Annotated in this window: 52 protein-coding genes (1 of these 52 only partly in view); 29 read left to right on the top strand and 23 right to left on the bottom strand. The window is 69.7% G+C overall.

The window, feature by feature from the left end:
* Positions 1-161: 161 nt before the first annotated feature.
* Together ABUW04_RS05930 and ABUW04_RS05925 are read left to right on the top strand one after the other, a co-directional pair.
* On the top strand, positions 162-1,436 hold the full coding sequence (locus ABUW04_RS05930; protein WP_449341747.1) for a hypothetical protein: 1,275 nt from the start codon (positions 162-164) through the stop codon (positions 1,434-1,436).
* Positions 1,437-1,838: 402 nt separating this feature from the next.
* Entirely contained in the window at positions 1,839-2,195 is a 357-nt protein-coding gene (locus ABUW04_RS05925) for a hypothetical protein (protein ID WP_380563387.1), read from the top strand.
* Positions 2,196-2,214: 19 nt separating this feature from the next.
* Here ABUW04_RS05925 and ABUW04_RS05920 read toward each other — a convergent pair whose 3' ends face one another.
* The 9 genes from ABUW04_RS05920 to ABUW04_RS05880 form a co-directional block, all read right to left on the bottom strand.
* A complete protein-coding gene (locus tag ABUW04_RS05920) occupies positions 2,215-2,460 on the bottom strand; it encodes a DUF7848 domain-containing protein (protein ID WP_030260328.1) in 246 nt (81 codons plus the stop codon).
* Between the two features lie 560 nt (positions 2,461-3,020).
* Positions 3,021-3,851: a helix-turn-helix domain-containing protein gene (locus ABUW04_RS05915; RefSeq protein WP_380563385.1), complete on the bottom strand. Its 831-nt coding sequence runs from the start codon at positions 3,849-3,851 to the stop codon at positions 3,021-3,023.
* Positions 3,848-4,360, bottom strand: coding sequence for a DUF6879 family protein (locus tag ABUW04_RS05910; protein WP_380563383.1), 513 nt, complete (start codon positions 4,358-4,360; stop codon positions 3,848-3,850). Before ABUW04_RS05910 ends, ABUW04_RS05915 begins: the two co-directional genes overlap by 4 nt.
* Positions 4,344-4,565, bottom strand: a complete 222-nt coding sequence (locus ABUW04_RS05905) for a hypothetical protein (RefSeq protein ID WP_380563381.1) — start codon at positions 4,563-4,565, stop codon at positions 4,344-4,346. Before ABUW04_RS05905 ends, ABUW04_RS05910 begins: the two co-directional genes overlap by 17 nt.
* A gap of 178 nt (positions 4,566-4,743) precedes the next feature.
* Positions 4,744-6,465, bottom strand: a complete 1,722-nt coding sequence (locus ABUW04_RS05900; RefSeq protein WP_380563379.1) for an alpha/beta fold hydrolase — start codon at positions 6,463-6,465, stop codon at positions 4,744-4,746.
* Between the two features lie 69 nt (positions 6,466-6,534).
* Positions 6,535-7,092 (bottom strand): TetR/AcrR family transcriptional regulator, encoded by a 558-nt coding sequence (locus tag ABUW04_RS05895; RefSeq protein WP_380563377.1) that lies wholly within the window; start codon positions 7,090-7,092, stop codon positions 6,535-6,537.
* 46 nt (positions 7,093-7,138) lie between these two features.
* Positions 7,139-7,888, bottom strand: coding sequence for a FadR/GntR family transcriptional regulator (locus ABUW04_RS05890; RefSeq protein ID WP_380563375.1), 750 nt, complete (start codon positions 7,886-7,888; stop codon positions 7,139-7,141).
* Between the two features lie 74 nt (positions 7,889-7,962).
* Positions 7,963-8,733 carry an SDR family NAD(P)-dependent oxidoreductase gene (locus ABUW04_RS05885; RefSeq protein ID WP_380563373.1) on the bottom strand — a complete coding sequence of 257 codons (771 nt, stop codon included), beginning with the start codon at positions 8,731-8,733 and terminating at the stop codon, positions 7,963-7,965.
* Positions 8,733-9,902, bottom strand: coding sequence for an acyl-CoA dehydrogenase family protein (locus ABUW04_RS05880; RefSeq protein ID WP_380563371.1), 1,170 nt, complete (start codon positions 9,900-9,902; stop codon positions 8,733-8,735). Before ABUW04_RS05880 ends, ABUW04_RS05885 begins: the two co-directional genes overlap by 1 nt.
* Positions 9,903-10,121: 219 nt before the next feature.
* On the opposite strand from ABUW04_RS05880, the gene ABUW04_RS05875 reads away from it, so the two are divergent.
* The 3 genes from ABUW04_RS05875 to ABUW04_RS05865 all read left to right on the top strand — a co-directional run bounded on the left by ABUW04_RS05875 (position 10,122) and on the right by ABUW04_RS05865 (position 12,849).
* A complete protein-coding gene (locus ABUW04_RS05875; RefSeq protein ID WP_380563369.1) occupies positions 10,122-11,363 on the top strand; it encodes a cytochrome P450 in 1,242 nt (413 codons plus the stop codon).
* Between the two features lie 83 nt (positions 11,364-11,446).
* Entirely contained in the window at positions 11,447-11,653 is a 207-nt protein-coding gene (locus ABUW04_RS05870) for a ferredoxin (protein WP_030253434.1), read from the top strand.
* Positions 11,650-12,849, top strand: a complete 1,200-nt coding sequence (locus tag ABUW04_RS05865) for an NAD(P)/FAD-dependent oxidoreductase (protein WP_380563367.1) — start codon at positions 11,650-11,652, stop codon at positions 12,847-12,849. Before ABUW04_RS05870 ends, ABUW04_RS05865 begins: the two co-directional genes overlap by 4 nt.
* Positions 12,850-12,875: 26 nt before the next feature.
* On the opposite strand, the gene ABUW04_RS05860 is transcribed toward ABUW04_RS05865, so the two are convergent.
* Both ABUW04_RS05860 and ABUW04_RS05855 read right to left on the bottom strand, forming a co-directional pair.
* Positions 12,876-13,916 (bottom strand): NAD(P)H-dependent amine dehydrogenase family protein, encoded by a 1,041-nt coding sequence (locus ABUW04_RS05860; RefSeq protein ID WP_380563365.1) that lies wholly within the window; start codon positions 13,914-13,916, stop codon positions 12,876-12,878.
* A 63-nt stretch (positions 13,917-13,979) separates the two neighbouring features.
* Entirely contained in the window at positions 13,980-14,684 is a 705-nt protein-coding gene (locus ABUW04_RS05855) for a TetR/AcrR family transcriptional regulator (protein WP_232242122.1), read from the bottom strand.
* Positions 14,685-14,829: 145 nt separating this feature from the next.
* Here ABUW04_RS05855 and ABUW04_RS05850 point away from each other — a divergent pair, with 145 nt between their 5' ends.
* From ABUW04_RS05850 to ABUW04_RS05825, 6 genes are read left to right on the top strand one after another with little or no spacing between them, the layout of a single operon-like run.
* Positions 14,830-16,107 (top strand): acyl-CoA dehydrogenase family protein, encoded by a 1,278-nt coding sequence (locus tag ABUW04_RS05850; RefSeq protein ID WP_380563362.1) that lies wholly within the window; start codon positions 14,830-14,832, stop codon positions 16,105-16,107.
* Positions 16,104-17,135, top strand: coding sequence for a phosphotransferase family protein (locus ABUW04_RS05845; protein WP_380563360.1), 1,032 nt, complete (start codon positions 16,104-16,106; stop codon positions 17,133-17,135). Before ABUW04_RS05850 ends, ABUW04_RS05845 begins: the two co-directional genes overlap by 4 nt.
* Positions 17,132-18,073 carry an NADPH:quinone oxidoreductase family protein gene (locus ABUW04_RS05840; RefSeq protein WP_380563358.1) on the top strand — a complete coding sequence of 314 codons (942 nt, stop codon included), beginning with the start codon at positions 17,132-17,134 and terminating at the stop codon, positions 18,071-18,073. Before ABUW04_RS05845 ends, ABUW04_RS05840 begins: the two co-directional genes overlap by 4 nt.
* Positions 18,063-18,914: an acyl-CoA dehydrogenase family protein gene (locus ABUW04_RS05835; RefSeq protein WP_380563355.1), complete on the top strand. Its 852-nt coding sequence runs from the start codon at positions 18,063-18,065 to the stop codon at positions 18,912-18,914. The genes ABUW04_RS05840 and ABUW04_RS05835 overlap by 11 nt, the downstream gene beginning before the upstream one ends.
* A complete protein-coding gene (locus ABUW04_RS05830) occupies positions 18,911-20,065 on the top strand; it encodes an acyl-CoA dehydrogenase family protein (RefSeq protein ID WP_380563353.1) in 1,155 nt (384 codons plus the stop codon). The genes ABUW04_RS05835 and ABUW04_RS05830 overlap by 4 nt, the downstream gene beginning before the upstream one ends.
* 35 nt (positions 20,066-20,100) lie before the next feature.
* Positions 20,101-20,892 carry an enoyl-CoA hydratase gene (locus tag ABUW04_RS05825; protein WP_030253418.1) on the top strand — a complete coding sequence of 264 codons (792 nt, stop codon included), beginning with the start codon at positions 20,101-20,103 and terminating at the stop codon, positions 20,890-20,892.
* 7 nt (positions 20,893-20,899) lie between these two features.
* Here the strand turns inward: ABUW04_RS05825 and ABUW04_RS05820 are convergent, their stop codons facing one another.
* From ABUW04_RS05820 to ABUW04_RS05790, 7 genes are all read right to left on the bottom strand, one after another.
* Positions 20,900-21,580: a response regulator transcription factor gene (locus ABUW04_RS05820; protein WP_380563351.1), complete on the bottom strand. Its 681-nt coding sequence runs from the start codon at positions 21,578-21,580 to the stop codon at positions 20,900-20,902.
* Positions 21,577-22,821, bottom strand: a complete 1,245-nt coding sequence (locus ABUW04_RS05815) for a sensor histidine kinase (RefSeq protein WP_380563349.1) — start codon at positions 22,819-22,821, stop codon at positions 21,577-21,579. The genes ABUW04_RS05820 and ABUW04_RS05815 overlap by 4 nt, the downstream gene beginning before the upstream one ends.
* Before the next feature lie 200 nt (positions 22,822-23,021).
* Positions 23,022-24,245: a metal-dependent hydrolase family protein gene (locus ABUW04_RS05810; RefSeq protein WP_380563347.1), complete on the bottom strand. Its 1,224-nt coding sequence runs from the start codon at positions 24,243-24,245 to the stop codon at positions 23,022-23,024.
* Between the two features lie 3 nt (positions 24,246-24,248).
* Positions 24,249-24,569, bottom strand: a complete 321-nt coding sequence (locus ABUW04_RS05805) for a hypothetical protein (protein WP_380563345.1) — start codon at positions 24,567-24,569, stop codon at positions 24,249-24,251.
* Entirely contained in the window at positions 24,556-25,851 is a 1,296-nt protein-coding gene (locus ABUW04_RS05800; RefSeq protein ID WP_380563343.1) for an aromatic ring-hydroxylating oxygenase subunit alpha, read from the bottom strand. Before ABUW04_RS05800 ends, ABUW04_RS05805 begins: the two co-directional genes overlap by 14 nt.
* 26 nt (positions 25,852-25,877) lie before the next feature.
* On the bottom strand, positions 25,878-26,411 hold the full coding sequence (locus ABUW04_RS05795) for a carboxymuconolactone decarboxylase family protein (protein WP_380563341.1): 534 nt from the start codon (positions 26,409-26,411) through the stop codon (positions 25,878-25,880).
* Positions 26,408-27,130 carry an SDR family NAD(P)-dependent oxidoreductase gene (locus tag ABUW04_RS05790; protein ID WP_380563339.1) on the bottom strand — a complete coding sequence of 241 codons (723 nt, stop codon included), beginning with the start codon at positions 27,128-27,130 and terminating at the stop codon, positions 26,408-26,410. The genes ABUW04_RS05795 and ABUW04_RS05790 overlap by 4 nt, the downstream gene beginning before the upstream one ends.
* A 205-nt stretch (positions 27,131-27,335) precedes the next feature.
* On the opposite strand from ABUW04_RS05790, the gene ABUW04_RS05785 reads away from it, so the two are divergent.
* The 8 genes from ABUW04_RS05785 to ABUW04_RS05750 all read left to right on the top strand — a co-directional run bounded on the left by ABUW04_RS05785 (position 27,336) and on the right by ABUW04_RS05750 (position 36,376).
* Positions 27,336-28,067, top strand: a complete 732-nt coding sequence (locus tag ABUW04_RS05785; RefSeq protein WP_030253404.1) for an SDR family oxidoreductase — start codon at positions 27,336-27,338, stop codon at positions 28,065-28,067.
* On the top strand, positions 28,064-29,521 hold the full coding sequence (locus ABUW04_RS05780) for an aldehyde dehydrogenase family protein (RefSeq protein ID WP_380563337.1): 1,458 nt from the start codon (positions 28,064-28,066) through the stop codon (positions 29,519-29,521). Before ABUW04_RS05785 ends, ABUW04_RS05780 begins: the two co-directional genes overlap by 4 nt.
* Complete coding sequence (locus ABUW04_RS05775; RefSeq protein ID WP_380563335.1) at positions 29,518-30,723, top strand: CaiB/BaiF CoA transferase family protein; 1,206 nt, start codon at positions 29,518-29,520, stop codon at positions 30,721-30,723. Before ABUW04_RS05780 ends, ABUW04_RS05775 begins: the two co-directional genes overlap by 4 nt.
* 70 nt (positions 30,724-30,793) lie before the next feature.
* On the top strand, positions 30,794-32,194 hold the full coding sequence (locus tag ABUW04_RS05770; RefSeq protein ID WP_380563333.1) for an ABC transporter substrate-binding protein: 1,401 nt from the start codon (positions 30,794-30,796) through the stop codon (positions 32,192-32,194).
* Positions 32,195-32,222: 28 nt separating this feature from the next.
* On the top strand, positions 32,223-32,435 hold the full coding sequence (locus ABUW04_RS05765) for a ferredoxin (protein ID WP_380563331.1): 213 nt from the start codon (positions 32,223-32,225) through the stop codon (positions 32,433-32,435).
* Complete coding sequence (locus ABUW04_RS05760; RefSeq protein WP_380563329.1) at positions 32,432-33,802, top strand: cytochrome P450; 1,371 nt, start codon at positions 32,432-32,434, stop codon at positions 33,800-33,802. The genes ABUW04_RS05765 and ABUW04_RS05760 overlap by 4 nt, the downstream gene beginning before the upstream one ends.
* A 13-nt stretch (positions 33,803-33,815) precedes the next feature.
* On the top strand, positions 33,816-35,492 hold the full coding sequence (locus ABUW04_RS05755) for a thiolase C-terminal domain-containing protein (protein ID WP_380563327.1): 1,677 nt from the start codon (positions 33,816-33,818) through the stop codon (positions 35,490-35,492).
* Positions 35,489-36,376: an alpha/beta hydrolase gene (locus ABUW04_RS05750; RefSeq protein ID WP_380563325.1), complete on the top strand. Its 888-nt coding sequence runs from the start codon at positions 35,489-35,491 to the stop codon at positions 36,374-36,376. The genes ABUW04_RS05755 and ABUW04_RS05750 overlap by 4 nt, the downstream gene beginning before the upstream one ends.
* A 19-nt stretch (positions 36,377-36,395) precedes the next feature.
* Here ABUW04_RS05750 and ABUW04_RS05745 read toward each other — a convergent pair whose 3' ends face one another.
* Complete coding sequence (locus tag ABUW04_RS05745; protein WP_380563323.1) at positions 36,396-36,779, bottom strand: ClpX C4-type zinc finger protein; 384 nt, start codon at positions 36,777-36,779, stop codon at positions 36,396-36,398.
* Positions 36,780-36,935: 156 nt separating this feature from the next.
* Here ABUW04_RS05745 and ABUW04_RS05740 point away from each other — a divergent pair, with 156 nt between their 5' ends.
* The 10 genes from ABUW04_RS05740 (at position 36,936) to ABUW04_RS05695 (ending at position 48,743) form a co-directional block, all read left to right on the top strand.
* On the top strand, positions 36,936-38,552 hold the full coding sequence (locus tag ABUW04_RS05740; RefSeq protein ID WP_380563321.1) for an SMP-30/gluconolactonase/LRE family protein: 1,617 nt from the start codon (positions 36,936-36,938) through the stop codon (positions 38,550-38,552).
* 9 nt (positions 38,553-38,561) lie between these two features.
* The gene (locus ABUW04_RS05735) at positions 38,562-39,407 is read left to right on the top strand and encodes an SDR family NAD(P)-dependent oxidoreductase (protein ID WP_380563319.1); all 846 of its coding nucleotides are present in this window, start codon (positions 38,562-38,564) and stop codon (positions 39,405-39,407) included.
* Between the two features lie 20 nt (positions 39,408-39,427).
* The gene (locus ABUW04_RS05730; RefSeq protein ID WP_380563316.1) at positions 39,428-40,783 is read left to right on the top strand and encodes an aromatic ring-hydroxylating oxygenase subunit alpha; all 1,356 of its coding nucleotides are present in this window, start codon (positions 39,428-39,430) and stop codon (positions 40,781-40,783) included.
* 86 nt (positions 40,784-40,869) lie between these two features.
* Positions 40,870-42,708: a flavin-containing monooxygenase gene (locus ABUW04_RS05725; protein WP_380563314.1), complete on the top strand. Its 1,839-nt coding sequence runs from the start codon at positions 40,870-40,872 to the stop codon at positions 42,706-42,708.
* Positions 42,701-43,618, top strand: a complete 918-nt coding sequence (locus tag ABUW04_RS05720; protein WP_380563312.1) for an SDR family NAD(P)-dependent oxidoreductase — start codon at positions 42,701-42,703, stop codon at positions 43,616-43,618. Before ABUW04_RS05725 ends, ABUW04_RS05720 begins: the two co-directional genes overlap by 8 nt.
* Before the next feature lies 1 nt (position 43,619).
* On the top strand, positions 43,620-45,326 hold the full coding sequence (locus ABUW04_RS05715; protein ID WP_380563310.1) for a thiamine pyrophosphate-binding protein: 1,707 nt from the start codon (positions 43,620-43,622) through the stop codon (positions 45,324-45,326).
* Entirely contained in the window at positions 45,326-46,762 is a 1,437-nt protein-coding gene (locus ABUW04_RS05710; protein WP_380563308.1) for an aldehyde dehydrogenase family protein, read from the top strand. Before ABUW04_RS05715 ends, ABUW04_RS05710 begins: the two co-directional genes overlap by 1 nt.
* 3 nt (positions 46,763-46,765) lie before the next feature.
* Positions 46,766-47,662 (top strand): SDR family NAD(P)-dependent oxidoreductase, encoded by an 897-nt coding sequence (locus tag ABUW04_RS05705; protein WP_380563306.1) that lies wholly within the window; start codon positions 46,766-46,768, stop codon positions 47,660-47,662.
* Entirely contained in the window at positions 47,659-48,204 is a 546-nt protein-coding gene (locus ABUW04_RS05700) for a nuclear transport factor 2 family protein (protein WP_380563304.1), read from the top strand. The genes ABUW04_RS05705 and ABUW04_RS05700 overlap by 4 nt, the downstream gene beginning before the upstream one ends.
* Positions 48,201-48,743, top strand: a complete 543-nt coding sequence (locus tag ABUW04_RS05695; protein ID WP_380563302.1) for a nuclear transport factor 2 family protein — start codon at positions 48,201-48,203, stop codon at positions 48,741-48,743. The genes ABUW04_RS05700 and ABUW04_RS05695 overlap by 4 nt, the downstream gene beginning before the upstream one ends.
* 16 nt (positions 48,744-48,759) lie before the next feature.
* Here ABUW04_RS05695 and ABUW04_RS05690 read toward each other — a convergent pair whose 3' ends face one another.
* The 4 genes from ABUW04_RS05690 to ABUW04_RS05675 all read right to left on the bottom strand — a co-directional run.
* On the bottom strand, positions 48,760-49,983 hold the full coding sequence (locus ABUW04_RS05690) for a GNAT family N-acetyltransferase (protein ID WP_380563300.1): 1,224 nt from the start codon (positions 49,981-49,983) through the stop codon (positions 48,760-48,762).
* A 161-nt stretch (positions 49,984-50,144) separates the two neighbouring features.
* Entirely contained in the window at positions 50,145-51,359 is a 1,215-nt protein-coding gene (locus ABUW04_RS05685) for a beta-ketoacyl-[acyl-carrier-protein] synthase family protein (RefSeq protein ID WP_380563298.1), read from the bottom strand.
* Positions 51,356-51,610, bottom strand: a complete 255-nt coding sequence (locus tag ABUW04_RS05680; RefSeq protein WP_380563296.1) for a hypothetical protein — start codon at positions 51,608-51,610, stop codon at positions 51,356-51,358. The genes ABUW04_RS05685 and ABUW04_RS05680 overlap by 4 nt, the downstream gene beginning before the upstream one ends.
* A 9-nt stretch (positions 51,611-51,619) precedes the next feature.
* Positions 51,620-52,586: the 3' portion of a beta-ketoacyl-ACP synthase III gene (locus tag ABUW04_RS05675; RefSeq protein WP_380563294.1), read on the bottom strand. 101 nt of this gene lie beyond the right edge of the window; only the last 967 of its 1,068 coding nucleotides appear in the window; its start codon lies beyond the right edge, outside the window — the gene reads right to left on this strand; its stop codon occupies positions 51,620-51,622.

Raw genomic sequence — 52,586 nt, 5'->3', positions numbered from 1 at the left:
CCGTTCACAACGGAGAGTTGCACGGTGGCCCACCCTGTCGGCAGGGAGCGGAAGCTACCCGGGCCCACGCCCCCGGCGCACCACCCCACCCTGATCGGCTACACCACGCCAAGGGACGCGATCACCTCTCCTACCGCACAGCTGATGACAAGGGCAGCCTGGTGGTGGAACTGCTGCCCTGGGATCCGCCGGAGTACGAGCCTGTGTGGAAGGCAGCCGCCCGTTCGTCCCATCGGGAGCTTGTCCTGCGCTACCGACTGCACACGGTCCCGCCTGGCATCCCGACCTGGTTCATCGCCCGCGAGCACCGCTTCACCCGGGACCTGCACTGGCGCACCGGGGTGCTGCTGGAGCACCCGGATCGGGCCCATGTGGCGCTGCTGACAATGGACCGGCTTACCAAGACGGTGGAGTTGCGGGTGCGCGGACCCTATCCGCAGGACTTCTTCGCGGTACTCAAGGACGGCTTTGAGGAGACCCTGGAGCGTTACCCGGGACTGGGCATCGACCGGTTGGTGCCGTGCCCACTGACCGCCTCGGACGGCACCTCGTGTCCGCACGAGTTCCGACATGAGCAGTTGGTATCTCGGATCGGCCTGATCCCGCCGCGCGAGCTGATTGAGTGCCCGATCCACATCGCAGACTTGGACGTGCGCCAGCTATTGCAAGGCATCGAACCCCCTGACCAGCAACGCTCCGAGAGACTGGCCCAGTCCGTGGCCGCGATCGTATTGCGACAAACGGAGCAGATGAGCCTGCAGGCCCAGCAAACCAAACAGTTCAACCGAGATGTCCTGGAACGGCTCGACGAGATCAAGATTAAGCAGGACGCGATCGCTGCGGAGCAGCAGCGCACTTTCCTGGCGTCGTTGCGGCTGCAGCAATCGTGGCAGGCAGTGCAGTGCCCGAGTGTGGTCACGATGGAACACGTGCGCAGGCGAGCCGGTGGTCTGCTGGGCTCAGTGGTCCGGCTGCACCTGTACTGCGAGGCTCCCGGCCAGTGGCATCACCTGCCCGACGCGGTCCCCTACGAGGTGAAGCTGACGCCCGAGACCGCCGCCACTGTGCTCCCGTACGCGCAGAAGATTCTGTCGGTGCTCAAGTACGTGGTCCCCGTCGCTGGAGCCAGCATCGGCATCGCCTCCGAGGACTTGGCCAAACACCTGAAGGGTGCCGTGGAGACTATGGAAGCACTGGTTGCTGGGCTTCCCGAGGAACTCGCTGACAGGGGCACCCTCGACGGAATCCGTTCGATGATCCGCACCGCTAGCGGCGCCGAGTTCCGGGCGATGCATCAGTTGCTGAGCACTCTGGACCCCAAGCAGATTTGGGGCGGCCTCACCAAAGTCCCCACCCCCGAAGGACACGTCTACTGGCTGTGCACTATCCATGCCGACCAGTACCGCGGACTGCCAGGAGAACTCCCCCAGCGGTAACTCAGGAGCGGACCGTGATGGAGACGCTCAGGTGTCCTGTGTTCTCAAGGGCCACTGACGGGCGCAGTCGGTGCAGGGCGTTGCTGAATGCTGTGGTGAGGCTGGCGGCGTCGGCCAGATCGGTGAGTAGCCGCGGGCCGACGTGGCTGACGACCCCGCGGCCGCCAGAAGAGACGACGAGCATGGGATGGACCCGTGTTGGTCAACGGCCCTGACCGTACGGTGCTGCCAGCCAGCCAGCACTCGACATCGGGCTTGGCCCGCAGCCACGATCGGTCCTCTGTTGGCCTGTATCGAATCCTGCAAAGTATGTCCATAATGCGAGATACTCCGTCTTTCATGTCGGGATAGATCTATATTCTTGCCGTCCCACGAAGCGAGTGACGAGCGGAGATGTGCCCGATGCCCAAGACGGTTGTCCATGTGTTCCATGACGACGACGACTCCATCGCCACCGGAAGCCGCGTCGCCCAACGGATCCAGGAAGTGGCCGCCGACCACGGCAGCAGCGTCGAGGTCCTCTGCTTCGGGCCGGCCCAGCGCAGGCTCTCTGACGACGGCGGATCGGCAGCCGTCGCCACCTTCAACCGGCAGATCGACGAACTCATCGCAGCGGGCGTCGTCGTCGGAGCCTGCATCAACGCAGCCCGCGCCGAGGGCACCGAAGCCGAACTCACGCAACGCGGCCTCACCCTCCGAGTGGCCCGCGACGAGTTCCTGCGGTTCACCCTGGAAGGCGCCACGGTCATCACCTTCTGACCGGTACGGATCGCCGGACCTACAGCCATTCGCCGAGCTCGGCCGTCACGTAGTCGGCGTAGCGGCGTTGGTAGCGGGCATGGCCGGTGTCGTGGAGATGCTGGGCGATCCAGCGCCCGACCTGCTCCGGGTCTGTCCGCTCGTCCGACGCCGCTCCGCACTCCGACTCGTCGCCGGACACGCAGACGGCGGCGAGCAGCGGCAGTCCGGATGGATCGGGCTTGATCTCATAGTTCCGGAACCGCATGGTCGTTGAGGTACCCATCAGTGCGCCTCCGCTCTCGTCGGTCTGGTCCGGCCGGCCTGTCGCAGGTGTGCTCCCTGCGGGGGGTGTGACAGGGGCAGGAGCAGGTGTGCTGTTCCGGGCTCGCGGTGGGGCAGTCGCGGGAGCTGAAGATCCCGGAGCAGATGGCATGCAGCCGGGGGTGGGTGTCGTCGAAGCAGGATCCGGAGCGTCCGCCGGGTCCGGGCTCCTCGGTACGCGGGGCGGGGTGAAGGCCGATCATCGCCCGCCCTCTGCTACCGCGCTCTCCAGGACGGCCGACAGTTCGTCAGCAGTGCTGGAAGCGCACCGCCCCAACTCGACCATGGGCACGTCCCCCACGGGATATCCGCCACGCAGCGAAGTGAATGCGATCCCGTGGACTGCCAGAGCCGCGCGGAGCCGTTCGGAGGCGACGATGGCCAGCCGATACGGATCGGCCTTCAAGTCCGGTTGAGTGTTTGTCATATTGCTGCTCCCCGTCGCCTTCTGCTGGCTGGTGCGTCAATGATCCGGCGACGAGCAGGTAACTATCCAGTCTGATTCCTGTACCTGACTAAAGATCAACGGAACAGCTGTGCCCATTCCTCGAGGCGCCCGCGTGCGGCGTCGCCCCACAGTGCATAGTGTTCGTACCTGGAAAACTCTTCCATGTAAGTGTCTATGTCCCTGGAGTCTTTGAAGACCATGACCCCGGTCGAAGTCTCAACGGTGGCGATCCTGTGGTCGTAGAGGGTGAAAATATTCAATGGCATTACTGGTATGCGCCCCGCCAGCGGAATAATTCCGATGCGAATGCTCGGAAGTCGGCTGATGGAAACCAGATGGTCCACCTGGACGCCCATCGCAGGCGCGGGCAGCAGAGGCCACCTGGCTGCTTGCTCGGTCAGCAGGAAAGTGAATCTCTTTGAGGTGTCATAGAGGATGGCCTGCCTCTCCAGCTTTCGAGAAATTGCCTTTGAATGATCTCCGGGGACGTCGGCGAGTGTGGCGCGAATATATTCCGGTGTCGAAAGCAGCGAAGTAATCATGGTAGGGAGGAAGAATCTGAGCTCGGTCGATGACTGTTCCATGTCAGCCAGCTCATTCTGCTTCTTCTCAAGCCCTTTGCGGCGCATGGAGCGGAAGTCCTGCCACTCTGTGTTGGCAATGCGGGCAAGTGCACTGACCTCGGCAACCAGCCCGGCGGGGGCCTCGAGAGCCCTCAGGATGCGCTCGACATCTACCAGCGTCGGGACTGTCTTTCCCGTCTCGATCTTGGAAATCTTCGATTGTGACATGTTGCAGCGATTGGCGAGCCGGACTCCCGAGAGTCCGGCCCGCCGGCGAAGTGTTCTCAATGTCTCTGCTAGGTCAGCCTTGGACTGTCCGAGCTGTTCTGGGTCGAGCGTCACGCAGCCACAAACTCCAGGAAGGGAACCGATTCGGCGATGGCGATCTGTTGTGCCTCAAGGAACGGACCGATTTCCCCCTCAAATAGGGTTCGATTGATCTGCTTCCCATCGGGCTCATAATTCATGAGCACTACGGATTTGCGGTCGAAAAGCCAGAAGTCCTGGGCACCTTCAAGCGGGTTCGGCCGGTCGGTAACATCCAGGATCCGAATATCCTCGCCAGCCCTGACGCTGTGGCGGTAGTACCGGGTGAATTCGAATCTGAGATAGTCCGACAGCGGGCGAGTGATGATATGAACCCGGCCTGTGGTGCGTCCTGCTGCCTTGTGCTGCCGAACCCGATTGGTCCACTCGTCCTCTTGGGAATCAGGGAAGATCCCGCCGGCCTTGAAGTGGGAGAACTCATCCGCCTCTTGCGGAACGAGATATTGGGGTAGTGTCTCCAGTCGCCAGGCTTCCCTTTTGTAGTCCCGGAACTTGGCCTTCCACTCGTCACCATCCAAGAGCACGGATTGCCTCCTTCAGGACGTCTTCCGGAATCTCGACCAGTCCCTCGCCTTCAGGCGGCTTGAATCCGGTGAACTGGTTACCCTGCACCACGAACGTGCCCCTGTCCGTGCGGTACACGTTCGGGCAGTCGCCCTGTCCGCACTTGTCGTCCCCGTCGCCGTCTCCGCTACCGGTGAGCCTGGTGAGCCCCGTTGTGTCCGTCACGGTGAACCCCCTGTCGATAGGCACGTGCTTGTGCCCTGGGAACGACGGTATGGGGTCGTATGCGACGCGTCTATGCCATAGCTGAGTTATTCCCGTCTTGGAATAGTTGATCACCGATAGGGCGGAGGAGCCCTGCTGACTGGTCGCCGTGAGGCGGTCAGCGCGGGCTGAGGGTCGATCAGTTCAGAGTCGCCGCTGACACTGGATGATGTACCGGCCGCACGGTGGCACTCCCGAACTGGGCGGCAACAAGAGCCGGATGGGTCAGCTGGGGGTAGTGGCCGGCCCCGGCGACCTCGGTGACTGGATGATCGACGGGAGTGACCAGCGGGTCGGTCGAGCCCACGATGATCTGGACCGGGACACTCACTTGGTCGAGCAGGGCTCGCGACCCGCTGCGTCGGGTGATGTCGGCGCGCAGCGCTGCGGCGACCCGGCGCGCAACTCCGGGACGGTGCAGGTCTGCTGCGGCGCTCTTCACCTCTACTCCGTTGGGGACGCCCAGGGTGCGGGCCAGCCGAGTGGGGGACATGCGGCGCATCAGCGGGGCGGCGAGGGGTGAGCGGGCGAGTGGGGAGGCCGGCGCCTGGAGGAATGACGGGGAGACCAGGACGAGACCGCTGATGCGGGTCGGATGGTCGATGGCGAAGCGCAGCGCGGGGGCGCAGGCGAGGGAGTGGGCGACGAGCACCGGGCGGGTCTGCACCGAGTCCAGCAACTGGGCCAGCCAGGTGTCCATCGGCTGGGCCGTGGCGGACGAGCGGCCCAGGCCCGGCAGGTCGGGGGCCAGCACCGGCCCGGTGAGCAGGGAGGCGAGCGGCGCCCAGAGGTCGGCGTTCATCGGCGCACCGTGCAGCAGGACGTGGTCGGGGCGGTGCCGGTCCCCAGTCAACCAGGTACGGCTGCCGGCAATGGGGTGGAAGCCGTACGGGCGCAGCCAGGGCGAGGTGGCACCGAAGCGGGCGGCCACCAGGTCGTCGGCCCAGGTGTGCAGGGCGTCGGTGGCCGCAGGTGTCCGCAGGCCGGCGTCGGTGGCGAAGGCATGGGCTCCGGCTGTGGGATAGCGGTCGGTGGACAGGAACGACAGTGTCTCGGGATCGGCGCCGGTCAGCTTGCGGGGCAGGTGACGTATCAGGCCGACGGGAACGGTCCGTCGGGGCGCCCGGGTGCCGGTGTGGTCGGCGATCGTGCCGATCAGTTCGGGTAGGCGTGGGGTGGTGTCGTCCAGTACCCAGTGGTGCACACCCGCAGGCGACGTGGGGAGTCGAGCCATGAACCGCACCAGGTGGTCGAGCGCGGTGATCGGCACGAAGGTGTCGGCGCTGCCCGGTACTGCGGGCAGTCGGCCGTTCCACAGATCCTCGACGAGGGTGGCCAGGCCGATGAACTGGCCCGGCCCGATCACGACACCGGGATTGACGATGTTCAGCGGGACGTTCAACTCGCGGGCCCGGGCACGCAGAGCCTGGTCGCCCTCGATCTTCGAGGCCTCGTACGCACCGAGAGCGGCGTAGTCGGGGCTGCCGTCGACCGCGCTCACCCGGTACCCGCTGATGTGCACCAGCCGCCGCAGTGAGGGCAGCGCGGTCGCCCATTCGAGCACGTGGAGTGCCCCGGTGACATTGGTCGCCCGTGCCTCTTCCACTCCGAGGCCGAAGGCGTAGCGCCCGGCGGTGTTGTAGACGTCGCGCACTTCCGGGAGCCCCGAGAGCGGTCGGGTGATGTCGGCCGTGGCGATCTCCAGGCTGCCGGTGTCGACGCCCTGGGAGATGAGCCAGGGGGAGAGGGTGTCCTTGCGCACGGCGGCGGCTACCCGCTGCCCCTGGGTCAGCAGTTCAGCGACGAGGGAGCGGCCGATGAAGCCGGTCGCGCCGAAGACGATTGCGTCCAGCGGATCCATGAGACTCCTTAATAGATCGGTCTACATATTTTTGAGCCATGGAAGGGCCCGCCGATGCGGCGGGCCAAGTCAGCCCAGCAGGACGCGGATCTGACGGGCGACGCTGTTCAGGGGCCTTCTGCTGCGGTGCGCCCGGGCCAGCAGAAGTGCGCCCTCGATCATCGCCAGGATCGTGACGGCGAGGTCGTCGGCATCCTGGCGGCTCGCCAGTTGTGCCCGAAGGGCCGTCTCCCACGAGGAGTAGACCTCCGCGCACGCCTCCTGCAGCAGGTCGTTGCCGGCGGCCGTCTCCAGGGCGACGGTGGCGACGGGGCACCCCTTGTGCCAGTCCGAGCCCTCCAGGCGGTCGCCCAGCTGTCGCAGGACCGCGTCGACGAACTCCGCCGCCGAGGAGGTGGAGTCGGCCAGCCCGCCCATCGCGTCGCCGATCGTCTGCCCTGCCCGCCGGATCGACTCGGCGACCAACTGGTCCTTGCCGCCGGGGAAGTGGAAGTAGAGCGAGCCGCGGGGCGCACCGCCGGCAGCGATCACCTGGTTGAGTCCGGTGCCGAAGTAACCTCTGGCCTCGACCGACTCCTGCGTTGCGTCCAGCAGACGGTCCCGCGTTTCGGTGCCCTTCTGTCCCATGGCGCCAAAACTAGACCGATCTACATATTCCTGCAACCACCGCCCCTCAGCCGGAGAGGTCGATGCGGTCGCGCTGGTCGAGGGTGGCGGCCACGGTGGCGAAGCCGCAGACGTGGCGGGTCATCCGGCGCATCGCCGCCGGGGCGTCCTGCTTGCGGATCGCCTCGGTGACCTTGGCGTGGGCCCGGGCGGTGACGCCGCGGATGTCCGCGTCCAGGAACTGCTCCAGGTCGGTGGCGGAGTAGATCGCCTGGGAGAGGGCGCTCATGAAGCCGATCAGCAGTTCGTTGTCGCCGGCCTTGGCCACGGCGTTGTGCCAGCGGATGTTGGCGCGGAGGAACCTGGGGAGGTCGGCGCCGGCGTCCACCAGGTCCGCGTGGGCGGCGTCCAGGTCGGCGAGGTCGGCATTGGTGCGGCGCTTGGCGGCCAGGGCGGCGCAGGTCGGCTCGATCGCCTCGCGGGTCTCGTGCAGGGCCTCCAGGCGGATCTGCTGTCCCCGGATGACCAGCTGCACGGTGTTCGCCAGCGATTCACGGCCGGGCCGGTGCACGAAGGCGCCACCGCCCCGGCCCGGCCTGATCCGCAGCAGCTTCTCGACCTCCAGGATGCGCAGGGCCTCCCGCACCGTGGCCCGGCTCAGGCCGGTCTGCTCGACCAGTTGACGTTCCGGCGGAAGCGCCGTTCCCTCGGCGAGTTCGCCGCTGAGGATCCGCTCGCGCACCTCGGCGGCCAGCACGTCCGACGCCTTGGGGACGGTGAGAGCGCCGAAGCGCGGCAGGGGCTCTGCGCTCTGCATGGGTTCGGACCTCTCGTTGCTGGTCGGACGGTTCCTTTTGGCTGAACCATTCAACACACGACGTGCTCCACATGTCACATGACGAACCCCCCGTCGACCGGTAGGACCTGGCCGGTGATGAAGGAGGCGGCGTTGGAGGCGAGGAAGACGAAGGCGCCGGCTACCTCCTCGGGGGCGGCCCAGCGGCGGAGGGGGATGCGGGCGAGCATGGCGGCGGCGAACTTCTCGTCGGTGCGGATGGTGGCGGTCATCGGGGTGGCCGCCAGCGGGGCCAGGGCGTTGACGGTGATCTGACGGCGGGCCAACTCCCGGGCCAGCGACTTGGTCAGGCCGATGATGGCGGCCTTGCCGGCGGAGTAGTTGACCTGGCCCAGGGTGCCGGTGATGCCGGCCGAGGAGGTGACGTTGATGATGCGGCCGGTGCCGTCGTCCGGGAGGAAGGGCAGGGCGGCCTGGGCGCAGTGGAAGGCGCCCATCAGGTGGATGTCCATGATGCGGCGGAAGGAGTCCTCCTTGAGGTTCTCGAACATGGCCGGTGCGGTGACCCCGGCGTTGTTGACCAGGATGTGCAGCTTGCCGCCGGTGCGGGACGCGGCCAGGGCCACGGCGGTGTCGGCGCCGACGCGGTCGGTGACGTCCAGGGCGTAGCTGTCCGCCTTCAGCCCCGCGGCGGTGAGCTTCTCGGCGACGGCCGCGGCGGCCGGTCCGTCCACGTCGGTGACGAGTACCGTCGCTCCGGCTGCGGCCAGCGCTTCGGCGACGGCGGAGCCGATGCCGCCGGCGGCGCCGGTGACCAGCGCGGAGCGGCCGGTGAGATCGAACAGTGCGGTGGTGTCGGCGACCATCAGTAGCTCCTCGGCATTCCCAGTGTGTGCGATCCCAGGTAGTTCAGGATCATTTCCTGGCTGATCGGGGCGATCTTCATCAGTCGGGCCTCGCGGAAGTAGCGGGCCACGGGGTACTCCTCGGAGTAGCCCATGCCGCCGTGGGTCTGCAGCGCCCGGTCGGCGGCGGCGAAACCGGCGTCCGCGCACAGGTACTTGGCGGTGTTGGCCTCGCGGCCGCACGGTCTGCCGTGGTCGTAGAGCCAGGTCGCCTTGCGCAGCATCAGCTCGGCCGCGTCCAGCCGGGCCAGTGAGTCCGCGAGCGGGAACTGCACGCCCTGGTTCATGCCGATCGGCCGGTCGAAGACGACCCGTTCCTTGGCGTACTCCACGGCCCGGTCGAGTGCCACCCGGCCGATGCCGAGTGCCTCTGCGGCGATCAGCATCCGTTCCGGGTTGAGGCCGTCGAGCAGGTAGCGGAAGCCCTCGCCCTCCTCGCCGACCCGGTCCTCGACCGGGATCCGGAGGTCGTCGATGAACAGCTCGTTGGAGCTGACGGCGTTGCGGCCCATCTTGGGGATGGGCCGGATGTCGATCCGTTTGCGGTCCAGGTCGGTGAGGAAGAGCGTCATGCCGTCGGTCTTCCGGGCCACTTGGTCGATCTTGGTGGTCCGGGTCAGCAGCAGGATCTTCTCGGACTCCAACGCCTTGGAGATCCACACCTTCCGGCCGTTGACCACGTACCCGTCGTCGCCGTCCCGCTCGGCGAAGGTGGTGATGCTGGTGGTGTCCAGGCCGGCGCCCGGTTCGGTGACGCCGAAGCAGACATGCAGGTCGCCGGTGGCGATCCGGGGCAGGGTGCGGCGTTTGAGCTCCTCGGAGCCGTGCACCGCGACCGGGTGCATGCCGAAGATGGACATGTGGATCGAGCTGGCGGCGTTCATGCCGCCGCCGGACCGCGCGACCGCCTCCAGCAGCAGCGAGGCCTCGGTGATGCCGAGGCCGTGGCCGCCGTACTCCTCGGGGACGGTGATGCCCAGCCAGCCGCCGCCGGCGACGGCCTCGTAGAACTCGGTGGGGAACTCGTGGTCGCGGTCCCGGGTCATCCAGTAGCGGTCGTCGAACCGGTGCAGCAGTCCGGCTATGCCCTCCTGGATCGCTTTTTGATCATCAGTCAGCTCGAAGTCCACCGTACGGACACCCCCAAGGGCTCGTTTTGGCGAAACATATCAAAGGTCAGACCAAAAAAGGGGCCGGATTGCTTGAGCCGGGCAACTGCTGGCCGTAGCGTGGACCGCATGCCTCCGGAAGGTTCGGACGGCCCCGCCGGGCCGACCGGCCGGGACTCTGTCGAGGCTTCAACTGCCCTGCCCTGCCCAGGAACTGCTCCCCCGTCAATGAGGAGAGAGATGGCCGACACACTGGCCGACACCGCGAACGAAGCCGCTGCGTCCCTTCCCGAGTACCCCATGGCCAGGGAGGGCCGCTGCCCGTTCGACCCGCCCGCGGCGATGCGGGCGCTTCCCGCCGAGCGTCCGATCAGCAGGGCCCGGATCTGGGACGGCAGCACGCCGTGGCTGATCACCGGCCACGCCGAGCAGCGGACTCTCTTCGCCGACCCCCGGGTCAGCGTCGACGAGCACCAGCCCGGATTCCCGCACCAGAGCCACGCCATGGCGGAGACCCTGGACCACCGGCCGCTGACCATCTTCAACGCGGACGCCCCCGAGCACACCAGGTTCCGCCGGATGCTCACCGGGCCGTTCACGCTCAAGCGGGTGGAGGCGCTGCGGCCGGCCATCCAGAAGATCACCGACGACCGGATCGACGCGATGCTGGCCGGTCCCAAGCCGGTCGACCTGGTCACCGCGCTGGCGCTGCCGGTGCCGACGGTGATGATCACCGAGCTGCTGGGCGTGCCCTACAAGGACCATGAGTTCTTCCAGCGCCACGGCGTCACCGCGGTCGACCGCGACGCGACGCCCGAGCAGAGCCGGGAGTCCAGCACCGCGCTGGTCACCTACCTGGCCGAGGCGATCGTGGCCAAGATGGCCGACCCCGCCGAGGACGTGCTGTCCGACCTGGCGGCGCGGGTCAAGGCGGGCGAGGTCACCGTGCCCGACGCCGCGCTGATGGCGGTGGTGCTGCTGATCGCGGGCCACGAGACCAGCGCCAACATGATCGCCCTGGGCACGCTGGCGCTGCTGCAGCAGCCCGAGCAGCTGGCCCTGCTGCGCGACACCGAGGACCCGAAGGTGGTCGCGGCCGCGGTGGAGGAACTGCTGCGCTACCTGACGATCGCTCACACCGGCCAGCGCCGGATCGCGTTGGAGGACATCGAGGTCGGCGGCGAGACGATCCGGGCGGGGGAGGGCATCATCCTGGACCTGCCGTCCGCCAACCGTGATCCGGAGGCCTTCCCCGAGCCGCAGCGGCTCGACCTCACCCGATCGGCCCGCCACCACCACGCCTTCGGCTTCGGCATCCACCAGTGCGTGGGCCAGTTGCTGGCCCGGGTGGAGCTGCAGATCGTCTACGGCACCCTCTACCGGCGCATCCCCACCCTGCGGCTGGCCACGGAGGTGGAGCAGATCGAGTTCAAGGACGACCGGCTGGCCTACGGGGTCTACGAGCTCCCGGTCACCTGGTAGCGACCCGAGCACCTGAGCATTTGAGCACCCGCGCATCTGGGCACCGAGCACCCGAGCCACGGACGAACGGAACAGGCATGACCATGCAGGTGGAAGTGGACGAGTCGAAGTGCATCGCGGCGGGCCAGTGCGTGCTCAGCGCCCCCGAGGTGTTCGACCAGCGGGACGAGGACGGCATCGTGGTGCTGCTGGAGCAGCGGCCCGGTGCCGAGCTCCACGAGGTGGTGCGCGAGGCGGCGGGCCTGTGCCCGGCCGCGGCGATCCGGCTGGCCGAACTGGTCGAAGGGTGAGCCGGATCCTGGTCGTCGGCGCCTCGGCCGCCGGGCTCGCGGCCGCCGAGACCCTGCGTCGGGAGGGCTTCGACGGGACGCTGACGCTGGTCGGCGACGAGCCGCACGCCTTCTACGACCGCCCGCCGCTGTCCAAGCAGATCCTGGCCTCGCAGTGGGAGCCGGGCAAGCTGGCCCTGCGCCCGCCGGCCGACCTGGAGGCGCTGGGCCTGGACCTGCGCCTGGGCGTCGCCGCCGCCGGTCTCGACCCGGCCGGACGTACGGTGCGGCTGGCCGACGGCAGCGAACTGCGCTACGACGGGCTGATCGTGGCCACCGGAGTGCGTCCGCGCAGGCTGCCGGGCGAGGGCGCCCATGTGCTGCGGACCCTCCGCGACGCCCTGGTACTGCGGGACCGGCTGGGGCGGGGGAGACGGCTGGCCGTGGTCGGCGCCGGATTCCTCGGATCGGAGGCGGCCGCGGTCGCCCGGGGGCTGGGGGCCGAGGTCGTCCTGGTGGAACCGGCGCCGGTGCCGTTGGCGCATGCCGTCGGGGCCGAGGTCGGTCGGGTGCTGACGCAGGCCCACCTGGACCACGGGGTCGACCTGCGCACCGGGGTCGCCGTCGTCGAGGCGGGCGGCGGGGGTGTCCGCCTCGCCGACGGTGAACTGATCGACGCCGACGAGGTCCTGGTGGCGGTCGGCTCGGTGCCCAACACCGAGTGGTTGGCGGGCAGCGGTCTGACCCTGGCCGACGGCCTGGTCTGCGACGAGTACTGCGCCGCGGCGCCGGGGGTGTACGGGGCGGGGGACGTCGCGCGCTGGCACAATCCGCTGTTCGACGTGCCGATGCGGATCGAGCACCGCACCAACGCGGCCGAGATGGGCATGGCCGCCGCCCGCAACCTGCTGCGTCCGGAGGTGGAGGCGGAGGCGGAGGCACGCAGGCCGTTCGCCCCGGTGCCGTACTTCTGGTCTGACCAGTACGACATGAAGATCCAGGCCTACGGCTACCTGCGCGGCCATGACGAGATCGCCGTCGTGGACGGGGATCTGAGTGGGCGTCGGTTCGTGGCCGCCTACCGCACCGGCGACCACTTGGCCGGGGCGCTGGCGGTCGGCATGCCGCCGAAGGCGCTGCTGTCCTGGCGGCGTGCGGTCGCGTCCCGGGCGGCCTGGAGCGAGGCGGTGCCGAGCACGGCGTCGGTGGTGGGGTAGCCGGCACAACAGTCCAGCCCCGGGGATCAGTTGAGGGTGGCGACGATCTGGGGGAGGTCGGTCGTCGAGCGGATCCCCGGGGCCGCCTCGCAGACGAAGGGGACGGCGTTGACGGCGCGGTTGGCCGTGTACGAGGGCGAGACCTCGGCGATCCGGTCGAGCGGTACGGCGAAGTGGATGTCGATGTCGAGCGGGGCGTCGCCCTCGACCTGGATGCGCCAGCCGGTGGACCGCAGGTTCCATGAACGGTCGATCTCGGTGGTGCAGTACCAGGTGGCCCGGAAGCGCAGCAGTGGCCGGCCGTCCCTGATGCCCGAGACCGTGATCCGTTGCGCCGCCACGGTGCCGGGCTCCAGGGTGCCGGCGGCGATCCGTACGGTACTGGTCGCGGTGGCGACCTCGCCCTCGGCCCGCACCGAGTCCAGCGGCAGCGCCAGCGCGTCGGCCAGGACGTGCAGCGACGGACCGAAGCTGTCGCGCGGATGGGCCAGCCGGCGCTCGTCGAACTCGGCTGGCGGCCTGCCGAAGCCCATGATGTCAAACAGCAGTCCCGGCGAGTCGCGTTGCGAGAGGTCGGCGAACTCGTCGATGGTCAGCCGGTCCAGCCGCCGCTGGATCGAGGTCAGCGCCAGCGGGACGGCCTCGGTGATGAACCCGGGGCTGCTGCCGGTGCTGTGGATCGAGGTGCCGCCCGCGGCGCAGGCCGCCTCCACCCGGGCCCGGAGCTCGGGGGCCAGGCTGGCCGCGCGGTGGAACTCGCCGCGGGTGGTGACGATGTTCGCCCCCGAGGCGAGCAGCCGGCAGACCTCGTCGAAGTCGCAGGCGCGCGGCATGTAGAGGACGCAGTCGGCGTCGAGCGCCAGGATCTCGTCGATGTCATAGGTCGTCAGGACCTCGGTCCTGCCCAGCCCGCAGAGCTCACCGGCGTCACGTCCTGCCTTGTCCGGCGTATGCACGAACACCCCGACCAGGTCCAGGTCGGGGTGTTCGACGACGGCCCGCAGCGAGCGGGTGCCGATGTTTCCGGTGGCCCACTGGGCGACCCGGTAGCGCCGTGAGGGTGCCATGGCCACGCTCCCGTCCTCGATCAGTCGCGAGAACGGTACTCTCCATGGGGGAGAGGGGCAATATCAGCGCTTCTTGGACGCGCTCGCCTTCGCGGGTGCGGCCGTCGAGGCGGTGGAGATGCCGTTGAGGCAGAACTGCCAGACCTCCTCGGCGGTGACCGGGCTGGCGTGGCTGTCCGCCGGAACTCCGTTGGCCTGGGCGGCGAACATGATGGTCTGCATGACCAGGTTGGCCTGGCGGCGGGGCTTTCCGGGCACGACCGCGCCGGCCTCGGTGGCCTGCTCGATCAGGTCGCTGAAGATCATCAGGATGGGCAGGTGCGCGGTCGCCACCTGGGCCGGGTGCTTGACCAGCAGCTGCAGTGCGAAGTCGCTGAACAGCGGCCGCTGGACGCCCGGGTCGGGGTGCGACTGACGGAAGAGCAGCTCCACGGCGACCCGCAGGGCCTCCACCGGGTCCGACTCGGCGGCGGACGCCTCGCGGATCTCGGCGGCCGAGGTGGCCAGCGCGTCCTCGAACAGCGCCAGCAGCAACTCGTGCTTGCCGTCGAAGTGCTGGTAGAAGCTGCGCAGCGACTGCTTGGAACGGTCGACGATCTCCTGGACGGTGAAGTCCGTGGTGCCCTTCTCGGCGATGAGCTCCTGCGCCGATTCCAGGAAGCGTTGGACCCGCTGTTCGGCACGCAGTTTCGCGGCGCGGGTGGATCGCTCGACGGCGCGTTGGCGCCAAGCGGGCTCGACGGGCGGTTCGGCAGCGGCAGCAGTCACGGGCAAAACGATACTCCACTCCTGTGGTAATCGAGCCCAGCCCCCTACCGAACCGCGCATCACGTGTTTCGAGACTCTTACTTCCATCTGAAGAGAAGGCTATTCTCATCGCAGGTGTACCACCACGAGACGAGGGTCGGCTGACATGGCATGGGACTTTTCCACCGAGCCGGAGTTCGAGGAGAAGTTGGAGTGGATCCGGGAGTTCCGCTCCGAACGGATAGAACCGCTGGACCTGCTGTACCCGGGCCGGGCCTACCATCCGCTCGACGACGAGCTCGGCCCCGTGGTCCGGTCGCTCAAGCAGCAGGTGCGGGACCAGGGCCTGTGGGCGCCGCACCTCGGCCCCGAGCTGGGCGGACGCGGGTTCGGGCAGGTCAGGCTGGCGCTCATCAACGAGATCCTGGGCACCTCCAGCTGGGCCCCCGTCATCTTCGGCACGGCCGCGCCGGACACCGGCAACGCCGAGATCATCGCCCGCTACGGCACCGAGGAGCAGAAGCAGCGCTACCTCCAGCCGCTGCTGGAGGGCGAGTGCTTCTCCTGTTTCTCGATGACCGAGCCGCAGGCCGGCGCGGACCCCACGCTGTTCACCACCCGGGCGGTGCGGGACGGCGACGAGTGGGTGATCACCGGACGGAAGTTCTTCTCCTCCAACGCGCGCACCGCACGGTTCGTCATCGTGATGGCGGTGACCGACCCCGACGTCAGCCCGTACAAGGGGATGTCGATGTTCCTGGTGCCGAGCGACACCCCCGGCCTGCGGGTGGAGCGGCACCTGGGCACCCTGGGCGAGGCCGCGGACGAGGGCATGCACGCGCTGATGTCGTACGACGGGGTGCGGGTGCCGGGCGACGCGCTGCTCGGCGGCGAGGGCCAGGCGTTCGTGATCGCCCAGACCCGCCTGGGCGGCGGGCGGGTGCACCACGCCATGCGGGTGGTCGGGCAGTGCCAGAAGGCGCTGGACATGATGGCCGAGCGCGCCGTCTCCCGCGAGACCCAGGGCAGCAGGCTGGCGGACAAGCAACTGGTCCAGGCCGACCTGGCCGACTCCTACGCACAGCTCGCCCAGTTCCGGCTGTTCGTCCTGTACACGGCCTGGCAGATCGACCAGTACAACGACTACCGGCGGGTCAGGAAGGACATCGCCGCCATCAAGTTCCTGACCCCCAAGGTCCTGCACGACATCGTCTACCGCTCGATGCACCTGCACGGGGCGCTCGGGGTCTCCAACGAGATGCCCTTCGCCGACATGTGGACCGGGGCCGCGGTGATGGCGGTCGTCGACGGACCGACCGAAGTCCACAAGATCACGGTGGCCAAGGAGGTGCTGCGCGGCCGCGAGGCCGCGCCCGGCCTGTGGCCCACCGAGCACCTGCCCGCTCGTCGGGAGTGGGCCCGCAAGCAGCTGGAGAACATGTGAATACGGAATCACTCGCCCGCTGGCTGGACGGTCAGGGCATCGCGCCGGGCGAACCCCTGGAGACCTCCCTCATCTCCGGCGGCACCTCCAACGACATCCACCAGATCCGGCGCGGCGACCTGCGGCTGGTGCTGCGCAAGCCGCCGGAGAAGGTCCCGCCGGGGCGCGACAAGACCATGCTGCGCGAGTACCGGGTGCTGAAGGCGCTCAACGGCACCGACGTCCCGCATCCGGAGGCCATCGCCGTCTGCGACGACACCAGCGTGCTGGGCTCCTGCTTCTACCTGATGGAGGAGGTCGACGGCTGGTCGCCGATGAACACCGACGGGTGGCCGGAGCCGTATCGGAGCGACCTGTCGCTGCGTCCCGGCCTGGCCCTCCAGTTGGTCGAGGGGATCGCCAGGCTCGGCAACGTGGACTGGCGGGCGCGCGGACTGGAGGGCTTCGGGACGCCCGAGGGCTTCCACGACCGGCAGGTCGACCGCTGGCTGGCGCATCTGGCGAAGTTCCAGTTCCGCGAGCTGCCCGGACTGGACCGGGCCGCCGCCTGGCTGCGGGTGCACCGGCCCAGCCACTGGGAGCCGGGGATCATCCACGGCGACTACCAGTTCGCCAATGTGATGTTCCGTCACGGCGGGCCGGCCCGGCTCGCGGCGCTGGTGGACTTCGAGCTGTCCACCGTCGGCGACCCGCTGCTGGACCTGGGCTGGGTGCTGATGGGCTGGCCCAACGCCGACGAGGACCGCTCGCAGCAGGGCTACGCCGACTACACCGGCATGCCGGACCGGGCCGACCTGATCGAGCACTACGCCACGGTGAGCGGACGGGACGTCAGCGAGATCGACTACTACGTGATCCTGGCCAGGTTCAAGATGGCGGTGGTGCTGGAGGGCGGATACGCCCGGCATGTGAAGGGCGACGGCGGCAACCCGAAGATGGCCTACTACGGGGACGCGGTGCTGCAGATGGCCGCGGGAGCGGCCGAACTCGCCGCCACCACCAAGCTCGCAGCGTCGACCGCGACATGAGGGCGGCCCGGTGCAATGCCGTCGGCGGCCCGGTGGTGGTCGAGGAGGTCCCCGAGCCGCAGGGCGAGGTGCCCGTCGACGTGCGGTTCGCGGCGGTGAACTTCGCCGACCTGCTGGTGGTCCGGGGCACCTACCAGGTCAAGGAGGAACCGCCGTTCACCCCCGGGAGCGAGTTCGCCGGGGTGGTGGCGCGGTCCGGGCACGGCTTCGAGAAGGGCGAGCGGGTCTTCGGCTCGGTCTTCGTCGGCGCCTGGGCCGAACGCGTCGCCGTCGCGGCGACCAGCCTGAACCGGATCCCGGCGTCGATCCCGCCCGAGCGCGCCGCCGCCTTCGGGGTCTCCCACGCCACCGCGTTCAACGCGCTGCGCCTGGTCGCCGACGTGCGGCCGGGGGAGCGGGTGGCGGTGCTCGGCGCGGCCGGGGGAGTGGGCCTGGCGACCGTCGAACTGGCCGCGCTGCTCGGCGCCGAGGTGGTCGCGGTCGCCTCCACCGAGGAGAAGCGGGCCGTCTGCGCCAAGCAGGGAGCCCATGAGGTGCTGCCGTACGAAGACCTCAAGCGGCGGCTGCAGCAGTCGGGCGGGGCCGACGTGGTGGTCGACCCGGTCGGCGGTCCGCACTCCGAGCAGGCGCTGCGGGGGATGAACTGGGGCGGACGGTTCGTCAGCGTGGGCTTCGCCAGCGGCGAGATCCCGCGGATCCCGCTCAACCTGACGATGCTCAAGGGCGTCACCATCCACGGCTTCGACTTCGGCGGCTGGGGGCGGCACCACCGGGAGCGGCTGCTGGCCGCCCGGACCGAACTGCACCGGATGTTCGCCGAGGGGGCGATCCACCCCCGGGTCCATGCCGTGTACCCGCTGGACGCCGTGGCGCAGGCCGTCAGCCTGGGCCGGCAGGCCCTGGGCAAGGTCCTTCTGGAGGTCAACGATGGAGTTTGAGTTCGACGAGGACCAGCAACTGCTGCAGCGCCTGGTCCGCGAGACGGTGACCAAGTCCCGTTCGCTGCCCGAGGACCAGCTCTGGACCACGTACCAGGAGCTGGGCTGGCTGGAGGCGCCCCCGGTGGAGCTGGCGATCGTGCTGGAGGAGTTGGGCTACGTCGCCGATCCGACCCCGTTCCTGGCCAGCTCCACCTGGTTCGCGCCGTTGGCCGGACGGCTGCCGCGGGGGTCGGGCACCGGCGTCTTCGACGGAGCCGGACGGTTCGTGCTCGACGCGGACCGGGCCGACGAGATCGCGCTGCTCACCGGGGACGGTGTGGTGGTGGTCGACGGCGCGGACCTGGACCCGCAACGGGTCGACACCTTCGACGCGACCCTGCACGTGGCCCACGTACAGGCGCCGGATCTGGTCCGCGACGTCCCCGACCTGGCCCTGATGGGACTGGCGATCACCACGGTCGGCAGCTGCCGCCGGATCCTGGACCTGGTGGTCGGTCACGTCCGGCAGCGGGTCCAGTTCGGCCGGCCGATCGGCTCCTTCCAGGCCGTCAAGCACAAGGCCGCGGACATGTACGTGGCGATCGAACGGGCCAGGGCGCTGGCCTACTTCTCCGCGCTCACCATCGCCGAGGACGACCCCCGGCGCACCCGGGCCGCCTCGATGGCCAAGGCCGCCGCCGGGGAGTGCCAGCGGCTCTGCTTCCAGGACGGCTACCAGCTGTTCGGTGCCATGGGCTACACCTGGGAGAACGAGCTGCAGATCCACCTCAAGCGGGCCAAGGCCGGCGACCTGCTGCTGGGAACGGCAGCCGAACACAGGAAGGCGCTGCTGCGATGAGGCTGACCTCCGAATCCGACGCCGAGGTCGAGGAGTTCCGGGCCGAGTTCTCGGCGTTCATCGACGCCAACGTGCCCGGCGCCGCCGAGGCGGTGCCCGCCTCGCAGTCCACCGCCGACGTGCCGCCGTGGGCGGCCGCCTGGCAGCGCAAGCTGTTCGACGCGGGCTGGCTGCTGCCGGGCAACCCGCCGGAGTTCGGCGGGCGCAACGCCACCCTGCCGCAGCAGCTCGCCCACCTGGAGGAGCTGTCCCGACGGCGGATCAACCACAGCTTCAACCCGCAGGGGCTGGGCATCATCGCGGCCTCGATCCTCACCTTCGGGACCGAGGAGCAGAAGCACCGCTGGGCCGTCCCCATCCTGCGGGCCGAGATGACCGCGGCGCTCGGCATGAGCGAGCCGGAGGCCGGCTCCGACCTGGCCAGCCTGCGCACCCGGGCGGTGCTGGACGGCGACCAGTTCACCGTCAACGGGCAGAAGGTGTGGACCTCCGGGGCGCACGACGCCGATGTGCTGCTCACCTTCGTGCGCACCGACCCGGACGCGCCCAAGCACAAGGGCATCAGCGTGCTGCTGATCCCCACCGACACCGAGGGAGTGGTCCGCAAGCCGTTCGGCTGCCTCACCGACCCCGACGACCTGGACTTCAACGAGGTGTTCTTCACCGACGTCAAGGTCCCCAGGGAGAACCTGGTCGGCCCGCTGAACGGCGGCTGGGGGGTGGCGCACGGCTCGCTCGGGCACGAGCGCACGCTGCTGTGGCTGCACTACGCCGAACGTCTGGAGGACCTGATCCAGGACGCGCCCTGCGCCGAGGAGTGGTACGCCACCCTGCAGATGGACTTCCAGGCGCTCAAGCTGCTGGGCTACCGGCAGCTCGGCGAGGACCGCAACGAGGCGGAGCTGTCCGTGCTCAAGCTGTTCGGCTCGGAGGCCGTGCGGTCCGCGGCGCTGTGCGCCCTGGAGGCGCGCGGGGCCGACGGCCTGGTCCACCCCGAACTGACCGGGCCGCTCAACCACATGGGCATGCCGTCGTTCACCGCCAGCTGGTTCGAGCGCTACGCCCGGTCCTTCGGCGGCACCATCGCCGGCGGCACCTCCGAGATCCAGCGCAACATCATCGCCGAGCGCATCCTCGGCCTGCCCCGATGACACAGCCTGCCCCGATGAGAGAAGGAGCCACCCGGATGGACCAGATCCTGTACGAGGCCAAGGACGGGGTGGCGGTCATCACCCTGAACCGTCCCGAGGTGGCCAACGCCCAGACCATGGCGCTGCTGGACGACCTGGACGCGGCCTGGACCCGGGCCGCGGCCGACCCGGAGGTGAAGGTCATCGTGCTGCGGGGCAACGGCCGGCACTTCTCGGCCGGGCACGACCTCAAGGACCGCTGGCCGGCCCCCAAGGAGATCACCCTGGAGTGGATCTACAACGCCGAGACCCGCAGGTACCTGGAGTACACCCTGCGCTGGCGCAACATCCCCAAGCCGTCGATCGCCGCGGTGCAGGGCAAGTGCATCGCCGGCGGACTGATGCTCTGCTGGCCCTGCGACCTGATCCTGGCGGCCGAGAACGCCGAGTTCTCCGACCCGGTGGTGTACATGGGGATCGGCGGGGTGGAGTACCACGGCCACACCTGGGAGCTGGGCGCGCGCAAGGCCAAGGAGATCCTGTTCACCGGCCGGGCCGTGACCGCCGCGGAGGCGGAGCGGGTCGGCATGGTCAACCGGGTCGTGCCGCTGGAGGAGCTGGACGCGGCGGCGATGGAGCTGGCCGGGCAGATCGCGCAGATGCCGGCGTTCGGCCTGCGCCAGGCCAAGCGCGCGGTCAACCAGACCCTGGACGTGCAGGGCTTCTACGCCGCCGTCCAGTCGGTCTTCGACATCCACGAGACCGGCCACGGCAACGCGCTGAGCGTCACCGGGTACCCGGTGCTGACCCGGCTGGACGGGATGAAGGAGCACATCAGGAAGCAGTGACGTGCAGTCAGGCCTGCGGCGGTGCCGGCTTCACCAGGCCGGACTGATAGGCGATCACCACCAGCTGGGCGCGGTCGCGGGCGGACAGCTTCATCATGGCCCGCTGGATGTGGGTGCGGATGGTGAGGTGGCTGACGAACAGCTCCTCGGCGATGTCCTGGTTGGACTTGCCGTGCGCGGCCAGAGCCATCACCTCGCGCTCACGGGTGGTCAGCGCGGAGAGCTGCTCGGGCGGCGCCAGGTGCGCCTCGGGGTCGGGGGAGACCAGGAAGCGGCTGATCAGCGCCCGGGTGGCGACCGGGGAGAGGAGGGCGTCGCCGGAGGCCACGGTGCGGATGCCGGCGAGGAGTTCGTCGGTGCTGACGTCCTTGCCCAGGAAGCCTCCGGCACCGGCGCGGACGGCCCTGGCGACGTACTCGTCGATCTCGAAGGTCGTCAGGATCAGCACATGGGTGGCGGCGAGTTCCGGGTCGGCGCAGATGGCGGCGGTGGCGGTCAGTCCGTCCGTGCCGGGCATGCGGATGTCCATCACCACCACGTCGGGCTGGTGGGTGCGGGTCAGCTCGATTGCCTCGGCGCCGTCGGCGGCTTCGGCGACCACCTCCAGGTCGTCGCAGGAGTCGATCAGGATCCGGAAGGTCGCACGCAGCAGGGCCTGGTCGTCGGCGAGCAGGACGCGGATGGTCATGAAGCGGTGTCTTCTTTCGGGCTGGGGTCTTTAGGGGCGCGGGAGGGCAGCGGAAGCTCGGCGAGCACCTGGAAGCCGCCGTCCGGGCGCGGGCCGGTTCGCAGCCGGCCGCCGACCGAGTGGGCGCGTTCGCGCATGCCGATCAGGCCGAAGCCGCTGTCGGGGGCCGGGGCGGCGGGGGCGGACGGCCTGCGGGCGGGTGGGCCGGCGCCCTGGTCGGTGACCGCGATGCTCAGCCATTCGTGGGAGTAGGCCAGCTCCACCCGTGCCTCCTTGGTGCCCGCGTGCTTGGTGACATTGGTGAGCGCCTCCTGCACGATCCGGTACGCCGTCAGGTCCGCTCCCGGCGACAGCGCTCGTGGTGGGCCCCCGTCGGCGACGGTGACGGTGACGTCGAGCCCGGCCGCCGAGAGGGCGGCGACCAGGTCGGGCAGCCTGGCCAGTCCCGGGGCCGGTTCCAGCGGTGCCTCCGGGTCGTCGGTCTGGCGCAGCAGGCCGACGGCGGCCTTGAGCTCGCGCAGCGCCGAGGAGGTGGTGGCGCTGAGCTCGGCGAGCATCTGCTGGGCCTGGTCGGGACGGTTGCGCACGACGTGTGCGGCGGTGCCGGCCTGGGCGTTGGCCAGCGCGAGGTGGTGCGCGACGACGTCGTGGAGTTCGCGGGCGATGCGCATGCGCTCCTCGGCCACCCGGTGCCGGGCCAGCTCCTCCCTGGTCCGCTCGGCCTGTTCGGCGCGGGTCTGGGCTGCTTCGAGGTACTCCGAGCGCATTCTGGCCACCGTTCCTAGAGACGTGGGGAGCAGCAGCCAGGCGGCGGGTGCGATGGTCTTGAGCACGAGCGGTTCGGCTGCGGGACCTGCCGCCATCGCCGTGACCACGAGCAGTCCGATGGTGACGAGGGTGTAGGTGTTGGCGGTCCTGCGGTCGGTGCGGAAGGCCAGTGCGAACAGGCCGACCATGACCGGTCCCAGCAGCAGCACGGTGAGCAGGTAGCCCAGCGCGGCCACCCCGACGGCGCAGCCGGTGACCACCGCCACGACCGTGCGCGGGTGGTCGCGGCGCCACAGCAGGGCGGCGCAGGAGACGCCGGTGAGCAGCACCGCGGGCCACCAGGGGACGCTGGAGGCGCCGCCCTGGAAGGTGATGGTGCTGCCGGAGAAGGAGAGGCCGAAGAGCAGCAGGGCCAGCGCCGCGTCGATGCTGCGGGCATGATCGCGCTGGTAGGTCTGCCAGGTGGTGAGCATCGGCGGGGTGGCTTCCTGTCGGGTGGTGCGACCATGGTCGCCGACCGGGCCGCGGTGTGCCCGCAGGGCCGACGGTCGACGGCTGTGTCGTGACTCCAGGCTGCCAGTCCGCGGTGGTGCGGTCGTCGTCCTCCTGCCGACATTCCCGACTACTGAATCCGCAGTACATGCCGGCGCCGATGCTCATTCGTCACCGGTGCTCACTCGTTGCGGAAGACCTTGCCGCCCTTCATGACGAAGCGGACGTCGGCGGTCACCGAGATGGACTCCAGCGGGTTGCCCGGCACTGCGACCAGGTCGGCGAGCAGCCCTTCGGCGATCCGTCCGCGGTCCTCGACGCCGATGAGCTCGGCGGCGTTGACGGTGGCGGCCCGCAGCACCTCCAGCGGTGTCATGCCCCGTTTGACCAGGGCGATGAGTTCCTGGGCGCCGCGGCCGTGCGGAATGGCCGGTGCGTCGGTGCCGACCGCGATCTTCACTCCGGCCTTGACCGCCCTGGCGACCACGGTCTGGGCCAGCGGGAACACCTCGGCCGCCTTCGCCCTGAGCTCGGGGGCGGCCCCGGTCAGGTCCATGCCCTCGGTCAGCGCCGTGGTCGGCACCAGGAAGGTCCCGCGTTCGGCCATCAGCGCGATGGTGTCGTCGTCCAGCAGGAAGCCGTGCTCGATGCAGTCGATGCCCGCCTCCACGGCGGCCCGGACGGCGGCGGCGCCGTGGGTGTGCGCCGCCACCTTGAGTCCGCGCCGGTGGGCCTCGTCCACGATGGCCCGGAACTCCTCGTCGGAGTAGTGCTGCGCCCCCGGGGTGCCGGTGTGCGACATCACCCCTCCCGACGCGCACACCTTGATCAGCTGCGCGCCGTGCTTGATCTGGTACCGCACCGCCTTGCGGACCTCGTCGACCCCGTTGGCTATCCCCTCCTCCAGCGAGAGGGGCATGATCCCGGGTGCGTAGGCGGTGAACATGGTGGGGTCCAGGTGGCCGCCGGTCGGGCTGATGGCGTGTCCGGCCGGCACGATCCGCGGTCCGTCGATCCAGCCCGCGTCGATGGCCTTGCCCAGGGCGACGTCCAGCAGGTAGCCGCCGGTCTTGACGAACAGTCCGAGGTTCCTGACGGTGGTGAACCCGGAGCGCAGCGTGCGGCGGGCGTTGCCGACGGCGCGGAGCATGCGCAGCGGCGGGTCGTCCTGGACGTGGGAGAGGACGCCGGTCTCGCCGCGTCCGCCCATCAGCAGGTTGACCTCCATGTCCATCAGGCCGGGGATGAGGGTGACGTCGCCCAGGTCGAGGACGTCACCCCCGGCCCCGGACGCGACAGCGGTCCCGACGGCGGTGATCCGGTCGCCCTCCACGGTGACCAGGCCCGGCGCCTCGATCTCCCCCGTCTCCACGTGCAGCACGCGGGCGGCTCTGAGGGTGACCATGCGTCAGACCCTGGGCTCGACGAGGAGGTCGAGGTAGGCGGCGCCGCTGTCCGGGACCCGGGCCTGCTTCCAGACCTCCACCGGGAAGGAGACCATCACCAGGGAGTAGGTGAGCTGCAGCAGGTTGCGCTCCGGCTCGGGCAGGTCGTCCAGCGGGAAGGCGTCCAGGTGCGCCATCGCCCGCTCCAGCAGCGGGAAGGCGGCGTCGTAGAAGGCCTGCATCTCCTCCATGGAGCTGGCCAGCCGCTTGGCGTAGCGCTGCGGCTCCTTGGCCAGGACCCAGTCGCTGTACGGTTCCAGCTCCGCGAACTCAGCCGGCAGCATCGGCGTGCTCCTTCTCGGCGTGCTTGGTGACGGCGTGCTTTTTGACGTAGTCCCCGACCACCTTGTGCAGGTGGCGGAGCAGGATCTCCTGGTCGTTGAGCGGGAAGTCGGTGACCACCCGGCCCTTGAGCATCGACTGGGTGGCCTCCAGGGTGTTGGCGTCCTGGAGCGCGTACTCCTTGAAGGTCACCGCCGCCAGCTCCTGGGCCAGCCGCTGGCTGGCGGTCTTCGCGGGCACGAAGTAGAGGTTGGCCTCGAAGGTGTGCCGGTCGACCGCGGTGGGCCAGTAGTGGTAGGTGAGGTACCACCCGGGCGCCCAGAACAGCAGGGTGAAGTTGGGGAAGAACTCGAAGGAGTCGGTGCCCCAGGAGCGGTGCCGGGCCGGGTTGAGGCCGGGCGGCAGCTTGTCCAGGCCCTCGATGGCGGGCTTGTCCCAGGGGCCGAACAGCCCGCTGCGCAGCACCCGTTCGATGGGCTTGACCATCGAGGGGTCCTTCGGCGGGGCCATCCCGCCCCAGGACGAGATCATCGCGTGCGGGCTGCGGAGCTCGTAGTGCAGCGCCTCGAAGCCGTAGCTGAGCAGCTTCTCCGACTCGTCCTTGGTGGCCTGCTTCTGGTGCAGCACCGGCGCGTGGTAGAACTCCGCGAACGCGTCGATGAACAGCTTCCAGTTGCTGCCGATGTCCGCCTTGTAGGTGAAGACCTCGGTCATCTCGTGGAAGGGGTAGCCCTCCAGGCCCTTGGCCATCTCGCCGAGGTACTCCGCCAGCGGCTGCGCGTCCGGGTCCAGGTTGACGAAGATGAACCCCTCCCAGATCTCGCAGCGCACCGCCTTGAGGCCGTACTCGCTCTTCTCGACGCCGAAGAACTCCTCCTCCTGCTGGATGAAGGTCAGTTCGCCGTCCAGGCCGTAGCGCCAGGCGTGGTACTTGCAGGTGAACTGGCGGCAGGTGCCCTTGACCTCCTCGCGCGGGAAGTCGTTCCAGACCAGCTTGTTGCCGCGGTGCCGGCAGACGTTGTGGAAGGCGCGGACCTCCTTGTCCCTGCCCCGCACGATGATCAGCGAGGTGTCGGCGGCGGCCAGCTCCTTGGTGAAGTAGCTGCCGGTCCTCGGTACCAGCTCGACCCGGCCGACGTTCAGCCAGGTCCGCTTGAAGATGGCGGCCTGCTCGGCCGCGTAGTAGGCGGGATCGACGGAGTCCTCGTAGTTGACGGGACCCGTGCCCAGCTCGGGGTACTGCTCGGTCCAGCTCCCGGTCTCAGGCTTGGTGAAGTGTGGCATGGTCACCCCTCTCTCATGTGAGAATATCATTCTCTGTCAGTGTAAGTGAAGTTCTCAACGGAGAACCCGGGGTCGAGTTCCACCTCGAAGGTGTTGAAGGCCATGGCGAGCAGGCCGTAGGCGCCGACGGTGAACACCAGGTCCATGAGTTGACGGTCACTCAGGTCGGCGGAGAGGAGCTGGTAGGTCGCGTCGGAGAGGGTGGAGTCCGTCTCCAGCTCGGCCACCGCGCGGTTGATCGGCGTGTCGGCCCCGGCGCGGATCTGGTCGATCTCCTCGTCGGTGACGCCGGCCCGCTTGGCGATCAGCAGGTGCTGCGCCCACTCGTACTGGCAGCGCCGCCGCCAGGCCACCCGCAGGACGGCCAGTTCGCGGATCCGCTTGGGCAGCGTGGAGGCGCCCAGCAGGTGCAGGTTGAAGCCCAGGAACGCCTTGGCCAGGTCGGGATGGTGGGCCAGCAGTCCGAGTGCGTTGGATGGCGGCAGCTTCTGCCCCCTGGCCATGGCCGCGAAGGCGTCGTCGTCCCACTGGTCGTGCGGGACCGGGGGCAGCCGGCTCATGTGTTCCGGCCGCCGTTCACGCCGAGGATCTGCCCGGTGATGTACCCGGCCTCTTCCGAGACCAGGAAGGAGCAGGCCGCGGCGATGTCCTCGGGGCGCCCGACCCGGCGCACCGGGGTCCGCTGGATGTGGTCCTCGACCGTTCCGCCGATCAGCTCGCGCGCCTCCGCCCTGCGCAGCATCGGGGTGTCGATGAAGCCGGGCGGTACCGCGTTGACGGTGATGCCGGCCGGGCCCAGCTCCAGGGCCAGCGCCTTGGTCAGTCCGTTGACCGCCGACTTGGACGCCACGTAGTGCGTCATGAACGGCTGCCCCGACTGGGCGCTGGAGGAGGAGATGTTGACGATCCGTCCCCAGCCGGCCTCCACCATGTCCGGGAGCACCGCCTGGACGCAGTGGAAGACGCCGTTCAGATTGACGTCGATCAGCCGCTGCCAGCTGGCGAAGGAGAGGTCGGCGAACCGCTTGAAGCCGTCCATGCCCGCCGCGTTGACCAGGATGGTGACCGGCCCCAGACGCTTCCTGACGTCGTCCAGCGCGGCGTCCACCTGGGCCCGGTCGGTGACGTCGGCCGCCAGGTCGTCGCTCCCGTCCAGCGGGTTGAGGTCGAGCGCGGCGACCTGGTGGCCGTCGGCCCGCAGGCGCTCGGCGATGGCGCGGCCGATGCCCGAGCCGCCTCCGGTGACCACTGCGGTCTTGATCGTGGCTGTGCTGATCACAAGAATCTCCCTTCCATATCAGAGAACATTATTCTCCGGTATGCAGTCCGGGAAAGCCCCTCGGCGGTGCTTCCTGAGACGGCTGCTCCTGGCTGCTCTGCTGCGATTGTGGGCGCTACCAGCGTAGATTACATTCTCGTTGCCAGACGGTTGCTTTGCGCGTGGGGAGAATGTAGTTTCCGGCATATCCGAGCAAGGAGGCAGGATGCGGTTCCAGGACAAGGTAGCCATCGTCACCGGCGCAGGGCAGGGCATCGGCGAGGGCTACGCCCGGGCGCTGGCCGCCGAGGGCGCGCGGGTGGTGGTGGCCGAGCTGAACGAGGAGCAGGGCCAGCGCGTGGCCAAGGAGATCGACGGGGCGCTGTACGTCAAGGTGGACGTCGCGGACCCGGAGTCCGCCGACGCGCTGGCGGCCTCGGTGATGGCGGAGTTCGGCCGTATCGACTACCTGGTGAACAACGCGGCCATCTTCCACAGCATGAGGCGGGACGGGCTGCTCACGGTCCCGCTCGACTACCTCACCCGGTTCCTCCAGGTGAACCTGATGGGCGCGCTGTACGTCACCCGCGCCGTCGCCCCGCACATGACCGACGGCGGGGCCATCGTCAACCAGTCCTCCACCGCCGCCTGGATGGCCAGCGGCTACTACGGGCTGGCCAAGGCCGGGATCAACCACCTGACCGCCTCGCTCGCCATGGAGCTGGGCGGCCGCAACATCCGGGTCAACGGGATCGCGCCGGGCCCCACCGACACCGAGGCCACCCGCAGCATCGTGCCCGAGGAGTTCCAGGACCGGATGGTCCAGGGCCTGGCGCTGAAGCGGATGGGCACCCCGGAGGACATGGCGAACACCGTGCTGTTCCTGCTCTCCGACGCCGCGGGCTGGCTCACCGGCCAGGTCGTGAGCGTGGACGGCGGACAGGTGGTGCGCCTGTGAAGCGCCTGCTCATCGACGGTCGCCTGGTCGGAACCGAGAAGACCTTCGCCTCGCTCAACCCCGCCACCGGCCAGGTCCTGGACCAGGCCCCGGACGCCACGGTCGCCGACGCCGAGGCCGCCGTCGCGGCCGCCCGCCGGGCCTTCGACACCACCGCCTGGTCCACCGACGTACAGCTGCGGATCCGCTGCCTGGACCAGCTGCACCAGGCGCTGACGGACCATCTGGAGGAGCTGCGCGAGCTGACCATCGCCGAGGTCGGCGCCCCTCGGATGCTCACCCACGGCCCGCAGCTGGAGGACCCGGTCAAGCTGGTCCGCTACTACGCCGACCTGCTGCGCAAGTACCCGCTGACCGAGGAGCTCGGCGAGCGGGAGATCCGCGGCCAGCGCCACCGCCGCTGGGTGGAGAAGGAGGCGGTCGGGGTCGTCGCCGGGATCACCGCGTACAACTACCCCAACCAGCTCGCCCTGGCCAAGCTCGCCCCCTCGCTGGCGGCCGGCTGCACCGTCGTCCTCAAGGGCGCCCCTGACACCCCGTTGACCACGCTGTTCCTCGGCGAGCTGATCGCGGAGCACACGGACATCCCGCCCGGCGTGGTGAACGTGCTGGTCTCCTCCTCGGTCGAGGTGGGCGAGCTGCTCACCACCCATCCCGGCGTCGACATGGTGAGCTTCACCGGCTCCACCGCCACCGGCCGCCGGATCATGGCCGCGGCCAGCACCACCGTCAAGAAGCTCTTCCTGGAGCTCGGCGGCAAGTCCGCCATGGTCATTCTCGACGACGCCGACTTCGCCACCGCCGCGATGTTCTCGGCCTTCACCATCTGCTCCCACTCCGGTCAGGGCTGCGCGCTCACCTCGCGGCTGCTGGTGCCCAGGGAGCACCACGACGAGATCGTGGCGATGGTCGCGGCGGGCCTCGGCCGGGTCACCCTCGGCGACCCCACCGACATCAAGACCTTCGCCGGACCACTGATCAGCGAACGGCAGCGGGACAAGGTCGACGGCATGGTCAAGCGGGCCGTCGCGGCCGGCGCCACGCTGGTCACCGGCGGCGAGAAGGTCGACCCCGGCTTCTTCTACACGCCCACCCTGCTCGGCAACGTCGACCCGGACAGCGAGATCGCCCAGGACGAGGTCTTCGGACCGGTGCTCGCGGTGATCCCGTTCGACGACGACGACGATGCCGTGCGCATCGCCAACAACTCCATCTTCGGCCTGTCCGGCGGGATCCAGAGCGGCGACGAGGAGCGGGCCGTGGCTCTGGCGCGCCGGATCCGCACCGGCACCTTCAGCATCAACGGCGGCAACTACTTCGCGGCCGACGTCCCGTTCGGCGGCTACAAGCAGTCCGGCATCGGCCGCGAGAGCGGCGTGGCCGGCCTGGAGGAGTTCCTGGAGTACAAGTCCTTCGCGACGGTGCTGCCGGCCGCCGAGGCGGCTGAGTCATGAGGCCGCTGGAAGGCATCCGGGTCCTGGAGGTCGCCATGTACGGCTTCGTCCCCTCGGCGGGCGCCGTGCTCGCCGACTGGGGCGCCGACGTCATCAAGGTCGAGCACGCCGTCACCGGCGACCCCCAGCGCGGGCTGCGGCAGACCGGCACGTTCAAGGTCGAGGGCGACCCCAACCCCAATGTCGAGCACGCCAACCGCGGCAAGCGCAGCATCGGCCTGGACATGTCCAAGCCCGAGGGCAGGGAGGTGCTGCACGACCTGATCCGCCAGGCGGACGTGTTCCTGACCAGCTTCCTGCCCCAGGGCCGGCGCAAGCTCGGCTTCGACGTCGACGACGTGCGGGCGGTGAACCCCCGGATCGTCTACGCCCGGGGCAGCGCGCTGGGCCCGCGCGGCGCGGAGGCGGAGAAGGGCGGCTACGACAGCACCGCCTTCTGGGCCCGCGCCGGCATCGCCGCCAGCCTCACCCCCAAGGGCACCGACGGAGTGGTCAATCCGCCGGTGCCGGCCTTCGGGGACACCATCTCCGGGACCAACCTGGCCGGCGGGATCGCGGCGGCGCTGCTCAAGCGCGAGCGTACCGGGGAGCCGTCGATCGTGGACGTCTCGCTGCTCGGCAGCGGGGTGTGGGCGATGGGCCACGGGATCGCCCTCTCGCTGCACCTGGACAAGCCCTTCGTCGCCGCCGTGCTGGGCGGCCACGGCTCGCCGACCAATCCGCTGTCGGGCATCTACACCACCTCCGACGGCTACCACCTCACCCTGGCGCTGCTGCAGCCGGGCAAGTTCTGGGCCGAGTTCTGCCGCCACATCGACCGGCCCGAACTGGCCGAGGACCCGCGCTTCGCCACCGTCGAACTGATCGGGCAGAACACCGAACAGGCCGTCAAGATCCTGCGGGAGGTCTTCGCCACCCGGACCCTGGCGCAGTGGAGCGAGCGCTTCGCCTCGCTGTCCGGGCCGTGGGCCCCGGTGCAGGACTCGCTGCAGGTGGCCGGTGACGCGCAGGTCCGGGCCAACGAGTACGTGCTCCGGGCCGGCGAGCTCGAACTGGCGGCCAGCCCGGTGCAGTTCGACGTCAGCGCCCCGCAGTTGGGGCCGGCCCCCGAGTTCGCCGCCCAGACCGAGGAGATCCTCCAGGAGCTGGGCCTGGACTGGGACCGCATCATCGCGCTCAAGGCAGCGGGCGCAGTCACGTGATCACCGTGCCACCCGAGAGCCAGTTCCTGAAGAAATTACTGCCCCTAGGAGTGTCCGCATGAGCAGCCGTATGAGACGCCTGAGATGCCTGTCCGTCGGTGTGGTCGTGACCACGCTGGCGATGGCCGGCTGTGCCTCCCGCTCGAACAACACCACAGCCGGTAACACCGCCACCGCATCCGCCGGGACCGCCTCGTCCGCGGCCGCCGCCTCCCAGGCGGACTTCGGCACTCTGAAGAACGTCTGCAAGCCCGGCACGCCCGCGAGTTCGACCTCACAGGGGGTCACCGCGACCGAGATCAAGCTCGGCGTCTTCACCGACATGGGCTTCACCAAGAACCCCGAAGTCGTGGACGCGGCCAAGGTGTTCGCCGCCTGGTGCAACGCGGCCGGCGGCATCAACGGACGCAAGATCGTGCCGGTCACCCGGGACGCCGCCTACTTCGCCGACGCGCAGCAGGTGCTGGCCTCCTGCCAGTCGGACTTCGCCGACGTCGGCGGCAGCGCCGCCCTGGACGACCTCGGCGTCAAGAACCGGTTGAACTGCCTGCTCCCCGAGTTCCCGAACCAGCCCGGCCAGATCCTGTCCACCGGGGCGGACCTCCAGGTGATCGCCGGCGGCGCCTCGGTCGGCTACGCGCCCTACGCGGACTTCTACTCCTGGCTGATCAAGGAGGCGTACCCGGACTCGGCCGACGCGGTCGGCGTGATCTCCGGCGACTCGCCGATCACCAAGGTCATCGCCGCGCAGTTGGCCGAGCAGATCCCCGCGCTGGGCGGCAAGCTCAGCTACTCGGACCTGTACCCGGCCACCGGGGTGTCCGACTGGACCCCCTACGCCCAGTCGCTGAAGAGCAAGAAGGTCAAGGGCCTGGTCTTCAACGGCGACTTCGCCAGCCTGGCCAAGCTGGAGCAGGTGCTCACCAACATCGGCTACAAGCTCGACTGGATCGACACCAACAACAACGCCTACGGCCCCGCCTTCATCGCGCTGGCCGGCTCCGCGGCGTTGTCCGCCCAGAACAACTACGCGGACATCAGCGGCGTCTACCCGCCGGAGAAGGCCTCGTCCAACCCGGCCACCCAGCAGGTCGTCGACCTCTACAGCAAGTACGACCCCAAGGCCCAGCTCACCCTGCCCGCACTGCGCGCCTTCTCGGCCTGGCTGCTGTTCGCCACCGCGGCGTCCGACTGCACCACGCTGACCCGCACCTGCGTCTACCAGAACGCGATGAAGCAGACCGCCTGGACCGGCGGAGGACTGCAGGCACCGGTCGACCTGAGCAGCACCACCGAGCCCCCCAAGTGCTTCAACGCGGAGAAGGCGACGGTGACCGGCTGGGTCCCGGCCGACTTCAAGCCCAACACCGGCGCGTACCGCTGCGACAGCGTCGCGTACAAGTTCACCGGCAACTACGGCAAGCCCCTCACCCTGGCGGACGTCGGCAAGACGATGGCGGACGTGAAGTAGGTCGCTGCGAAGCAGGAGGAGATTCATCGTGAAGGTGCGGGTCGACCCGGATCGCTGCCAGGGGCACACCCTGTGTGCCATGCGCGCTCCGGAGGTCTTCGAGCTCAGCGAGATCGACGGTCATGCCTCGGTGGCCGACGAGGACGTTCCGGCCGATCAGGAGGACCAGGTCAACGAGGCGGTCATGTCCTGCCCGGAACGGGCCATCGCCATCGTGAGCACGGCAGGGGCGAGGTCATGAGCGGGGACGGGGCCATGAGCGGGGACGACCGCAAGCGGGCTCCGATCCGGTTCGACCGGCACACTCCCGAGTACCGCGAGCAGTTCGAGGCGGTCACCCAGGAACTGCAGGGCAAGTGTCCGATCGCCTGGTCGGAGACGTACGACGGGCACTGGGTGGCCAGCGGCCACCACGAGGTCTTCGAGATCGCCCGGTCCGCCGACGTGCTGTCGAACGACCACGACGTCAAGGGCGAGCGGCGCGGCTACGAGGGCATCAGCATTCCGGCGCCGCCCCGGGCGAAGTCCTCCCGGGGCGGGTTCCTGGAGATGGACCCGCCCGAGCAGCGCTACTACCGCCAGACGCTGAACCCGTACCTGTCGCCGGCCGCGGTCAACCGCTGGATCCCGCTGGTGGACGAGGTGGTGCGGGCCAGCATCGACGAGCGGATCGAGGAAGGGCGGATCGACTTCGTCGACGACCTCGCCAACATCGTGCCGGCCGTGCTGACGATGGCCATGATGGGCATTCAGCTGAAGAAGTGGACCGTCTACAACGAACCGGCGCACGCCTCGGTCTACACCCCGCCGAACTCGCCCGACCAGGCCCGGATCACCGAGATGCAGCGGGCGATGGGCCGCGACCTGTACACCTCGATCGTGGAGATCCGGGCCAACCCCCGGCCGGGTCTGGTGGACGCGCTGGTCCGGGCGGACATCAACGGCAGCACCCCGCCCGACGACGAGCTGCTCGGGGTCCTGGCCCTGCTCATCGGCGGCGGCTTCGACACCACCACGGCGCTCACCGCGCACGCGCTGGAGTGGCTCTCGGAGAACCCGCAGCAGCGGGAACGCCTGAGCCGGGAACGGGGTGCCCTGCTGGACTCCGCGACCGAGGAGTTCCTGCGCTACTTCGCGCCCGCGCCCGGTGACGGACGCACCTTCTCCGCCGACTGCGAGATCGTCGGAACGCAGTTCAAGGAGGGCGAGCGGCTCTGGCTGTCCTGGGCCATGGCCAACCGGGACCCCTCGGTGTTCCCGGAGCCCAACACGGTCGACCTGGAGCGCAAGGGCAACCGGCACAGCAGCTTCGGACTCGGCATCCACCGCTGCATCGGCTCCAACGTCGCGCGGATGGTGTTCAAGCGGATGGTCACCCAGGTGCTGGACCGGATGGCCGACTTCGTCTGCGACCCGGAGGGCGCCGAGCACTACGAGACCATCGGCGTCATCCAGGGCATGCGGCACCTCCCGGCGACCTTCACCCCGGGCCCCAGGCTCGGGGCCGGGCTCGACGAGACCCTGGACGCGCTCCAGAAGGTCTGCGACGAACAGCGGCTCGCCGAGCCGGTCACGGTCCGGAGGGCCGTGGCGAAGATCGACCACTGATCCGGGAGACGACGTGTCGGAAGCCTCAGGACGCCCACTGCCTCAACTGACGGAGGCGAACAGGTTCTACTGGACGTCCGGGGCGGACGGCCGGTTGCGGTTCCAGGAGTGCGGGTCGTGCGCGGCCCTGATCCATCCACCGCAACCGGTCTGCCGGTACTGCCGGGGGCGCGAGAGCGGGGTGCGCGCCGTCTCCGGTTTCGCGACCCTGATCGGATTCACCGTCAACCACCGGTTCAGCCTGCCCGGGATGCCGGCCCCCTATGTCGTGGCCCAGGTCGCGATCGAGGAGGACCCCCGGGTCAGGCTGACCACCAACGCCGTCGAGTGCGACCCCGAGCAGCTCCACCTGGGCATGCGGATGGAGGTGGTCTTCCAGCAGGACGGCGGGGTGTGGCTGCCGCTGTTCCGGCCTGCGGCCGAACAGGGCGAGCCGGTCCCGCTGCCGGCGGACGAGGTGGCGCCGGATCAGTTCCGCAGCCGGGTGCGCCCGATGGCCACGCCGGACAAGTTCGAGGACAAGGTCGCCATCAGCGGCATCGGCAGCTCCGAGATCGGACGCCGGCTGATGGTCCCGCCGCTGTCGCTGACGGTGACCGCCTGCGAACGCGCGATCGCGGACGCCGGCCTGACCATCGACGACATCGACGGACTGGCCAGCTACCCGGGCGCCGGAGCCTTCGGCGGCTTCTCCGAAGGCGGCGTGACGGCCCTGGAGTCCGCCCTGGGCATCCGGCCCACCTGGTACAACGGCGGCGGCGAGACCTTCGGTCCGGGCGGCTCGGTGATCGCGGCGATGCTGGCGGTCGCCGGCGGCCTGGCCCGGCACGTGCTGTGCTTCCGGACCGTCTGGGAGGCCAGCTACAGCGAACTGCTGCGCCGCGGCAGCCTGGACCCCGGCGCCGCCGGCTCGGGGGACGCCGGCTGGCTGAAGCCGTTCGGCGCGGTGTCGGCCGCGCACACCCTGGCCCAGAACGCCCAGCGGCACTTCCACCAGTACGGGACCACCCGTGAGACGCTGGGCTGGATCGCGCTCAACCAGCGGGCGAACGCCGCGCTTAACCCCACCGCGGTCTACCGCGATCCGCTGACCATGGACGACTACCTGCAGGCCAGGACGGTCACCACCCCGTTCGGGCTCTACGACTGCGACGTGCCCTGCGACGGTGCCGTCGCCGTGATCGTCTCGGCCGTGGATGCGGCCCGTGACCTGGCCCGGGACCAGGCCAGGTCGCCGGTGCTGGTGGAGGCGGTCGGAACGCAGATCCTGGAGCGGCTCGAATGGGACCAGAGCACGCTGACCCATGAACCGCAGGTGCTCGGCCAGGCCGCCCACCTCTGGTCGCGCACCTCACTGCGTCCCTCCGACGTCGACGTGGCCGAGCTGTACGACGGATTCACCTTCAACTGCCTGTCCTGGATCGAGGCGCTGGGCTTCTGCGGGATCGGCGAGGGCAAGGACTTCCTGGACGGCGGCAAGAACATCGCCAGGGACGGCGTACTGCCGCTGAACACCCACGGCGGCCAGCTCTCGCACGGGCGCACCCACGGCCTGGGGCTGTTCGAGGAGGCGGTGGTCCAACTGCGCGGACAGGGCGGGCCGAGGCAGGTGGACGGCGCGCAGGTGGCCGTCGTCAGCACCGGCGGCCTGGCCACCAGCGGCGTGATCCTGCTCAGGGCGGACCGTTGACCGACAGCGGGTCAGCTCCGGTGCACCGCGTCGTCGACGTCGACGGCATCCCCATGTCCGCCCTGCAGTTGGAGGCGGCGCAGCCGCAGGCGGTGATCCTCGCCCTGCACGGCGGCGCGGTGACCTCGCGGTACTTCGACTACCCGGACCGGCCGCGGCAGTCGCTGCTGCGCACTGCCGCGGCGCTCGGGTTCACCGTGATCGCCCTGGACCGGCCCGGCTACGGCAGTTCCTACCAGCGCGGCGACGAGATGGGCGATCCCGCCCGCAGGGTCGACCTGGTGTACGCCGCGCTGGACCGGCTGCTGGACGGGCGTCCGCGCGGGGCCGGGGTGTTCGTGCTGGCGCACTCGATCGGCTGCGAGCTGGCGGCCCGGGTGGCCGCCGACGACCGCGGCAAGGATCTGCTGGGCGTGGAGCTGTCCGGCACCGGGACCCGGCACCACGAGGGCGCGGTGGAGATCATGGAGGGCTGGAAGCAGGACCGGTCCTGGCCGAGGAGGTCCGGCCGCGGTGTCCGCGACCTGATCTGGGAGCCGGCCCGGCTCTACCCGGACGAGGTCGTCGGCGGCTCCCGCATCATCTCCGCCGGTCCGCCGTACGAGGGCTATGTGGCGGAGCACTGGGCGGAGCAGTTCCCGGACGTCGCCGCCCGGGTGCGGATCCCGGTGCACTTCACCCTCGGCGAGTACGAGCGGGTCTGGCGCTCGGGCCCCGAGGCGCTGGCGGACATCGCGGCCCTGTTCACCGCCTCCCCCCGGGTGGTGGTCGAGGAGCAGGCGGAGGGCGGCCACAACCTGAGCATCGGGCTGACGGCCCTGGCGTACCACCTGAAGATCCTGTCGTTCGTCGAGGAGTGCATCCACAACGGGACGCTCGGCTGATCCGGCGTCAGTAACGCCGTCAGCCCTGCTCGGCGAACTTCTCCCAGGCGGACTGCCGGGCCACCCCCAGAGCGTCGCCGATTTTCGTCCAGGACACCCCACGGGCGCGCAGGCGGTCGACCCAGGTCTGCAGACTCGCGTCGACCTGGCCGCTGACGGATGCGATCCGGGGGAGCAGGCCGAGGATCTCCTCGACCGTCATGCTGTCGGCGATCGGAATCTCGGGCTGATCGCTGGGCTCGGCCGGCTCTTTGGCGGGCTGGGCCAGCAGTTCGTCGCACAGGCGCACGCACTCGTTGCAGATGTAGACACCGGGGCCGGCGATCACCTTGCTGACCTCGGCCTCCGGCTTGGCGCAGAAGGAACAGTGGATCATCCGATCGCCGAAGAGCTTGGCCGACATGGGCCGCCTCCATCCGTGAAGGTGCGTCAGGCTCACCCTGACGCCCGGGTCTTGAAAGTAGCGCGTCAGGCTGACCCTGACAAGCAAACCCCGCGAGAATCAGGTTTTCGTGCATGAGTATTGTGTTCTGAAAGATCAGAACATTATTCTCCGAGCATGTTGATGCAGGGCGCGCGATACATCAGTGGCACCTCGATCACCCTCGCCGACGGATGGAGCCTGGAACGGCTCACCCCGCCCAGCCGGCTCTTCGGTGCCAACGGTCTGCGCACCGGCCCCGACGGCCGCATCTACGTCGCGCAGGTGACCGGCAGTCAGATCAGCGCCCTGGACGTGGTGACCGGCCGGCTGGAGACCATCAGCGCCAAGGGCGGCGAGATCATCGCCCCCGACGACGTGGCCTTCGACTCCCAGGGCAACCTCTACGCCACCGAGGTCATGGACGGCCGGGTGAGCATGCGCGGCGCCGACGGCCGCACCCGGCTGCTGCGCGACGACCTGCCCAGCGCCAACGGCATCACCGTGCACCAGGACCGACTGTTCATCAACGAGTGCCGGGTCGGCGGGCGGCTGATGGAGCTGGACCCCAACGGCGGCGCGCCGCGCATCCTGCTGGAGAACATGGCGATGCCCAACGCCATGGAGGTCGGCCCCGACGGGATGCTCTACTACCCGGTGATGGGGACCAACGACATCTGGCGGATCCATCCGGACGGCGGCGAGCCCGAGCGGGTCGCCGGGGACCTCGGGGTCCCCGACTCGGTGAAGTTCGACGCCGAGGGCTTCATCGTCTCCACCCAGGTGGCCAGCGGCCAGGTGCTGCGGATCAACCCCCGCAACGGCGACCGCACCGTGCTGGCCGCGCTGACCCCCGGCCTGGACAACTGCACCTTCGTCGACGGCCGGCTGTTCGTCTCCAACTTCACCGGGGAGATCACCGAGATCCTCGGCGGGGGAGCGACCAGGACCACCCTGCCGGGCGGCTTCAACTGGCCGCTGGACATGACCGTGGGCGACGACGGCAACCTCTACGTCGCCGACGGCACCTACTTCTACCGGCTCCGCCCGGACGGCCAGGGCGGGCTGCAGACGCTGGGGATGCTGTTCACCCCCGGCTACCCGGGCTTCGTCCGCGGGGTGACCGCCGTCGGCGGCGGCGAGTTCATCGTCACCACCTCCGGCGGACAGGTCTCCCGGTACCGGCCGGCGAGCAACGAGAGCGAGGTACTGGCCGACGGCCTGGACCAGCTCTACGGCGTGGCGGTCGCCCCCGGCGGGGCCGTGGTGGCGGCGGAGTTCGGCACCGGACGGGTGCTGTCCGTCGGCTCCGGCCGGGTCGAGGTACTGGCCACCGGACTCAACCAGCCGCTGGGCGTGGCCTTCGCCCCCGACGGCGCATGCCTGGTCTCGGAGGCGGGCGGCGGAAGGATCGTCGCGGTCGCCGGCTCCGGAGCCTCCGGCGTCGACACGGTGGCGGACGGCCTGGAGAAGCCCCACGGGATCCTGGTCCGGGACGGAGTGCTGTACATCGTCGACGCCGGCACCAAGACGCTGGTCGGTGTCGATCTGGCGACCCGGACCCGGCAGACCATCGCCCGCGAGCTTCCGGTGGGCGCCCCGCCCGGGGTGACCCCCAAACCACTGCGCGGACTGCCGCCGTTCTCCGGACCGCAGGGACCCTTCTCCGGCATCGCGGCCGGCCCCGACGGCACCCTCTACCTCTCCGCCGACGCCGAAGGCAGCGTCATGGCGCTGCGACTGCGGGAGAGTTGAGGCATCGTCATGAGCAACGACCTGCTCAGTCTGGACGGACGCATCGTCATCGTGTCGGGTGCGGGCGGCGGTGGCATCGGCACCACCGTGGCCGCCATGGCCGCCCGCGCCGGGGCGACCGTGATCGCGGTGAGCCGCTCCAAGGAGAACCTGGAGACGCACGTCGCACCGCTGGCAGCGCAGGGCCTGCCGGTCGTGCCGATCGCCGCCGACGCCTCCACCGACGAGGGCATCGCGACCGTGATGGAGCAGGTCGCACGGACCGAGGGGGACCTGTACGGGCTGGTCAACGTGGCCGGCGGGGCCGCCCCCTCGACCTGGATGCCGTCCACCCGGGTGACCCGGGCGGACTGGCGCGAGCTGTTCACCCAGAACCTGGAGACGATGTTCTTCATGAGCCAGGCGGTCGCCGCGCAGCTCAAGTCGCAGCGCCGGCCGGGGTCGATCGTCTCGATCTCCTCCATCAGCGGCATGAACTCGGCGCCGCTGCACATCGGTTACGGCACGGCGAAGGCGGCGCTGGTGGCGGCGACCCGCACCATGGCCGTCGAACTGGCCGGCGACGGCATCCGGGTGAACGCCGTCGCGCCGGGCGTGACCGAGACCCCGGCCTCGGCCACCTACGTCGACCAGGACGCCGAACGCGACCGCCGCGCCATCGCCATGGGGCGACGGGGCCGCCCCGAGGAGCAGGCGGGAGCAGTGCTGTTCCTGCTGTCCGAGCTGTCGAGCTACATCACCGGGCAGACCCTGCTGGTCGACGGCGGTCTCAACCTCAAATGGACCCATCTGGCCGCCGACAACACCTCCCTGTTCCTCAAGGACGAGTCGTTCCGCGCCGCCATAACGCGCTGACGCGCGAGTTGGAGAATGTGATGAGCACTCAGGAACCTACAGAACCGCTGTCGGAGCCCCTCACCATCGGCGTCGAGGCCTACGTCTCCGAGGAGTACGCCCGGGCCGAGCGGGACAAGTTGTGGGGCAGGGTCTGGCAGCAGGTCGGCCGGGTCGAGGAGCTCCCCAGGGTGGGCGACTACCTCAGCTACGACATCCTCGACGACTCGATCATCGTCGTGCGCACCTCGGCGGACACCATCCGCGCCTACTACAACGTCTGCTCGCACCGGGGGCGTCCGCTGGTCGACACCCCACCGGGAGCCAGGGACACTCGCGGCCGCCGCAGGATGTTCGTCTGCGGGTTCCACGGGTGGCGGTACAACCTGGAGGGCGAATGCACCCGGGTGGCCCTGGGGGAGGACTGGCCGTGCGGGCTGAACGAGCAGAACACCCGGCTGGCCGAGGTCAGACTGGACACCTGGGGCGGCTGGATCTGGATCAACCTGGACCCGGAGTGCGAACCGCTGCGCGACTACCTCGAACCCGCGGCCACCCTGCTCGACCCCTTCCGGCTGCAGAACATGCGGTACCGCTGGCGCCGCTGGCTGGTCTTCGACTGCAACTGGAAGACCGCCCTGGAGGCCTTCATGGAGACCTACCACGTGCAGCAGACCCACCCGGAGTTCATGACCTACGGCAGCTTCCTCGGCTGGTCCCGGGCCCAGGGCAAGCACAGCAACATCGGCTACGACGCCCCCAAGGGCCTGGACGAGAACCAGGCCAAGCTGCGCCTCGGCACCGGCGGCGACCCCCGGGTGTCCACGGCCGACCTGCAGAACTTCACCTGGGAGAACGCCAACACCAACACCACCCGGACACTGGTGGACGCGGCCAACCGGCTGGTCGACGAACTGCCCGAGGGAACGCCGGCAGACCAGGTGCTGCGGCACTGGCTGGACTCGGCCCGCCGCGACGACGCGGCGCGCGGCGTGGTCTGGCCCACCGTCGCCCCCGAGGCCGTCGGAAAGAGCGGCACGGCCTGGCAGATCTTCCCCAACTTCCAGATCGGCCACGCCCTGAACAACATGCTCTGCTACGGCGCCCGACCCTACGGCTACGACCCGAACAAGTGCATCTTCGAGGCAGCCGTCTACGAGCTGTACCCGGAGGGCCAGGAGCCGCAGACGGAGTGGGAGTTCACCCCGGTGGGCGACCCGGCCTGGCGCACCGTGCTGCCACAGGACTTCTCCAACATGGCCGCGGTCCAGAAGGGCATGAAGGCGCGCGGCTTCACCGGCCCCAAGCCCAACCCCTACCGCGAGCGCAGCATCGTGAACCTGCACCACAACCTGGCCCGCTACATGGGCACCGGCGCACCGCGCGACCTCACCTGACGCCTGGCACCTGACACCTGGCACCTGACACCTGGCGCCTGACACCTGGCACCTGACGAACCGACAGCCCGAGCCGAGGAATCCGCATGCCGAAATGCGCACCGACACCGACCCCCGAGATCGACCACGCGGCCCTCAGGACGAAGTACCTGTTCGAGCGGGACAAGCGGATCCGCCCCGAAGGGCAGCAGCAGTACCTGGTGGCCGAGGGCGAGTTCGAGGAGTACTACGAGAGCGACCCGTACACCCCGGTCGTGCCCCGCCCCCCGATCTCGGAGTCGATCGACGTGGCCGTCCTCGGCGGCGGATTCTCGGGCCTGCTCGCGGCGGCCCGGGTCAAGCAGAGCGGCGTCTCCAGCCTCCGGGTCATCGAGCAGGCCGGCGACTTCGGCGGCGCCTGGTACTGGAACCGCTACCCCGGCATCCAGTGCGACGTGGACAGTACCTGCTACCTCCCGCTGCTCGAAGAGGTCGGCTACATCCCGAAGCAGAAGTACGCGATGGGGGACGAGGTCTTCGAGTACTGCCAGCGCATCGGCAAGCACTTCGACCTCTACGACAACGCGGTCTTCAGCACCCTGATCCGCTCGATGGAGTGGGATCAGGAGATCAACCGCTGGCGGATCGGCACCAACCGCGGCGACGAGATCCTGGCCCGCTTCGTCATCATGTGCCAGGGGCCGTTCAACCGCCCGAAGCTCCCCGGGATCCCCGGGATCACGGACTTCCAGGGGCACACCTTCCACTCGGCGCGCTGGGACTACGAGTACACCGGCGGCGACATCAACGGCGGGCTGGACCGGCTCGCCGGCAAGCGCATCGCCGTCATCGGCACGGGTGCCAGCGGTGTCCAGATCATTCCGCACATCGCCCGCACCGCCGAGCACCTCTACGTCTTCCAGCGGACGCCGTCGTACATCGACGAGCGCGGCGACGTGCCCACCGATCCCGAGTGGGTCAAGACCCTGAAGCCGGGCTGGCAGAAGGAGATCCAGCGCAACTTCCACACAGCGGCCTTCGAGGCCTTCGGCCCGGGCCAGCCGGACCTGGTCTGCGACGGCTGGACCGAGGTCAGCCGCAACCTGGCCGCGCACCTGGACGCCACCGACGGCTGGGCCGCGCTGGCGGACCCCGAGACGTTCATGGAACTGAGGGAGCTTCAGGACTACCGCGCGATGCAGCGGCTGCGCGACCGCATCGACGAGATCGTCGACGACCCCGCGACGGCGGAGGCGCTCAAGCCCTACTACCGCTTCCTCTGCAAGCGGCCGTGCATGAGCGACCAGTACCTGCCTACGTTCAACCGCTCCAACGTCACCCTCGTCGACGTCTCGGGCACCAAGGGCGTCGAGCGCATCACCGCGAAGGGCATCGTCGCTGACGGCGTCGAGCACGAGGTCGACTGCATCGTCTTCGCCAGCGGCTTCGAGATCACCACCGACCTGGACCGTCGCCTCGGCATCCAGCCGTACACCGGCCGCGACGGCCTCTCGCTCTACCAGCACTGGGCCGACGGCTACCGCACCCTGCACGGCACCATGAGCCACGGCTTCCCCAACCAGTTCTACACCGGCTACATCCAGGGCGGCGTGACCGCGAGCACCACCGCGATGTTCGAGCAGCAGGCCGACCACATCGCCTACATCATCAAGGAGACCCTGGCCCGCGGCGCCACGTCCGTGGAGCCCACCGCGGAGGCCCAGGAGAAGTGGTGCACGACCGTCAGGGAGAGCGCGGTCGACAACACCAACTTCCAGCGGGAGTGCACGCCCGGCTACTACAACAACGAGGGCGAGCAGCAGATCCGGTCGCACCTGGGCGACCCCTACTGGCCCGGCTTCTACGTCCTGGAGGACCTGTTGCAGGCCTGGCGCGACTCGGGCGAGATGGCCGGCCTGGTACTGGAGGGAACCCCCGATGCCTGAGCTGGGATTCGACGACCGGGTGGCCGTGGTCACCGGAGCCGGCCGGGGGCTGGGACGCGCCTACGCCCTGCTGCTCGCCTCCAAGGGGGCCAAGGTCGTCGTCGACGACCCGGGCTTCGACCTGAGCGGCAAGGGCGCCGACAGCGGTCCCGCGGAGGAGGTGGTCCGGGAGATCAAGGCCGCCGGGGGCGAAGCGGTCGCCTGCACCGAGTCCGTGGCGACGGCCGAGGGCGGGCAGGCGATCGTCCAGTCGGCGCTCGACAGCTACGGCCGGATCGACATCCTGATCCACAACGCCGGGAACGTCCGGCGGGCGCCGCTGGCACAGATGTCGTACGAGGACTTCGACGCGGTCCTGGACGTCCATCTGCGGGGCGCCTTCCACGTGGTCCGGCCGGCGTTTCCGGTGATGTGCGAGGCGGGTTACGGCCGGGTGGTGCTGACCTCGTCGATCGGCGGACTGTACGGCAACCACGAGGTCGCCGGGTACAGCGCCGCCAAGGCGGGAGTGATCGGTCTGTCCCATGTGGTCGCGCTGGAGGGGGCGGAGCACGGGGTGAGGAGCAACGTCATCGCCCCCGGTGCGCTGACCAGGCTGGCCGAGGGGATCGACACCTCGGCGTACCCGCCGATGGGCCCGGAACTGACGGCACCGGCCGTGGGCTGGCTGGCCCACGAGTCCTGCTCGATCAGCGGGGAACTGCTGGTGACCATGGCCGGCCGGGTGGCCAGGGCCTTCGTGGCCGAGACGGTCGGGGTGTACCAGCCGTCCTGGACGATCGACCAGGTCGCTGAGCAGATCGCCACCATCCGCGACACCGCCGACCCCTGGATCCTGCCGGTCGTCCCCTCGGGCTTCGTCGACCACATCGGCAACAGCTTCGCGATCGCAATGAAGGGCGGCAACTAGCATGCCGGTCAAGGTCTTTGAACGCATTCTGGACTTGTTCGAAGCAGAGGGCATCAACACCCTCTTCGGGATTCCCGATCCGAACTTCGTCCACATGTTCCACCTCGCCGAGGAGCGCGGCTGGAACGTGATCGCCCCGCACCACGAGGAGTCCGCCGGCTTCATGGCCGAAGCGGTGTCGCGGATGACCGGCAGGCCCGCGGTGTGCATCGGCACGCTGGGCCCGGGCGTCGCCAACCTGGCCGGCGCCATGATGTGCGCCAAGGTCGAGAACTCGCCGGTGGTCTTCCTGGGCGGCCAGCGCGCCCGCATCACCGAACAGCGGGTCCGCCGCGGCCGCATCCAGTTCGTCAGCCAGGCCGCCCTGTTCGAGCCCTCGGTCAAGTACTGCGCCAGCATCGAGTACGCGGACCAGACCGACGAGATCATCCGTGAGGGCCTGCGCAAGGCCCTGTCCGGAACACCGGGCCCGGTCTACATCGAATACCCCTCCCAGGTGATCCAGCAGGAGCTGGAGGTACCTCCGGCGCTGCCGCCCCGGTCCTACCGCCTGGTGGACCAGACCGCAGGACCGGACCGGATCGCCGAGGCGGTGCGCTACATCGGCGCGGCCGAGCGGCCGATCCTGCTGGTCGGCCACGGCGTGCACACCGCCCGGGCCGGTGCGTCGGTCAAGGCGTTGGCCGATCTGATGGCCTGTCCGGTCATCCAGACCTCGGGCGGCACCTCGTACATCGAGGGGCTGGAGGACCGTACCTTCCCCTACGGATTCTCGGCGGCGGCCATCGACGCGGTGGTGACGTCCGACCTGTGCCTGGCCATCGGCACCGAGCTCGGTGAGCCGGTCCACTACGGCAAGGGCCGGCACTGGGTGGCGAACGAGGCCAACCGCAGGTGGATCCTGGTCGAGCAGGACCCGCAGGCCATCGGCGTCAACCGCTCGGTCGACGTCCCGCTGGTGGGCGACCTGCGCGCGGTCGTCCCGCAGCTGGTCGAGGCGCTCAAGGACACGCCGCGCAGCCCCGCTCCCGGCCTCGACGGCTGGATCCAGCAGGATGCGGCCCAGCTGGCGGAACTGGCGGAGACGGCTCCCTCCGGGATGTCGCCGGTGCATCCCGCACGCCTGATCGTCGAGGCGACCAAGGTCTTCCCCAGGGAGGGCATCATGGTGCGCGACGGCGGTGCCACCACGATCTTCGGCTGGACCTACTCCCAGGCCAAGCCCCATGACGTGATGTGGAACCAGAACTTCGGCCACCTGGGCACCGGGCTGCCGTACGCGATCGGCGCCTCGGTGGCCGAGGGCCGCAGACGTCCGCTGATGCTCATCACCGGGGACTCCTCGTTCCAGTTCCACATCGCCGAACTGGAGACGGCCGCGCGGCTGAGCCTGCCGCTGGTGTGCGTGGTGGCCGTCGACTACGCCTGGGGCCTGGAGGTGGGCGTCTACAAGCGCACCTTCGGCCAGGGGTCGCTGGAGACCGGCACGCACTGGAGCACCAGGACGCGGCTGGACAAGGTCGCCGAGGGCTTCGGCTGCTACGGCGAGTACGTCGAAACGGACGAGGAGATCGGCCCTGCCATCAAGCGTGCCTACGCCAGCGGCCGGCCCGGCGTCATCCACGTCGCGGTCGACCCTAAGGCGAACTCGGAGGAGATGCCGAGCTATGACGAGTTCCGGACCTGGTACGCGGAGGGGACGCAGTGATGCGTGAATACGGTCAGTTCTACATCGGCGGCCGGTGGATCGATCCGGTGCAGCCGCGGACCCTGGACGTGGTGAACCCCGCGACCGAGGAGGTCTGCGGCCGGGTGGCGGTCGGCTCGGCCGCCGACGTGGACCGGGCGGTCGCAGCCGCCCGGGCGGCCTTCCCCGGCTGGTCGGCGACCAGCGTCAAGGAGCGGCTGGAGGTGCTCCAGAACATCCTGGACGTGTACCAGAACCGGGCCGGGGACCTCGCCGCCGCGCTGACCGAGGAGATGGGCGCGCCGAGCGCGCTCGCCCACGGCTTCCAGGTCGGGCTCGGGGTCGGACACCTGACCACGGCGATCGAGGTGCTCCGGGACTTCACCTTCGAGGAGCAGCGCGGCGCGACACTGATCGTCAAGGAGGCGATAGGCGTCTGCGGCCTGATCACGCCGTGGAACTGGCCGATGAACCAGATCGCGGTGAAGCTCTTCCCCGCGCTGGCGACCGGTTGCACCGTGGTGCTCAAGCCCTCGGAGCAGTCGCCCTTCACCGGGCAGGTCTTCGCCGAGATCCTGGACGCCGCGGGCGTCCCCGCCGGGGTGTTCAACCTGGTCCAGGGCGACGGTCCGAGCGTGGGGGTGCCGCTCTCGGTGCATCCCGACGTCGACATGATCTCGTTCACCGGCTCGACCCGGGCCGGCATCGAGATCGCCAGGAACGCGGCGCCCAGCGTCAAGCGGGTGACCCAGGAACTGGGCGGCAAGAGCCCGAACATCATCCTGGACGACCAGGACTTCGCCGAGAACGTCGGCAAGGGCGTCACCACCATGATGGGCAACTCCGGGCAGACCTGCAGTGCGCCCTCGCGGATGCTGGTGCCCGCCGCGCGGATGGAGGAGGCCGTGGAAGCGGCGCGCGAGGCCGTGTCCCAGGTGACCGTGGGCGACCCCAACGGTGACTTCGTAATGGGCCCGGTGGTCTCGGGAGCCCAGTTCGACAAGATCCAGGCACTGATCCAGAAGGGCATCGACGAGGGCGCCACCCTGGTGTCCGGCGGCACCGGACGCCCGGACGGCCTTCCGCGGGGCTATTACGTGAAGCCCACCGTCTTCGCCGAGGTGACCAGTGACATGACCATCGCCCGCGAGGAGATCTTCGGCCCGGTGGTCACCATCCACGGCTACGACAGCGTGGACCATGCCGTCGAGATCGCCAACGACACCGAGTACGGCCTGGCCGGGTATGTGGCGGGGGCCGACCTCGACCAGGCCCGGGCCGTCGCCCGTCGCATCCGGGCGGGATATGTCGCGATCAACGACGGATTCGACTTCAACTGCCCCTTCGGCGGCTACAAGAAGAGCGGCAACGGGCGCGAGTGGGGCGAGTTCGGCTTCCACGACTACCTGGAGATCAAGGGAATCCTCGGCTACGCGCCCGACGAAGCCAACGGGTAGACCATGGGTTCTCTTGCAGGCAGGGTCGCGGTGGTCACCGGCGCCAGCCGGGGCGTGGGAAAAGGAATCGCCCTGGCCCTCGCGGAACAGGGTGCGACCGTCTACGTCACCGGACGGACCGTCACCCCTGGCTCCCACCCGCTGCCCGGCACCGTCGGCGAGACGGCCCTGGAGGTGGACCGCCGGGGCGGGCAGGGCATCGCCGTCCAGGTGGACCACGCGGACGACGAGCAGGTCGCGGCGCTCTTCGACCGGGTCGAGCGGGAGCAGGGCCGACTCGACATCCTGGTCAACAACGCCTTCTCGCTGCCCGAGGACCTGACCGAGCCTCAACCCTTCTGGCAGAAGCCGCTCTCCAACTGGGAGATGGTCGATGTCGGGGTGCGCTCCAACTTCGTCGCGGCCTGGCATGCGGCACGGATCATGGCCCCGGCGAAGTCCGGCCTGATCGTCGCCACCTCCGGGTATGTGGGGGTCACCTACACCTACGGTGTCGTCTTCGGCATCTGCAAGTCCGCCGTGGACCGGATGGCCCGCGACATGGCGGTGGAGCTGGAGCCGTACGGAGTGACCTCGCTGTCGATGTGGCTGGGTCTGACCTTCACCGAGCGGGCGGAGCGCAACCTGCGGCGCGATCCCGCCATGACGGCACGGACGGTGACCAACCCTCAGGTCGGCTCGACGGTCGAGTTCCCGGGCCGGGTCATCGCCGCGCTCGCCGCGGACCCGCAGTTGATCCGCCGCTCCGGCGGAACCTGGATCGCCGCCGAACTCGCCCAGGACTACGGCGTCACCGACGTCGACGGACAGACCCCACCGTCCCTGCGCGCGCAACGCGGCTCACCGATCTGGCCGCCCGTCCGAGCGCCGAACCCAACGCATCCGGAGAAGAAGACATGACCACGACCGAGGACAGACTGGACCGGGTCGGGCAGCTGCTCGACCGCCAGGACATCACCGACTGCCTGACCCGCTTCAGCCGGGGCATGGACCGCTTCGACCGGGACCTGTTCCTCTCGGCCTTCCATGACGACGCGGTGATCGCCGCCGGGGAGTTCGTCGGCGGGGCGGCCGCACTCTACGACTGGGCCATCGTGCTCCACGAGCGGGGACAGGTGTCCACGCACCACAATCTGCTGAACAACACCTGCGACATCGACGGCGACGTCGCCCACACCGAGACCTACTACCTGTTCGTCGGGCGCAACCGGGACGAGTCCAACTGGATCGCCGGCGGCCGCTACATCGACCGGCTGGAGCGCCGCGACGGGCAGTGGCGGATCGTCCTGCGCACCAACGCCATCGAGTGGTCGGGCCTGGTCCCCACCCTGCCCATCCCGTTCGCGGACGTGCCCGGTATCGACCTCAACGGCGTCCCCTCGCGCAGCACCGAGGACCCCTCCTACCAGCGCCCGCTGACCAACAAGCGGGAGATGTCATGAGTGCCGACTCCGCCGACTCCGCCGATCTGGACGGCCTCATCGCCCGCGAGCGGATCCGCGACTGCCTGGCCCGCCTCAGCCGCGGCGAGGACCGCCGCGACGCGGACCTGATCAGCGCCGGCTACTGGCCCGACGCCACCGACGACCACGGCATCTTCCTCGGCACCTTCAAGGAGTACCTGGCCTGGGTCGTCCCCGGCGCGCCGACCATCCCGGTCACCCTGCACACCCTGGGCCAGAGCCTGATCCAGTTGCAGGGCACAACAGCTGTGGTCGAGACCCATGTAACGGCCTACCACCGCATCACCATCGGCGACCAGGACACCGACATCGTCCTCGGCGGCCGCTACCTGGACCGGATGGAGGAACGCGACGGCGAGTGGCGCATCATCCACCGCACCATGCTCTACGACTGGCTCAAGGACTTCGGCCCGTCGGTCGACTGGTCCCAGGGCCTCCTCGGCATGCCTTTCCTCACCGACCACTCCGTCGGCACGGCCCAGGACGACCACAGCGAGACGTTCTTCGAGCGGGGCTGACCGGCGGGCCGCGCGGTCAGAACCAGTGCAGGCAGTGCGGGGGGCGGTCGGCGTGGAAGAGGGTGTCGGCGAGGGTGGCCGCAGCCGGGTGGTGGGCCCGGATGTGTCCGGCACGTACGAGCCTGCTGGGAGCGGTGCCGCCGAGGTAGACCGAGCCCAGGTCGCTCACGTCGAGTGACAGGTCGGGCTCGCGGTCCGTCGGGACGCACTCGGCCTTGCCGTCGCGGACGGTCAGCAGGTAGCGGTCGTGCTCGCCGAGGAACGGGTCGTCGACGTCGAGGACGAGCTCGCCGTCCGTGGACCAGCCGCGCGCGGTCAGGGCACGCGGGACGTCGAGCAGCCGGACCCAGAGCCAGTCGGTGTCACCGCTGACCTCGGCGGCGCGGAAGTCCGCGAGTTGCCAGCGCAGCGGGTGCTCGGGCGGGACGTGCTTGAACACGACCTGGGTGACCAGGTCGTGTCCGAGCAGGAACCGGGCCAGGGCGGTGGAGGCGGCGTCGTCGGTGGCGATGGTCTCGTCGACCGTCAGGGTGCGGGACTCGTCGAGCGAGTAGCTGGCGTACCCGTCCGGGACGCCGTCGGCGTCCCGGTGCACGGCGACGTGGCGCGGCGCCGGGGAGACGGGGGGCTGCCCCGCGCCCAAGTCCCACCAGTGGTGCGGCCGGGACAACGCGCCGGGCTGTGCACGCCGGTACCGGTCGTAGACCTCTTCCAGGATCTCGCCGCACTCGGCACGCCGCAGAAGCTCGACAGAGCCGGTCGCCGGGGCGTCGTCCGCCGATCCGCGCGCCCGGGGGAGGGCGAGGGCGGCCTTGTGGCGCGGCACCGTCAGCCTCTGGGTGTAGGTCGCCGGTCCGTAGCCGAACCTGCGGTAGATCACGGCCTCGGAGGCCAGCAGCACGGAGAGGAACTCCCCTCGGGCCCGCAGGTCGGTGAGCTGATGCCGCATCATCGCGCTGAGCACGCCCTGGCGTCGGTGCGAGGGCAGGACGCCGACGGCGGTCACCCCGGCGGCGGGGACGACGGTCTCACCGGGCAGGGTGAGTTCGAAGGAGTACGCGCCGGCGGTGCCGACCGGCCGCCCGTCCGCGGTAACCGCGAGCAGGTTGCGGTCCATTTCGAGCGCCGCCCACGAGACCCCGCGGCCATCGCTCGTGGCCTCCCTGAACTGCCCGAACGCGGCCTTGATCGTGTCGACGAAGACGTCGAGGTCCTGGTCGGTCGTGGGACGGATCTCCATGGCTGCTGCTGCCCTCCCGGCGTGCGGACACCACACCCCGTGGTGTCCCGCCACAGTGCAGCGTCGACCTGTCGCCAGGTCAAACGAATTACGCCCGGGCCCGCAGCCGGTCGGTGTGGCCGGCTACCGGCGACCGGCGGCACGGCACACTCGAGTGAGTGTCAGATCTCGGTGAGCAGCAGCGCCGTGTTGTGGCCGCCGAATCCGATGGCCTGGCAGAGAGCCGACCGCACGTGGTGGGGTCGGAGCCCGCCGCTGAGGGGGATGACGGGCAGGGCGGGGTCCGGGGTGAAGGGGTCGGGAAGGGTGAAGGTCTCGGACCGGGTCATGCCGAGGATCGCCAGTGCCGCGCTGATGGCTCCGGAGGCTCCGAAGGCGTGGCCGATGTAGGGCTTTGCCGTGGTGACCGGGACGTCCGGTCCGAGGACGGCGGCGATGGCACGGGCCTCGGCGGCGTCGCCGGCCGGGGTGCCGGTGCCGTGGGCGTGGACCAGGTCGATCTGCTCGGGGACCGCCTCGGCATCGTGGAGCGCCGCCCTGATCGCGGCGGCGAGTCCGGCGCCGGCGGGTTCGGGCATCAGCGGATGGTGCGCGTCGGCCGTGGAGCCGAAGCCGGCGACGCGGGCCAGCGGTCGGGCGCCGCGGGCCCGGGCGTGATCGGGGCGTTCGAGGACCAGGATCGCTGCTCCTTCGGCGGGCACGAATCCGGCGCGGTCCGGGGAGAAGGGCCGACAGATGCCGTCGGGCGCCAGGACGTTGATCTGTCCGAGTCCGGCTATGCACAACGGGGTGAGCGCGGAGTCCGCGCCGCCCGTCAGGACGAGGTCGCAGGCACCGGAACGCAGGAACGCGGCTGCCACGCCGATCGCGGTGAGGCCGGAGGCCGAGGCTGACGCGGTGACCAGGCAGGGGCCGCGGGCACCGAAGGTCAGGGCGAGGATGCCTGCGACCATGTTCGGCATCGACTTGGGCAGCAGGTAGGGGGAGACGAAGCGGCTGCCCGAGGCATCCAGTTCGTGCTGCTGCTCGGTGATGGTGGTGACGCCCCCGAACGCGGTGCCGCATACGACGCCGACTCGGTCCCCCGTCCAGTGCGCCGGGTCCAGTCCGGCGTCGGCGAGGGCTTCCGTGGCGGCGACCAGGGCCAGTTGGGTGAATCGGTCGTGGCGCCACGACTCCGCCGTGCCCAGGGCCTGCTCCACCAGGCCGTGCGGGACCCGGTGGGTGTACGGCCATGGCAGACGTGTGAGCGTCGGATCGGCGACCGGGGCCGGGTTGGCGCCGGCAGCGGCGGCCGCCCAGGCTGCCGCCGTTCCGAGCCCGGCACGGGTGGCCATGCCGAGGCCGGTGACCAGGGGCCCGTCCGTCGAGGTCACAGGTCCTCGCCACGGTTGAGGGCGTCGGCGGCCCGACCGAGCGTGGTCTGCGGGTCGTAGGCATCGCGCCACAGGTCGAAACCGTAGGCGTCGCAGATCGTCATGCGGATCTCCTCGATGTCCAGGGAGTCCAGCTTGAAGGACTCGAAGGTGGCGTCGGGGAGCAGGAGTGCCAGGGGTATCCGGAACCTGGTGTGCAGCAGGGTGGTGAGGTGGTGGAGTGCTTCGCCGGGCTGGGTGGTGCTGTTCACGTCTCTCTCCTACTCGCGCCCGAGGGGGTCTTCCGGAGGGCCGGGGCTCGGCCAGCTGATGGCGGCGGAGCCCCAGGTGAGGCCGCCGCCGAAGGCGGTGATGACGACCTTGTCGCCGGGTCGGAGCAGGCCGCGTTCCCAGGTCCGGGCCAGCAGCAGGGGGATGGAGGCGCCGGCGGTGTTCCCGACCTGCTCGATGTTGGACAGCAGCCGGTCCTCGGGGAGGTCCAGCCGACGGGCGACGGCTGTGGCGATCCGGTGGTTCGCCTGGTGCGGGAGCAGCCGGGCGACGTCGTCCAGGGACCAGCCGGCGCTGTCCAGGACGTTGCGGGTGGACTGGCACATCCGGCGTACCGCGTGCTGGAAGACCTCTCCGCCGACCACATGGACGTGGTCGTCGCGGGGGTCGGACCCGACCGGCGGCCGGGCAGAGCGGGAGCGTTGTCGGGAGCCGCCGTTGGGGACCAGGATCAGGTCCTTGCGCGTGCCGTCACTGCCCAGGTCGAAGGGGCCCACTGCGCCCGGCTCGCCGGCCCGGCCGGCTCGCAGGACCACCGCTCCGGCGCCGTCTCCGAAGAGGATCGCGGTGGTGCGGTCGTTCGGATCGACGAGGGTGGTGTAGGTGTCGGCTCCGATCAGCAGTACCCGGGTTGCGACGCCGGCGCGTACCAGCGACGCGGAGACGGCCAGCCCGTAGACGAATCCGCTGCACACCGCCCCGATGTCGAAGGCGGCGACCGGTCCGAGGCCGAGCCGGGCCGCGACGTCGGGTGCCGTGGCCGGGCTGATGTGGTCGGGGGTGGAGGTCGCGAGGACCACGGCGTCCACGGTGCCGCCTCCGGCCGAGGCCAGTGCCTGGCGACCGGCTTCGACGGCGAGGTCGGAGGTGGCACCGCCGGGTGCGACGCGGTGCCGCTGGGCGATCCCCGTGCGCTGCCTGATCCACTCGTCGGAGGTGTCCAGTCTGGTCGCCAAC

Origin of the sequence: Streptacidiphilus jeojiensis (assembly GCF_042510965.1) — a bacterium.
GTDB classification, from domain to species: Bacteria; Actinomycetota; Actinomycetes; order Streptomycetales; family Streptomycetaceae; genus Streptacidiphilus; species Streptacidiphilus jeojiensis.
Note: the sequence above shows the minus strand (reverse complement) of the source record. Positions and strands in the feature narration are given on the sequence as shown.

What these genes read in the sequence shown, in the direction of transcription:
- ABUW04_RS05925 (WP_380563387.1), top strand. Translation starts at nt 1,839, where the DNA reads ATGCCCAAGACGGTTGTCCATGTGTTCCATGACGACGACGACTCCATC.
- ABUW04_RS05920 (WP_030260328.1), bottom strand. Translation starts at nt 2,460, where the DNA reads ATGGGTACCTCAACGACCATGCGGTTCCGGAACTATGAGATCAAGCCC.
- ABUW04_RS05900 (WP_380563379.1), bottom strand. Translation starts at nt 6,465, where the DNA reads ATGGATCCGCTGGACGCAATCGTCTTCGGCGCGACCGGCTTCATCGGC.
- ABUW04_RS05895 (WP_380563377.1), bottom strand. Translation starts at nt 7,092, where the DNA reads ATGGGACAGAAGGGCACCGAAACGCGGGACCGTCTGCTGGACGCAACG.
- ABUW04_RS05890 (WP_380563375.1), bottom strand. Translation starts at nt 7,888, where the DNA reads ATGCAGAGCGCAGAGCCCCTGCCGCGCTTCGGCGCTCTCACCGTCCCC.
- ABUW04_RS05885 (WP_380563373.1), bottom strand. Translation starts at nt 8,733, where the DNA reads ATGGTCGCCGACACCACCGCACTGTTCGATCTCACCGGCCGCTCCGCG.
- ABUW04_RS05875 (WP_380563369.1), top strand. Translation starts at nt 10,122, where the DNA reads ATGGCCGACACACTGGCCGACACCGCGAACGAAGCCGCTGCGTCCCTT.
- ABUW04_RS05870 (WP_030253434.1), top strand. Translation starts at nt 11,447, where the DNA reads ATGCAGGTGGAAGTGGACGAGTCGAAGTGCATCGCGGCGGGCCAGTGC.
- ABUW04_RS05860 (WP_380563365.1), bottom strand. Translation starts at nt 13,916, where the DNA reads ATGGCACCCTCACGGCGCTACCGGGTCGCCCAGTGGGCCACCGGAAAC.
- ABUW04_RS05850 (WP_380563362.1), top strand. Translation starts at nt 14,830, where the DNA reads ATGGCATGGGACTTTTCCACCGAGCCGGAGTTCGAGGAGAAGTTGGAG.
- ABUW04_RS05840 (WP_380563358.1), top strand. Translation starts at nt 17,132, where the DNA reads ATGAGGGCGGCCCGGTGCAATGCCGTCGGCGGCCCGGTGGTGGTCGAG.
- ABUW04_RS05835 (WP_380563355.1), top strand. Translation starts at nt 18,063, where the DNA reads ATGGAGTTTGAGTTCGACGAGGACCAGCAACTGCTGCAGCGCCTGGTC.
- ABUW04_RS05830 (WP_380563353.1), top strand. Translation starts at nt 18,911, where the DNA reads ATGAGGCTGACCTCCGAATCCGACGCCGAGGTCGAGGAGTTCCGGGCC.
- ABUW04_RS05825 (WP_030253418.1), top strand. Translation starts at nt 20,101, where the DNA reads ATGGACCAGATCCTGTACGAGGCCAAGGACGGGGTGGCGGTCATCACC.
- ABUW04_RS05820 (WP_380563351.1), bottom strand. Translation starts at nt 21,580, where the DNA reads ATGACCATCCGCGTCCTGCTCGCCGACGACCAGGCCCTGCTGCGTGCG.
- ABUW04_RS05815 (WP_380563349.1), bottom strand. Translation starts at nt 22,821, where the DNA reads ATGCTCACCACCTGGCAGACCTACCAGCGCGATCATGCCCGCAGCATC.
- ABUW04_RS05810 (WP_380563347.1), bottom strand. Translation starts at nt 24,245, where the DNA reads ATGGTCACCCTCAGAGCCGCCCGCGTGCTGCACGTGGAGACGGGGGAG.
- ABUW04_RS05805 (WP_380563345.1), bottom strand. Translation starts at nt 24,569, where the DNA reads ATGCTGCCGGCTGAGTTCGCGGAGCTGGAACCGTACAGCGACTGGGTC.
- ABUW04_RS05800 (WP_380563343.1), bottom strand. Translation starts at nt 25,851, where the DNA reads ATGCCACACTTCACCAAGCCTGAGACCGGGAGCTGGACCGAGCAGTAC.
- ABUW04_RS05795 (WP_380563341.1), bottom strand. Translation starts at nt 26,411, where the DNA reads ATGAGCCGGCTGCCCCCGGTCCCGCACGACCAGTGGGACGACGACGCC.
- ABUW04_RS05785 (WP_030253404.1), top strand. Translation starts at nt 27,336, where the DNA reads ATGCGGTTCCAGGACAAGGTAGCCATCGTCACCGGCGCAGGGCAGGGC.
- ABUW04_RS05775 (WP_380563335.1), top strand. Translation starts at nt 29,518, where the DNA reads ATGAGGCCGCTGGAAGGCATCCGGGTCCTGGAGGTCGCCATGTACGGC.
- ABUW04_RS05770 (WP_380563333.1), top strand. Translation starts at nt 30,794, where the DNA reads ATGAGACGCCTGAGATGCCTGTCCGTCGGTGTGGTCGTGACCACGCTG.
- ABUW04_RS05760 (WP_380563329.1), top strand. Translation starts at nt 32,432, where the DNA reads ATGAGCGGGGACGGGGCCATGAGCGGGGACGACCGCAAGCGGGCTCCG.
- ABUW04_RS05745 (WP_380563323.1), bottom strand. Translation starts at nt 36,779, where the DNA reads ATGTCGGCCAAGCTCTTCGGCGATCGGATGATCCACTGTTCCTTCTGC.
- ABUW04_RS05740 (WP_380563321.1), top strand. Translation starts at nt 36,936, where the DNA reads ATGTTGATGCAGGGCGCGCGATACATCAGTGGCACCTCGATCACCCTC.
- ABUW04_RS05735 (WP_380563319.1), top strand. Translation starts at nt 38,562, where the DNA reads ATGAGCAACGACCTGCTCAGTCTGGACGGACGCATCGTCATCGTGTCG.
- ABUW04_RS05730 (WP_380563316.1), top strand. Translation starts at nt 39,428, where the DNA reads ATGAGCACTCAGGAACCTACAGAACCGCTGTCGGAGCCCCTCACCATC.
- ABUW04_RS05725 (WP_380563314.1), top strand. Translation starts at nt 40,870, where the DNA reads ATGCCGAAATGCGCACCGACACCGACCCCCGAGATCGACCACGCGGCC.
- ABUW04_RS05720 (WP_380563312.1), top strand. Translation starts at nt 42,701, where the DNA reads ATGCCTGAGCTGGGATTCGACGACCGGGTGGCCGTGGTCACCGGAGCC.
- ABUW04_RS05715 (WP_380563310.1), top strand. Translation starts at nt 43,620, where the DNA reads ATGCCGGTCAAGGTCTTTGAACGCATTCTGGACTTGTTCGAAGCAGAG.
- ABUW04_RS05710 (WP_380563308.1), top strand. Translation starts at nt 45,326, where the DNA reads ATGCGTGAATACGGTCAGTTCTACATCGGCGGCCGGTGGATCGATCCG.
- ABUW04_RS05705 (WP_380563306.1), top strand. Translation starts at nt 46,766, where the DNA reads ATGGGTTCTCTTGCAGGCAGGGTCGCGGTGGTCACCGGCGCCAGCCGG.
- ABUW04_RS05700 (WP_380563304.1), top strand. Translation starts at nt 47,659, where the DNA reads ATGACCACGACCGAGGACAGACTGGACCGGGTCGGGCAGCTGCTCGAC.
- ABUW04_RS05695 (WP_380563302.1), top strand. Translation starts at nt 48,201, where the DNA reads ATGAGTGCCGACTCCGCCGACTCCGCCGATCTGGACGGCCTCATCGCC.
- ABUW04_RS05690 (WP_380563300.1), bottom strand. Translation starts at nt 49,983, where the DNA reads ATGGAGATCCGTCCCACGACCGACCAGGACCTCGACGTCTTCGTCGAC.